The organism is Pseudomonas sp. N040 (genome assembly GCF_015637705.1).
In the GTDB taxonomy this organism is placed as follows: domain Bacteria; phylum Pseudomonadota; class Gammaproteobacteria; order Pseudomonadales; family Pseudomonadaceae; genus Aquipseudomonas.
This window is the reverse complement of record NZ_JADOBE010000005.1, coordinates 57,672-113,414: the sequence shown is the minus strand read 5'-3', so window position 1 is coordinate 113,414 and position 55,743 is coordinate 57,672. Positions and strand designations below refer to the sequence as shown.

The window sequence follows — 55,743 nt, the reverse complement described above, 5'->3', positions numbered from 1 at the left end:
CTGTCCTGGCTGCTCTATGCCGCCGGAGGCATTACCAGCGGCATCGGCAACCTGCTGATTGTCTCGGTCGCCATCGCCAATATCCTGCTGCGTGGCCGCGTCGGCCTGCTGATAGCGGCGGTCGCCGCGATTGGCCTGATTTACCTGACGTTCTACCTGAGCCTGAGCCGACCCACAGCCAGCAACCAGTACCTGCAAGCCGGACTGCTGGGCCTGCTCAGTTTTGCCGTTGCCCTGTTCGTACAAAACCTGACCAACCGGCTGCAGCAGACCGAATCGATCGCCGCCCAGCGCGCCATCGATGTCGCCAATCTGGAAGCACTCAACACGCGCATCCTGCAGCGCATGCGTACCGGCATCCTGTTGCTGGATCCGCGCCTGAAACTGTTGCTGAACAACCCCAGCGCTACGCGGCTGCTGGGAGCCGAAGGCCGACCGGGCAGCGAACTGGCGGTCTGGCAACCGGAACTGCACAAGCGTTTGCGCGACTGGCAACAGAACCCGACACTGATCCCGCAGAGCCTGCACACCAAGTCCGGTACCTCGCTGCAACCGAACTTCGTCACTCTGCCGCACGGCAACCAGCTGCACACTCTGGTCTTTCTCGATGACATTTCACGGATCGCCCAGCAGGCACAACAACTCAAGCTGGTCTCGCTCGGCCGCCTGACCGCCGGCATTGCCCATGAGATCCGCAATCCGCTGGGCGCCATCAGCCACGCCGCCCAGTTACTGCTGGAGTCGGAAAGCCTGACCGCCGGCGACCAGCGCCTAGCACAGATCATTCAGGACCAGTCACGCCGCATGAATCTGGTCATTGAAAACGTCCTGCAACTGTCCCGGCGACGGGCGGCCGAACCGAAGCTGCTGGATCTCAGCGCCTGGCTGCACAACTACGTCCTCGAGTTTCGCAGCAGTGCACCGGCAGCGCAGACCATTCATCTCCTGGCTGACGAGCCTGGCCTGCATTCCCGCATGGATCCGGATCAACTGCATCAGGTGCTGACCAATCTGGTGCAGAATGGCTTGCGCTACAGCCAGCTGGACAACCCCGCTGCGCAGCTGTGGATCAAGCTGTTCATCGACCCGCAGAGCGAACTACCGGTCATGGAAGTGCATGACGATGGCCCCGGCGTGGCGCCGGAGCGCCTGGATAATATTTTCGAGCCGTTCTATACCACCGAGACCAAGGGCACCGGGCTTGGCCTGTACATCTCCCGCGAGCTGTGCGAAAGCAATCAGGCCCGGCTCGACTACAAACCCAGCGAGCACGGCGGCAGCTGCTTCCGCATCACCTTCGCCCACCCACGCAAACTGAGCCGAACATGACCAACCGGCAGAAAGCCCTGATCGTCGATGATGAACCGGATATCCGCGAACTGCTGGAAATCACCCTCGGCCGCCTCCGACTGGACACCCGCAGCGCGCGCAACGTCAAGGAGGCCCGCGAATGGCTGGCCACGGAAACCTTTGACCTGTGCCTGACCGACATGCGCCTGCCGGACGGCACCGGACTGGAACTGGTACAGCACATCCAGCAACGCCATCCGCAGACTCCGGTGGCCATGATCACCGCTTACGGCAGTCTCGACACCGCGATCAATGCGCTCAAGGCGGGCGCTTTCGACTTCCTGACCAAGCCCCTGGACCTGGCCCGCCTGCGCGAGCTGGTCGCCACTGCTCTCCGTATACCGGACAGCACCAACAGCGGCGCCCCGCTGGAGAATCGCCTGCTGGGCGAGTCACCACCGATGCAGACCTTGCGCAAGCAAATCATCAAACTCGCGCGCAGCCAGGCACCAATCTACATCAGCGGCGAATCCGGGAGTGGCAAGGAGCTGGTCGCGCGCCTGATGCACGAGCAGGGGCCACGGCATGAGCGCCCTTTCGTACCAGTGAACTGTGGCGCGATCCCCTCGGAACTGATGGAAAGCGAATTCTTCGGCCACCGCAAGGGCAGCTTCACCGGCGCCACGGAAGACAAGCAGGGACTGTTCCAGGCCGCCAGCGGCGGCACACTGTTTCTCGATGAAGTGGCCGACTTGCCCCTGCCCATGCAGGTCAAGCTGTTGCGCGCCATCCAGGAAAAATCGGTGCGCGCAGTGGGCAGCCAGCAGGAAGCCGTGGTCGATGTGCGCATCCTGTGCGCCACGCACAAGGATCTGGCCGCTGAGGTGGCTGCGGGCAACTTCCGCCAGGATCTGTTCTACCGCCTCAATGTCATCGAATTGCGCGTTCCGCCACTGCGCGAGCGCCGTGAAGATATGGGTTTGCTCACCGACAGCATGCTCAAGCGCCTGTCCGAAAGCACCGGACTGGGCGCGGCCATACTGAGCAGCGAGGCTCTGGACAAGCTCATGTGCTACCGCTTCCCGGGCAACGTGCGCGAGCTGGAGAACATGCTCGAGCGCGCCTACACCCTGTGCGAAGACAACCTGATCAAGGCAGACGACCTGCGCCTGACTGAAGCGTCAGGCTGCAAGGAGAATGGAGAGGCATCGCTGGCGCAAATCGACAACCTCGAAGACTATCTGGAAAGCATCGAGCGCAAACTGATCATGCAAGCCTTGGAAGAAACCCGCTGGAACCGCACGGCTGCGGCTGAACGCCTCGGCCTGAGCTTCCGCTCGATGCGCTACCGGCTGAAAAAGCTAGGCATCGACTAAACACAACCAAGTGTTGTAGGAGCCAGCTTGCTGGCGATTTGGATGAGCTGATCGCCAGCAAGCTGGCTCCTACCAACGCACAACATGCTCGGCAAAATCCGAATGTCCCCTCGCCTAGCAGCTAGAGGGTTAGGCGCAGGAACCAAGCCGCCCCGCCGGAGAATAAGGCCCCGGATCAACAATCGGCGACTCATCCAGCAGCAGGTTCTTCAGCAGCTCGCAGGAGGCCGGCGCCAGCACCAGGCCATTGCGATAATGCCCGCAGTTCAGCCAGAGCCCCGGAAAAGCGGGAACTTCGCCGATAAACGGAATTCCCTCCGGCGAGCCTGGGCGCAAGCCAGCCCAATGCCCGACCACTTCAGCTTGCGCCAGTGCAGGCAACAAGGCCTCGGCCGAAGCCTTTAGACTCGCCAGGGCATCCCCGGTGGGGGTCTTGTCGAAACCGGCATGCTCCAGCGTGCTGCCGACCAGCACATGGCCATCGCGGCGCGGTATCGCATAGCGGCCCTTGCCCAGCACCATCGCCGGTAAAAAGTCCGCGGCACACTGGTAGAGAATCATCTGCCCTTTCACCGGCTCGACCGGCAGCTGGATGTCCAGACCGGCAAGCAACTCGCCGCTCCAGGCCCCCGCCGCCAGCACCACTTGCCCAGCCCGCAGCTGTCCCTGACGGGTCTGCACGCCACAAACCCGGCCTGCTTCGGTAATGAAGCCGGTGACTGCAGCGTTTTCCTGCAGGCATAGATTCGGTAACTGCAGCAGTGCTACCCGTAGCGCCTTGAGCAGGCGCGGATTGCGCACATTGGCCAGCCCGGGCATATGCACTGCCCGAGTAAAACCGTCCCCCAGGGCCGGGATCACCGTCCTGACCTGTGCCATGTCGACCGGCACCAGCGGCTTGCCGAGCGCCTGCGCCCACTGCAGCGCCAGCATCTCATCTTCCAGGTCAAGCCAGAACAGCCCGGTGGCATGTACTTCCGGATCGATATTCGTCTGCGCCAGCAACTGCCCGGCCAGGCGCGGGTAGAAGGCCTGTGACCACTGCGCCAGCGCCGTCACCGCCGGGCTGTAGCGCCAAGGGTAAAGGGGGGAAATGATGCCGCCACCGGCCCAAGAGGATTCCTGGCCCGCCTGGGCCGCATCCACGAGAGTAACCCGCAGCCCCGCACTGGCCAGCTGTAGGGCAGAAAGCTGGCCGATGACTCCGGCACCAATGACAAGGATATCCTGCATCGACGGGTCCGTAAGTTGCTGGATCAGCGATTCAGCAAAACAACGAGCAAACTCGCGCCCGCCGCCGCCATCACGGGCAGCTGCCGGCGGCGGTTTTGGCCACGGAAGCCCTGCCCGTTGCGCTTATGCTCACCACCCGCTCCTGACTGCCGGCCGTCGGACTTTGCCGGCAAATCGTGAGGGCAGTTGCTGTCGAACCCACGCCGGAAGGCTGAAAGGCAATGTTTGTGGCATCGGCGTCGATGACGAAACCCGTCGCCGCCGCAGGATGACTCTGGATTACCGTACCGTCGCTGCTGACGACAATCCAGCCATCCGCCCAGCCACCGGAGCAGGATGATCCATCGCTCGAGGCACAAAGGTTAACCACCTGATTGCGCTTGATTGCCTCGCTGCGCGCCAGCACGGCACCCATCGACAGATCATTGGCCTGCGCCCGCAACTTGCTGCCCAGCGTGCTGTCATTCATCTGCGGAATGGCAATGGCGGCGAGGATGGCGATGACAGCAAGCACCACCATCAGCTCGACCAGAGTGAAGCCATGGGCACGCGCGCACCCATGACTGGAGCCAACAAGGCCAAGCCGTTCAACGCGATCAGATACAGCCTTCATTGCTCGATATTCCAGAAAACCCTGGACTTGGGCTGCTTGGCACCCGGCGGGCTCGGGGGCTCCGAGCCTTCCAGCGGCTTCTCACCGCAACCGATACAGAAGGGTACCGTGGTTCCATCGTCCAGGGTCACCAAACCGGCCACCGGAGAGGGTGGCAAGCCATCGCCGACCAGATCGACGTAGCGTGGACCATCCAGGCCTTCAGCATTCTTGTAACTGATGGCGTAGGCCCGCGACTCGCCAAGCTTGGCAGAACAACCTTCGACCAGGCCCAGATCGGGCTGGTGAGTACTGAAATACACCGTGCCGAAGATAGTCAGCGCCGAAGTCACCACCTGTTCCGAAGTGCTCAGTTGCAGATACCAGCCTTTCTTGGCGTCGATATCCGCCTGGGCAGGGGTTGCCGACGTTGTAATGGCCAGCAACGAGTTGACACAGATGATGTCCGCCGAACAGTTGGCATTTTCACTGGACAGCCAGGTCGAATTTGTCGGGACGTCCTTGAGCATGAAGAAGTAGTTATTCACTGCATTGGAATCGGGATAATCGACCGTCGGCTTCTCGCGATCCCCCGAGCCGAGCATGATGTAGTTCACCCCGTTATCGACCACCACATCCGGCCCGAACATGAACTTGCGCGCGCTGCCGCCCGTTCCACCCAGGCTGGCAATCTTGGTGATAACCCAAGAGCCGGGCGCTACTGAACCGATGGGGGCATTCGCTGTACCGGAGATACGGTAGACGTTGCCGCTCAGATCAGCCGCATAGGCATAGGTCGCCAAGCCGGCACTGTCCTTGAGCACCGTGATATCACCGATCACGCCCCCCATGTCGTCAGCGACATCCGAGCTGTCAAACGTCTGCAGCTCTTCGCCGGTTTCGGCATCCAGCAGATAGATGGCGTGCCCTGGGCTCGACGACGTGCAATCCGCTATATTCTTATCCTCGCAGCTGTCATAGCCGCCGCCGACGATAAGCATTGGCTTGCTCACGCCTGAGGCCGCATAGCCAGCCGATTTGATCACCGTGGGTACTGCCCAAGTTTGTCCGATGCCAGAAAATTTGCTGTCAGTACAACCGTTGTCGTCACAACCCACGCGCCACTTGAGTGTGGGGTTGGCCGGATTGGTGTCCGGCACATCGAAGGCATACAGCATCCGCCCGCCACGCCGCATGCTGGCATATACCCAAGCTGACGAAGCGGCCTTGTAGGCCGTCACCGGCCCATCGAAGCCATAATCCTTGGGCTCCCCACCAGAAACATTGGGGTAGCTGATCAACGGAGTCTTAGCCTTGAGTCTGGAGAAGATCCCGTAGGATGCCGGCGCAACGAACGACCACAACTCCTCGCCCGGCTGCTTGCCGCCCACGGCACTCCCACCGTCGCGGTTGCCATTCACTGCGCGCAGGATGCCGTCATTGCCGCCATAAAAAACCACAACCTCAGGATCTGCATCGGTTGAAAAATTAATTGCTACCGGCCGCGAATGCACTACGTCCCCGTGCGAGGAAGGTCGCATCTGAAGCTCAGCATCGGCTGCGTCCATCTTGGTCACATACCCGGAGCCATCCAACGTACTGTTGGCGATGTGTTCGGCGTCCACATTCAAGCCGCGCGCCCAGTTGATAACCTCATCCCGCTCGGCATCAGTCACGGCCAACGCGGCGGCAGTAATCGCGCCATTATCCACGTCAAAGTTGCCCAGGCTCCCGCAATCAGCATCCGCACAAGTCAGTACCTTGCGATCTGCCGGCGCGATAGTCCTGAGTTTGTAACCCTGCCCACCTTTTTCCACCATGTTGCCGTCGGGGGTCTCGGATGCCGGCAGGTAACCAATCGAGTTCGCAACGGCCAGATCGTACCAATACAAGGTACTCAAGGTCTGACTCGTCGGCGGTGTCCAGAAACTGCGCGCGTTTTCGGAGATGAAGCCGCTTTCACCGCTGGAGATGGCACCTGCGCCATCGGCGTCGAGCAGTTTCAGACTGTTGCCGAGATAACCCAGTTTGTACTGCTTAAGATTGCCAAACCAACGCGGCCCGGCTTTCTCATCCGGACGGAACATCCCGACAAACACCTGATTGAGATAGGTGCCCTGAGTGTTGACGCTCACCGGCAAGCTTACCGAAGCGAACACGCTGTTGACCGACTGGATTTCACTCAAGGCCGCGGCAAACGCTGTTTTTAGCTCCTCGAAATTATTTGTAGGGAAATACTTACCACCACCTACCTCGTCACCCATGATTTTAAGAAGGGCCTCGTATTCTTTCTTACACGCGGAACCCAACAAGCCAATGGTATAGGTGGTGATGTTTTGCGACGACATATAACGGGCCCACTCGGCGGCGTAGTGACCTCTGCTGGAGTGCTGGACAGCCCCGGACTGCAAGGTCTGAGAACCGCCACCCTCACAAGAAACCGGAACCGGATCGGTAATCAGGGCTTTCTGTAACGCAGTGGCTGCGGGGGAGGCATTCATCAGTGCGTTAGTGCCCGTCAGCGTCCCATTAAGGGCATCATCACTATTATTAGCCCCATCACCCGGGGTGCCGTTACTTCCGTCGGCATTACCCACAAAAACCACATAGTTATTGGCGCAGCTGGCCCCCGGTTTTATGGCGCTATAGTCGCGCCCGGAGACCCCTTTCTTTCCGGCAAAAAATGCCCAAGCTTCCTGCATTGCCTGGCCGTTTTTCTTGTTGTTTGTTTTGACATTGAGGGCACCAGCTGGCGCCTGCCCGTTGGTAATAACCCAAGTCTTCAACCAATCTAGCATCGCAGCTTTGTTGGTTGCCGTCATCTCGGTCATCGGATAAACCAAGCACCCTCCATCACCACCTGGGCAGGATGGGAAAAAGGAGTTGGCATTGAACATCATGACGCCCAGACTCACGGTGCCTGGATCCAGCGCTTCTATCACCTTGTACAGCGCACACTGCTCAAGGCCCGCGTTTGTACTGGACATGGTGGATGACAAGCCCGTGACTCCGGGACAAGTTGTGAACCCTGAACTGGTTGCCGAAGAGAAGTTGGCGGCGTTATCCAGTATCAACAAGACATTGGGCGGATCGCCGGCCGTGCCTTCACTCTTGACGAACAGGTCGATATCCTCGGCCTGGCTGGTTGCACTGACCGCAAACAGGATTACTCCCAGCAGGCTTCGAATAAAATTGCGTTTCATGTCCAATCTCCAGCCGCTAGAAGCAATGGGTGTTCTTTTCCGCATCGGTCAGCAATACCCTGACCCCCTCGCGCACCGTGACAGAAGTACCGTTGGCAGCGTCCGTGGCGGTTCCCTGAATCTGCCAGACGGTATTCCAGGTCATGCTGGACAAGGCTACTAGGTTGACGCTGCTGGGCGCGGTAGCCTCAGCCAGCGTGGCACGGATGCATTCAGGTTCATCGACATCCACGAGATACTCATTGGTACCGTCATTGTTCACATCCCAGCCGATGGCGCTCTGCGCACCGGAGCCGACAAAATCAGTGCTCAGGACCTGCTCGATGACCGCATTGGCGGCAGCCAGTGCCTCTTCCCGCATCTGCATGTTGCCCACCGCCTTGAGGTTGACCGTGCTCAGGGTGAAAGCCCCAGAAAGCAGCAGGGTAAACAGCAGCAGCATGATCATGGCGACCACCAGGGCGGCACCGCTCTGCGATTGACACTTAAAGGCACTCATGGCGTCTCCCTCCGCGCTGCAACATTGTGAAAGCGCACCGAGGTCGAGTAGACATGTCGCTTGAATCCGTCGTTGAAGGCTGCCACCGCCGTTGATCCCAGCGTATAGCTCTTGCTGTTGGTAAAGTCCGGCGTTGCCTCCGTGGCCCTGACCAGCAGATACAGCTTGGCCGCCACGGTATTGAGCAACTGGTCCACAGTGCAACCGGCAGCCGGGCAACGGACGAAGCCGCCATCCGGTGCGCCATCACCGCGGTTGGTGGGTGAGACCTTGTCCAGCGGGTCAGCCCAGGCGACCGCGGCGCTGTAATCGACGGCGCCCCCCGAGTCACTCACATCATCCACGCCCAGCTCAACCACCAGCGACTCGACGCCATCAATCAGCGGCTGCACACTCCAGACACCGCCAACGAACTCTGCGCGCATCAGGGTGTTGTCTGTGCGGATAAAGTAGATATGCGAGACGTAGGCGCGGATATCGGCAGTGGTCAGGCAGTCCCGCTTCTGCATGCTGAACCCGGAAGTACCAAGCACATAGGCATAGGCTGAAGCACCGGAGCAGAACGAGGGCTGGAAGTACACACTACCCGCTGCGGGGGATGCCACCACCGAGGTACCGGCATAGCGCACCACCAGCACATCGGTACCGGCCTTGCGATTTTGCACCACTCCCGAGCAACCGGCCGGGACCGCATTGAAGCTTTGCACCGGCATGCGCAGCAGGTTGTCCTTGTATGTCGCTGTCCAGGACGCCAGCGCCAGGCAGGGATCGGGAGCGACAAAGCTGGCGGGATACCCGGTTGGCGCGTCTGCGGCGGTCAGATCGTCGTAGTCGGGTAGGTAACCATCCCAGAATCCGGCATGCATCAGATCATTGCTGATTAACTGGATGGCAAAACGGCCGTTCTCGATCTGGGCGTTGGTGCGCGCCAGATCGTCATTGCTGCGAACAATGTCGAGAAACAACTGCAGGATGGCCACGGTCATCAGCAAGGCAACAGCCATCGCAACCATCAGCTCGATGAGGCTGAGGCCAGCCTGCCGGCGGCGGAACTTGATCGGATTCATAGGCTGGCCACCCGCACGATGGTGGTAACCACGCGACGGCACAGATCACCCGAGCAGACGCCTCCGTCATACAGATCCTTGCCGCAGGCCACGCTCGCCGGTGGCGCGCTCAGGGGATTGAGCCCCTGCCAGGCTACAGTGATCATGTACTCGCCGGGATTACCGGTTGCCTCCACGCAGCCGCGTCCGCCAATCATCGCGCCAGCCTTGCTGCTGCCAGAGGTTTCGCCGGCACCCTGCAGTGCGTTGCACCATTCACTGGCATCGCGGTCCACCTGGGTTGCCGTGTTTGTCGGACAAGCCGCACCCGACGCCGCCGCGGAAGTTGCCGCTTCATAGAGATCGGCAGAGTTGCGATTGGTTGCCAGCCGACTAGCCATGTCCTGCAACAGCATGAGGGCCTGGGAGCGCTGATAGGCTTCCATCTCCGACTGCTGCAGGCGTGCCTGCAGGCCGGCCATGCCGAGCAGGCCAACCGCGAGAATAAACACGGTGACCATTACTTCGATCAGCGTCATGCCGCGCTGGAGGCGGGCATTCGGCCCGCTTTTCTCTGTCGATGAGTACATGGCTACCACTTCGCGGCCGGGGACTTGGCCCCGGCATTATCGAGGCTGAGGTTGCCATCCGAGGACTGGGTGCCCGAAGGCGTGAAGGTGATAGTGAACGACGGTACCGTGCCCGTGCCAACGGTGATCGAATACCCATAGTATTTGGAGACTTCCGCCGGCAGCGAGTAGCCACTTGCCTCGATGGCGGACTTGCTGGCGTAGGCACGATTTGCCAGCAGGAACTGCTGTTCGCGATTGGCAATATCCATCATCTGCGACTGGGCTGCGGTACGCCGGGACTTGATCAGGTAGTTGGTGTAACTCGGGATGGCAATGGCGGCGATAATGCCTATGATCGCCACCACTACCATCAACTCGATCAGGGTAAAGCCCCGCTGCTTGGTTCGCATCATCACGTCATCCTGTTATTGGCAGTAGATAGCCAGTCAATCTGTGGAGAAAGTTTTCTTGAAAATCCCCATTTCCGATCTAGATATTAAACGTCGTGTGAATTTTACCGCTGGAAAGCTGGACGACCGGACTTTCTGGGCAGACGACAGGTAACTACCCCGGCAGGATCGCCAGGGAATGGACAATCAGGAGGCAAGGATGCCATGCCCCGCAACTCTCACGGCTTCACTCTGGTGGAAGCACTGGTGGTTCTGGCTGCAATCGCGACAATTTCCAGCACGGCCATCCCGGCGTTCGGCCGCATCATGCACGCCCAGCAATTGACCAGTGCCAGCAATCGCCTGGTCGGGGCCTTTATCCTGGCGCGAACCGAGGCGATAAAGCGCCGTACGGCGGTACTGATCGAAAGCACGGATGACGACTGGAGCAACGGCTGGAGCGTTTATGCCGATCTGGATGGCAATGGCAGCCAGGATAGTGGCGAGCCCTTGCTGCTGCAGGTGGCCGATTTGCCGGGAGGCCTGAAGATCCAGGGCAATTCCCCGGTACGCCGTTATATCCGCTACACCCCGGACGGCAGTGCAAAATTCCAGGGCGGTGGCTTTCAGGCGGGAACCCTGAACATCTGCGACCAGGCTGGCGAACTGCCAGCACGCCAACTAATCCTCAGCGCAACCGGGCGGGTACGCAGAAACAAGGCGCCGACCAGTGCTTGCCCCTGACCAGGGCTGGCGCCGCGTCGCCCGGCCAACAGCAAAAGCGCGCGCCATGGCCGACGCTTCTACAAAAGTACAACGCCGCAACGGCGGCGATCAGTCTACCGGCTTCAGCCGCAGCTCTTTGGGCATGGAAAAGGTCACATGTTCCGGCCGCCCTTCCAGCTCGACTGCGCCGGATGCACCCCAGGCCTGCAGCTGGCTAATCACCCCCCTGACCAGCACGTCCGGGGCCGAGGCGCCGGCAGTAATGCCAATGCACTGCTTGCCGTCGAACCAGGCCATTTGCAGATCCTCGGCACCATCGATCAGGTAGGCCGGCGTATTCAGGCGCTCGGCGAGTTCGCGCAGGCGGTTGGAGTTGGAGCTGTTCGGGCTGCCCACCACCAGCACCACATCGCACTCGTCGGCCAGTTGCTTGACTGCGTCCTGGCGGTTCTGCGTGGCATAGCAGATGTCATCCTTGCGCGGCCCGCCGATGCTGGGGAAGCGCTCACGCAGGGCATCGATCACCTTGCTGGTGTCATCCATGGACAAGGTGGTCTGGGTGACAAAGGCCAGCGATTCAGGATGACGCACCTGCAGTCCGGCGACATCCGCCTCATCTTCAACCAGATAGATCTCGCCACCATTGCGATGGTCGTACTGGCCCATGGTACCTTCTACCTCGGGGTGACCCTGGTGGCCGATCAGCACGCACTCACGGCCCTCCTGGCTGTAGCGCGCCACCTCCATGTGCACCTTGGTCACCAGCGGGCAGGTCGCATCGAATACCTTCAGGCCGCGGTTTTCCGCCTCCTTGCGCACTGCCTGCGACACGCCATGGGCACTGAAGATGACGATGACGTTGTCCGGTACCTGATCGAGTTCCTCGACAAACACCGCGCCACGGGAACGCAGGTCTTCGACCACAAACTTGTTATGCACCACTTCATGCCGCACATAGATCGGCGGGCCGAAGACTTCCAGCGCACGATTGACGATTTCAATGGCACGGTCGACGCCGGCGCAGAAACCGCGGGGATTGGCGAGCTTGATATGCATGATGGTTAGCCCCGGACGCTCGTTGCGACCTGCCTGTTTGGCTCATGTTTTCCTGTAGGAGCCAGCTTGCTGGCGATCACAGCATGCACGGATCGCCAGCAAGCTGGCTCCTACAGGACTGTTTTAATCAGTTGGTTTTCACTTCGATGATTTCAACGTCGAAGGTCAGGTTCTTGCCCGCCAGCGGGTGATTGAAGTCGATGATCACGCGCGCCTCGTCAAATTCTTTGACCACGCCCGGCAGCTCAGCGTTCGCGGCATCGTTGAAGATCACCAGCAAGCCTTCGGACAGCTCCATTTCGGCAAACTGGCTGCGCGGAATGGCCTGCACATTCTGTGGATTGGCCTGCCCGAAACCCTGCTCGGGGGCAATCGGCAAGCTGCGCTGGTCGCCGCCCTTCAGGCCAAACAGAACCAGCTCGAAACCCGGCAGCAGACTGCCATCACCAATGGTGAAGGTCGCTGGCTGCTTGTCAAAGGTGCTGTCGACCACCTCGCCATTTTCCAGCTTGATGGCGAAATGCAGGGTAACCCGGGCTCCCTCTCCGATACGTGATTCAGTCATGTGCCTGTCTCCTCCGACGGCTTGCTGCGAAACATATCCAGCGCAAGCATGATGGCGCCCAGGGTGATGGCGCTGTCGGCCAGATTGAAGGCCGGGAAATACCAGCGCTGCTGCCAGTGCACCAGGATGAAGTCGATCACGTGGCCGTAAACCACGCGATCGAACAGGTTGCCCAGCGCCCCGCCGAGCACCAGCGCCAAGGCTATGGCCAGCCAGTTTTCATGCGCTTTCAGCCCTTTCATCCAGACCACCAGCATAGCGCTTACGGCAACCGCGACACCGGCGAAGAACCAGCGCTGCCAACCGTCGGCATCAGCCAGAAAACTGAACGCCGCACCGGTGTTGTAGGCCAGGGTCCAGCTGAAGTAGTCAGGAATGATGACAATCTGCTGATAAAGGTTCAGCGCGTGTTCGAAGTACAGCTTGCTGAGCTGATCCAGCACGATCACCAGCAGGCTGAGCCAGAGCCAGCCAAGCTTGCCGAAACGGGCATTCATGCTCCGCCCTCCCGTAGGAGCCAGCTTGCTGGCAATTCGCCGCATAGCGCCAGCAAGCTGGCTCCCCGGGTAACCGTGCAATGAACATCATGCATAGTGCCGAACCTCGCCTGCACCCTCGATATTCTCCACGCAGCGCTCGCACAATTCCGGGTGCGCCGCATGCTGGCCGACATCGGCGCGGTGATGCCAGCAGCGGCCGCACTTGGCATGTGCGGACTTGAGAATCTGCAACTTCAACCCCGGCACCTCGGTGGCCACTGCAAGCTCGGTAGCCGCGCTCAAAGACTGTACTTCGGCGGTCGAGGTAATCAGCACAAAGCGCAGTTCGTTGCCCAGCCTGGCCAGCTTGGCCGCCAGTGACTCCTCGGCAAACAGGGTGACCTCCGCCTGCAGGCTGCCACCAATGGCCTTGGCGGCACGCAGGTTTTCCAGTTCCTTGTTCACCGCCACCTTGACCGTCATGACCTCATCCCAGTAGGCCCGATCCAGCGCGATGCCCGGCGGCAACTCGCTCAAGCCTTCGTACCAGGTATTCAGCATGACCGACTCGTTGCGCTCGCCCGGCAGGAACTGCCAGATTTCTTCGGCGGTGAAGGCCAGGATCGGCGCGATCCAGCGCACCAGGGCTTCGGCGATATGGAACAGTGCGGTCTGGCAGGAACGCCGCGCCACGCTGTCGGCGCGCGTGGTGTACTGGCGATCCTTGATGATGTCGAGGTAGAAGCCACCGAGCTCCTGCACGCAGAAGTGATGCACCTTCTGGTAGACGTTGAGGAAGCGGTATTCAGCATACGACTCGACGATCTCGGCCTGCAGGCGTGCGGCGGCATCCAGCGCCCAGCGATCCAGCTCGAGCATCTGCTCCGGCGGCAGCAGGTCGCGCGCCGGGTCGAAGCCGCTGAGGTTGGAGAGCAGGAAGCGCATGGTGTTGCGAATCCGCCGGTAGGCATCGGCACTGCGTTGCAGGATGACCTTGGATACGGCCATTTCGCCCGAGTAATCGGTGGCCGAGACCCACAGGCGCAGAATATCGGCGCCCATGCTGTCGTTGACTTCCTGCGGCGCGATGACGTTGCCGAGCGACTTGGACATCTTGCGCCCGCTCTCGTCGACCACGAAACCATGGGTCAGCAAGCCCTTGTAGGGCGCATGGTTGTCGATCGCACAACCGGTCAGCAGGGAGGAATGGAACCAGCCGCGGTGCTGGTCGGAGCCTTCCAGATAGAGGTCGGCGCGCGGACCGCTGAGATGCCCCAGCGGGTGCGAGCCACGCAGCACATGCCAGTGGGTGGTGCCGGAGTCGAACCAGACATCCAGGGTGTCGCTGATCTTGTCGTACTGCGCAGCCTCGCTGCCCAGCAACTCGCTTGCATCCAGCCTGAACCAGGCCTCGATGCCCTGCTGTTCGACGCGCCGGGCCACCTGCTCCATCAGCTCGACGGTACGCGGATGCAGGTCGCCGGTTTCCTTGTGCAGGAAGAACGGGATCGGCACCCCCCAGGTGCGCTGGCGCGAGATGCACCAGTCGGGACGCCCGGCGATCATGCCGTGCAGGCGTGCCTGACCCCAGCCCGGGACAAACTCGGTCTGCTCGATAGCGGCCAGCGAACGCTGGCGCAGGGTTGCACCGCTGGCTGGCTGGCGGTCCATGCCGACAAACCACTGCGCGGTGGCGCGGTAGATCAGCGGAGTCTTGTGCCGCCAGCAATGCATGTAGCTGTGGGTGATCTTGTCACTGGCCAGCAGGCAGCCGACCTCCGCCAGCTTGGCCACGATCAGCGGGTTGGCCTTCCAGACGAACTGGCCGCCAAACAGTGGCAGCGATTCGACATACACGCCGTTGCTTTGCACCGGATTGATGATTTCATCGTTGTGCATGCCGTAGCGCTTGCAGGAGTAGAAGTCGTCCTCACCGTAGGCCGGTGCCGAATGCACCAGGCCGGTACCGGCATCCAGCGCCACGTAGTCGGCCAGATACATCGGTGAGAACCGCTCATAGAACGGATGACGGAAGCGGATCAGTTCCAGCGCGGAGCCCGAACAGGTGGCCAGCACTTCGCCCTGCAGGCCATACCTGGCCAGGCAGCTCTCTACCAGTTCTTCGGCCAGCAGCAGCAGCTTGTCACCGACATCCACCAGCGCGTAAGTGAATTCCGGGTGAGCATTGAGGGCCTGGTTGGCCGGGATGGTCCAGGGGGTGGTGGTCCAGATCACCGCATAGGCGGTCCTCGGCAGGCTGGCCAGGCCGAAGGCGGCGGCCAGCTGGTCGGCGTCCTCCGCCGGGAAGCCGACATCGATGGTCGGTGATTGCTTGTCCTGATACTCGACTTCCGCTTCGGCCAGCGCCGAGCCGCAATCGAAACACCAGTTCACCGGCTTCAGGCCCTTGAACACGAAGCCCTGCTTGACCATTTCGCCCAGCGCACGGATCTCACCGGCTTCGTTGGCAAAGTCCATGGTCTTGTACGGTTTGTCCCAGTCACCCAGCACACCGAGACGGATGAAATCGGCTTTCTGCCCCTCGACCTGCTCGGTGGCGTAGGCGCGGCACAGCTCGCGGGTTTTGTCCGCTGGCAGGTGCTTGCCGTGGGTGACTTCAACCTTGTGCTCGATCGGCAGGCCGTGACAATCCCAGCCCGGCACATAGGGGGCGTCAAACCCCGACAGAGTCTTGGAACGGGTGATGATGTCCTTGAGGATCTTGTTGACCGCATGACCGATGTGAATGCTGCCGTTGGCGTAGGGCGGGCCATCGTGCAGGACGAACTTCGGTCGCCCGGCGCCCTGCTCGCGGAGCTTCTGGTAAAGACCGATGCTGTCCCAATGCTGGAGGATCTCCGGCTCGCGCTGGGGCAGTCCGGCTTTCATCGGGAATGCCGTTTCCGGCAGGTTCAGGGTCGCTTTGTAATCAGTCATCTCAAAGACTCTTCACGAATGCAGTTGGCCCTGCCAGAAGGCACGGGCGGCAACGATATCGGCAGCAATCGCCGACTTCAGGGCCTCAAGCGAGGCAAAACGCTGCTCGTCACGCAGCTTGCGGTGAAACACCACCGACACGCGCCGGTCATACAGGTCGCCGGCATAATCCAGCAGATGCACCTCAAGATGGGCAAAGCCATCACCTTTCACCGAGGGCCGCACGCCAATATTGGCCACCCCCGGCTGCAGCCTGCCATCCAGCTCGACGCTGACCAGAAATACCCCGCTGAGCGGAACCCGGTGGCGCTTGAGCTGCACATTGGCGGTTGGCGTGCCCAGCTGGCGGCCGAGCTTCTGCCCATGCACGACCCGCCCGGCGATGGCGAACGGGCGCCCCAGCAGCAGCTCGGCTTCGGCAAAGTCAGCTGCCTGCAGTGCCTCGCGCACCCGGGTGCTGCTGACCCGCGCACCGTTCAACTCGACCGTGGCCGCCTCTTCGACGGTAAAACCGTGGGCCTGCCCGGCTTTCTGCAGGAAGGCAAAATCACCCGAGCGGTCGCAGCCAAAGCGAAAGTCATCGCCAATCTCGAGGTGCTCGACCCCCAGACCATCGACCAGCACCGCCTGCACAAAGGCGGCGGCACTGAGCTCGCGCAAGCGCTGGTTGAACGCCAGGCACAGCACCAGGTCAACCCCGGCCGCCGCCAGCAGTTCAACCTTGTCACGCAGGCGCGACAGGCGCACCGGCGCAGAACCCGGGGCAAAGAACTCGCGCGGCTGCGGCTCGAAGATCACCACGCAGCTCGGTAGCTGCAGCTCGGCCGCCCGCTCGAACAGGCGCGCCAGTACGGCCTGATGCCCGCGATGCACACCATCGAAATTGCCGATGGTGGCAACGCAGCCCCGGTGCTGCGGACGTAGATTGTGAAGGCCTCGAACCAGCTGCATAGCGCGTATCTTGCGAGCAAAGTGGGCGATTATACGCACACCCGGCAACTGACGACAGGCAGCATATCGGCCAGGCCGGCGGTCACAGCGCCGTGCGCCGGGCAAAATCGCGCAACCGAAAACCCAGCAACAGCAGGCTGCCGAAATACGCTAGCAGCCCCGCCAACACCAGAGCGCCAAGACGTAGCAGGCGCAACGGCATGCCATCCTCGGCCCAGGCCGGCATAACGTGCATGACGCCGAGCAAAACCAGTGACATCACGCTGACCGCCAGCACCAGCTTGCCGAGAAACACCGGCCAACCCGGCTGCGGTTGGAACATCCCGCGCTTGCGCAACTGCCAGTACAGCAGCCCGGCATTCAGGCAGGCGCCCAGACCGATGGCCAGCGCCAGCCCGGCATGCGCCAGCGGCCCGATGAAGGCCAGATTCATCAGCTGCGTGACAACCAGGGTCAGCACCGCGATCTTCACCGGCGTGCGGATGTTCTGCTGGGCATAGAAACCCGGCGCGAGAATCTTCACCAGGATGATGCCCAGCAGCCCCACCGAGTAGGCCATCAGCGCCCGCTGGGTCATCAGGGCGTCATGCGCCCCGAACTTGCCGTACTGGAACAGGGAAACCGTCAGCGGCTCGGCGAGGATGGCCAGCGCCAGCGCACAGGGCAGTACCAGCAGAAAACACAGGCGCAGGCCCCAGTCGAGCAGGCGCGAATACTCGGCGCGGTCATCGCCGGCATAGGTTTTCGACAGCGCCGGCAGCAGAATTGTCCCCAGCGCGACACCGAGCACCCCGGAAGGCAGCTCCATCAGGCGATCCGCGTAGTACATCCACGACACCGAGCCGGCGACCAGAAAGGAGGCAAAGATGGTATTGATGATCAGCGAGAACTGGCTGACCGACACGCCGAAAATTGCCGGCCCCATGTTGCGCATCACCCGCCAGACGCCTGAATCCCTGAAGTTCACGCGCGGCAGCACGAGCATGCCGATCTTCTTCAGGTGCGGCAGCTGATAGAGCAACTGCAACAACCCGCCAACCAGCACCGCCCAGCCCAGCACCATGATCGGCGGGTCGAAATACGGGGTCAGAAACAGCGCAAACACGATCATGCTGACATTCAGCAGGGTTGGCGTGAACGCCGGAACCGAAAAGCGGTTCCAGGTATTCAGCACGGCGCCCACCAGCGACGACAGCGAAATCAGGAAAATATAGGGGAAGGTTACCCGCAGCAGGTCGGTGGTCAGGGCAAAACGATCCGCCTCGTCGGCAAAGCCGGGCGCACTGATCCAGACAATCCAGGGTGCCGCGAGGATGCCCAGGAGTGTCACCAGCGCCAGCACCAGGGTCAGCATGCCACTGATGTAGGCCACGAAAGTACGCGTCGCCGCCTCGCCCTGTTGCGTCTTGTACTCCGCCAGAATCGGCACAAACGCTTGCGAGAACGCCCCTTCGGCAAAGATGCGACGCAGCAGGTTCGGCAGCTTGAACGCCACCACGAAGGCATCGGTGGCCACGCCGGCGCCGAAGATCCGTGCGATCAGGGTGTCACGGACAAATCCCAGCACACGGGAAAGCATTGTCAGGGAGCTGACCGCGGCCAGCGACTTGAGCAGATTCATGAATTTCCAGGGGTTCCGGCAACAGCGCGCCACCGCAAAGAGCCGGGCGCAGTCAGGGCATCGAGTGTAGCGGTCTGCCGCAGGTCAGGCCAGCAGACTAAAACGCCAATGCGCTTGACATGTGTCCTCGGGCTCGGCATTATTCGCGGCCTTATTTGTTTCACCCCCCAGATTTTTTTCGAGGAGCTTGACGGTGGCCAATACACCTTCTGCCAAAAAACGCGCAAAACAGGCTGAGAAGCGTCGTAGCCATAACGGCAGCCTGCGCTCCATGGTTCGTACCTACATCAAGAACGTGGTCAAGGCTATCGAAGCCAAGGACCTGGAAAAGGCACAAACCGCTTACACCCTGGCTGTGCCGGTGATCGACCGTATGGCCGACAAGGGCATCATCCACAAGAACAAAGCAGCTCGTCACAAGAGCCGCCTGAACGGCCACATCAAGGCCCTCAGCGTTGCTGCTGCAGCCTAAGCTGCAAGTGTTCTGAAAAAACCGGCCGTAGGCCGGTTTTTTATTGCCTGCGCTTTTAGCCGAGCAACTGTTGACTGCAAAAAAACCGGAGCAATCTCCGGTTTTTTTATCTGACCGGCCAAGGCAGGATCGGGATCGCCGTCACCGAATTCTGCGGGCTGCCTTCGATCACCCGGTCGCTGTAGACCAGATAGATCAGGGTATTGCGCTTGCGGTCGAAGAAGCGCACCACCTGCATGCTCTTGAACACCAGCGAGGTACGCTCCTTGAAGACCTCCTCACCATCCTCGAGATCTCCCTGAATAGTGATCGGCCCCACCTGCCGGCAGGCGATGGCAGCCTCCGAGCGATCCTCGGCCAGCCCCAGACCGCCTTTCACGCCGCCGGTCTTGGCGCGCGACAGATAGCAGGTAACGCCCTCGACCTTGGGGTCATCGAACGCCTCGATCACCACCTTGTCGTTCGGGCCGAGCCATTTGAACACAGTGGATACTTCACCGATCTCCTCAGCACCTGCCAGCAATGGCAGCAGCAACGCCCCCAGCAACACCGTAGCCTTGCGCATCAACAGCACTCCCCGAGTATCAAACAACGATCAGATTATCCCGGTGTACCAGCTCCGGCTCGTCGATATAGCCGAGCAAGGACTCGATCGCATCGGAACTTTGACCGGCAATCTTGCGCGCATCGGCGGCACTGTAATTGGCCAGGCCGCGCGCCACTTCACGCCCATCCGGGGCCATGCAGATGACCATCTCGCCGCGCCGGAAATTGCCTTCCACGGCGGTCACACCAACTGGCAACAGGCTCTTGTGATCATCCAGCAGGGCCTTTACCGCGCCGGCATCCAGGGTCAGCGTACCGCGCGTCTGCAACTGCCCCGCCAGCCACTGCTTGCGCGCGGCCAGCAGGCCGCGTTCGGGAGCCAGCAAAGTACCCAGGCGCTCGCCCTCGCGCAGGCGGTCGAGCACCCGCTCGATACGGCCACCGACAATCATGGTGTACGCCCCCGAACGCGCCGCCAGCCGCGCAGCGCGCAGCTTGGTCTGCATGCCGCCACGCCCCAGCGCGCCACCGGTACCGCCAGCCACCGCATCGAGCGCAGGATCATCCGCCCGCGCTTCATGAATCAGCGCGGCATCGGGATGCTGCCGCGGGTCGGCATCGAACATGCCGTCACGGTCGGTGAGAATCACCAGCAGGTCGGCCTCGACCAGATTGGCCACCAGCGCCGCCAGGGTATCGTTATCGCCGAAGCGGATTTCGTCGGTGGCCACGGTGTCGTTTTCGTTGATCACCGGAATAACCCCCAGCTCGACCAGCGTGCGCAGCGTGGTGCGCGCATTCAGGTAGCGCTTGCGGTCGGAAAGGTCATCGTGGGTCAGCAGCACTTGCGCCGTATGCTTGCCGTGCCGCGCAAAACTGGACTCCCAGGCCTGCACCAGGCCCATCTGGCCGACGGCGGCCGCAGCCTGCAGTTCATGGATGGCACTCGGGCGCGTCTGCCAGCCGAGCCGGCTCATGCCCGCGGCGACCGCCCCGGAGGACACCAGCACCAGCTCGATGCCGGCCGCATGCAGAGCAACCATCTGCTCGACCCAGACCGCCATCGCGCCCTGGTCAAGCCCGCGGCCATCCGCCGTCAGCAGCGCACTGCCGATCTTGACCACCCAGCGCCGCGCACCACTTACCTTGTCGCGCATGATTGTCCAACCATAGCCATCCAACCCTAGCCGGGAGAGCAGCGCCAACACCCGCACACCGCCCTCGCAAATCATCGGCGCCGCTGCTCAAGCGGCATTCAGCGCCAGTTTAATCGCGAACGTAGATGATCTCCGGACCATCTTCTTCGTCTTCATAAGCGTCGAACTCTTCATCCGAGATGTCATCCACGCTCTTGACTCCAGCCCGCCGCAGGGCGCGCTGATCGTCCAGCGCCTGCAACCGCGCGCGCGCCTCGTCTTCGATGCGCTGATCGAGCTCGACCAAGGCCGCGGCAAACTCCGGATCCTCGGCAATGCGCAGGGCACGCTCGTCGAGATAACGCATGATTTCCTGCGTGAGCGCCTCGGTTCCTTCGCGCTCGAGTGCGGAGATGACGAACACCGGGCCAGTCCAGTTGATGCGCCGGATCACATCCTGCATGCGCGCTTCGCGCTCTTCATCGAGCACCTGGTCGGCCTTGTTCAGTACCAGCCAGCGATCACGATCGGCCAGCGCCGGGCTGAATTTGCTCAGTTCATGGATGATGGTTTCAGCCGCCACGGCCGGATCCGACTCATCCAGCGGCGCCATGTCCACCAGATGCAGCAGCAGGCGGGTACGCGCCAGATGCTTGAGGAAACGAATCCCCAGACCCGCCCCCTCGGAGGCGCCCTCGATCAGGCCGGGAATATCGGCCACGACGAAACTCTTGTAGCGACCAACGCTGACCACGCCGAGATTCGGCACCAGCGTGGTGAACGGATAATCGGCGACCTTGGGCTTGGCCGCCGAAACCGCACGAATGAAGGTGCTCTTGCCGGCATTCGGCAGCCCCAGCAGCCCGACGTCGGCCAGCACCTTCAGCTCCAGCTTCAGGTCGCGCGCCTCACCCGGCTTGCCCGGCGAAGTCTGCCGCGGCGCACGGTTGGTGCTGGACTTGAAGCGCGTGTTGCCCAGGCCGTGCCAGCCACCCTGCGCTACCCGCAAGCGCTGACCCGGCCTGGTCAAGTCGCCGATGATTTCCTGGGTGGCTGCATCGATCACGGTGGTACCGACCGGCACTGGCAGGATCAGGTCCTCGCCCTTGTGCCCGGTGCAATCCTTGCTGCCGCCATTCTCGCCGCGCTGGGCATCGAAGCGCCGGGTATAGCGATAGTCGACCAGGGTATTCAGGTTCTCGTCGGCTTCCAGGTAAATGGAACCACCATCACCGCCGTCACCACCGTTGGGACCGCCTTTCTCGATGAACTTTTCGCGACGAAAGCTCATGAGGCCGTTGCCACCGTCACCCGCCTTCACATGAATGGATACTTCATCAACGAATTTCATCAGGACGCCTCCCGCCGGATGACGGGTTAATGGATCAGAACACAGGGTAGCGCGATACCTTGCAGCAGCAGGGTTTCGGCACCACAGAAACAAAAAAGCCCCGTCGCTAGACAGGGCTTTTCCAGCGAAGACGCTATTAAGCGGCTACGACGCTTACGTAGCGACGACCGAAGGCGCCCTTCACTTCAAACTTGACCACGCCTTCCACTTTCGCGAACAGGGTGTGGTCTTTACCCATGCCAACACCGAAACCGGCGTGGAACTGGGTACCGCGCTGACGCACGATAATGTTGCCGGCCTTGATGGCCTGGCCGCCGAACAGCTTCACGCCAAGGCGTTTGCTTTCCGAGTCGCGGCCGTTGCGGGTAGAACCGCCAGCTTTTTTGTGTGCCATGAGTTCAATACTCCAAATTGAGGATCAGACTGAAAAAATCAGGCCTGAATACCGGTGATTTTGATCTCGGTGTACCACTGACGGTGACCTTGACGCTTCATGTGGTGCTTACGACGACGGAACTTGATGATGCGGATCTTGTCGTGACGGCCTTGAGCGACCACTTCAGCGACAACTTTTGCACCGTTAACCACCGGAGCACCGATCTGAACGTCATCGCCGTTGCCGATCAGCAGAACACGATCGAAAGTCACGGATTCGCCAGTAGCGATTTCCAGCTTCTCGATCTTGAGGAATTCACCCTCGGCGACTTTGTATTGCTTGCCACCGGTAACAATTACTGCGTACATGGATTTTCTCCGTAAAACCTGCTCACCCGACGCTTTATAGAAATAGGTATGGGTCGGCATGGCTGCATGGGGCCGGATTTGACACCCGTGCAATTGCGTAAGGCAGGAAAAATGCCCAGGGAAGTTCAGGGGCCGCGATTGTACGCAAGCCGGCAGCGCTCCGCAAGCACTGCAAGCACTTGCCTTGACACTCCAGCACCTGCCCCATAGCATGCCGCGCTACCCCACAGGAGCACCCGCGCCGATGCAACCCCAGGCTTTCTCCCAAGTAGTGGCCGACGACTTTCTCGCAGTCGACGGGATCATCAAGCTCCAGCTGACTTCGCGCGTGCCTCTGGTCGAGAAAATCGCCGCCTATATTACCTCCGCCGGCGGCAAGCGCCTGCGCCCGCTGCTGGTGCTGCTGTGCGGCAAGGCCCTGGGCAAGGACGGCGACGACCTGCGCCTGCTGGCTGCCACCATCGAATTCCTGCACACCGCCACCCTGCTGCATGACGACGTGGTCGACATGTCCGGCATGCGCCGCGGCCGGGCCACCGCCAATGCCCAGTGGGGCAATGCGCCCAGCGTACTGGTCGGCGATTTCCTGTATTCGCGCTCCTTCGAAATGATGGTCGAGCTCGGCTCGATGCCGGTGATGCAAATCCTTTCCCAGGCAACCCGCATCATCGCTGAAGGCGAAGTACTGCAACTGTCCAAGGTGCGCGACGCCAGCACCAGCGAAGCAACCTACATGGACGTGATTCGCGGCAAGACCGCCATGCTCTTCGAAGCGTCCACCCACAGCGCCGCGGTTCTGGCCGGCTGCAGCGCAGAGCAGGCAGAAGCCCTGCGCATCTTTGGCGATCACCTGGGCGTGGCCTTCCAGCTGATGGATGACCTGCTGGATTATCGCGGCGATGCCGAGGCGCTGGGCAAGAATGTTGGCGATGACCTGGCCGAGGGCAAGCCGACCCTGCCACTGATTCACGCCATGCGCGAAGGCACTGCGGCGCAGGCCGAGCTGGTGCGCAAGGCCATCCAGCAGGGCGGCAGCCAGGACCTGGAAGGTATCCGCGCAGCCGTCGAGGCGGCCGGATCGCTGGACTACACCGCTCAACTGGCTCGCGAGTATGCCGACCGCGCGATCACCTGCCTGGACAGCCTGCCCCCCAGCGAATACCGCAACGCGCTGATCGAACTGACGCACTTTGCGGTCGACCGCAGCAACTGATCGCAGCGCAGCGTTCACAAGCCCATCTCCGTGATGGGCTTTTTTCTGTCCAGCGGTTACAGATTTTCCTTGCATAAATACAAATAGGAATTATTCTCGATAAATCCTCAAGGAGAACAGCATGACCTATCTGATTGATGCCTGGCTGGAACGCTCGAACCCCTGTCTGCGTATTATTGAAAGTGCAACAGGTAACGTCTGCGCCAGGCTGGACGAAGCCGACTTGCTGGAAATGCGCGAACAGGGTGAGCTACACCTCGATGATTTGCTGACCAACGAACTGCTCAAGCTCAAGGGGTTGATCCGCCAGTTGTTCCTGTTTTGTCACGCCCGAACCTTGCGTCCGGCCCCCTAACAGGCCATTGAAAATGGCTATGTCCCAGTTACGTGTTGCGGAGCTTTTTTGTAGGAGCGAGCTTGCTCGCGATGCGCTGGCATAGCCTCTCGCCAGCAAGCTGGCTCCTACAGAAAGCGAGAAAGTGGCTAGCAACACATAACTGGGTCAGCACCATTGAAAAACGCTGGCGAGGCATTATCGGCCTGCCAGCCGCTGCGGACATCCTGCCCCGGATTTACTCAGTCTGCATGTTGCATGTGCGCTGCGGGCCACCCCGGCTTCATTACGGCGCCACGGCGGCCGGCTCGAGCTGGAGCAACGGCTGCATCGCGACCGGCCAGACCGGCTCCACCGGCGCACCGCCTTGTGGCTGCTCGGCGAACACCTTGCTGACACCGCGCTCCACCAGCAGCACCGCCAGCTGATTGGTATCGGCATTCCAGACCATGCCGGCGGCGCTGCGCAACACCTGCACCTGCTCCCGGGCCTGCGTGACCTGCTCCTGCAACTGGCCGACCTGCTCTTGCGCCTGCCGAACCTGCTCGACCTGCTCCTGCACCGCTTGCGCCTCTGCGGGCAGCGGCACTGTCGTGATCTCCTCAAGCACGCGGGACGTCACATAGATCAGCGCACCCTCCTGTTGGATCTTGTCGGCAGTACGCAGCAAGGCCACGGTTGGCTCATAGTAATCCCCGAGCAACTCCGTCATCCGCTCATGCACCTGCGGGATTTCGAACAGGTTTACCTGATTGGGATCGAAGCCCACCAGCGGCCTGAGCACCGCCCACATCAGGCGACTCTGCAGCTGGTTGCCGATCAGCAACGACGAGACGCAAGCGCAAAGCAGCAGGCACAGTGCAGCCGGGACAAACCATCGGGCGACGCGCATGGAGTCCTCACAACGGATGATGGCAGGGCCTCCGCCAGTGCAGCCCGACCCTGCCGGGGCTTCAGAGGATGTCGAGCAACTCGACATCGAACACCAGCGCGCTGTGCGGCGGAATGCTGCCTGCCGCCTGGCCGCCATAGGCCAGCTCGCTGGGTACGTACAGGCGCCACTTGCTGCCGGTATTCATCAGCTGCAACGCCTCGACCCAGCCGGCAATCACGCCGCTGACCGGAAACTCGGCCGGCTCGCCGCGCTCGTAGGAACTGTCGAAGACAGTGCCGTCAATCAGGGTGCCATGGTAATGCGTGCGCACCTGATCCTGCGGCCCGGGCCTGGCGCCTGTACCGGCCACCAGCACTTCGAACTGCAAGCCGGACGGCAGGACGGTCACGCCTTCACGCCGGGCATTTTCCGCCAGATAGGCACGGCCGGCACCCGCCGCCGCCTCGGCCTTGGCCGCCGCATCTGCCTGCATGATCTCGCGAATGACACGGAAACTGGCACTCAGCGCTTCTGCCGAAACCTGGCTGGCAGTGCCCGCATGCGCATCCTTCAGGCCTGCTACCAGAGCATCGAGATTCAGGCCGGGCGGCGGATTGTCGCGCAGCTGGTCGCCCATCTGGCGGCCAATGCCGTAACTGACACGGGTTTCATCGGTGGAAAGATCGACTGCGGACATGACCGGCTCCTGGGTGCATAAAAATGGCCGGCAAGACTAGCACAGCCAGCCGCCTTCCAAGCACCCCCGGCAGCCGGCATCTCACCAGGAAGAGCGCAGCGAGATGGGTACGCGCAAGGGTTCATGGGCAACCACCGGCATGCCGATCATTTCATCGTGTATCTCGGCGTGGACCAGATGGAAAGGCACCCGCGGAAAGTCATGCAAGAAATCACGGGCATGCTCGACAGAGCGAAAATGCAGGATCCGGCCCTGCTCGTCGCGGATCGACAGACGGCCGCCGAGCACCCTTGCCTCGAGGATATAGGTTCCCCCCTCAAGGGAGATCAGATCAAGAGCCGCTACGTCACCACGCAGGGCATTGAGGTGCAGCGCTGCAAGTTTCATGGGCGACCAATACCTCTACGCGCATTAGATTATGTACAAATATCGTATAGATAACCGGCCCTGTACAGCCAAAAGCAAACCGCCCGTCTGTTTCGCAACAGACGGGCGGCTTCCAGGCATTTCAACCAATCAATGATCGTGCTTGGTCAGCTTGTCCAGATAGCCCATGGCAAACGCTGACACGACAAAGGTCATGTGGATGATCACGTACCACATGAGCTTGGAGTCATCGATGTTCTTCGCATCCATGAACATCTTCAGCAAGTGAATCGAGGAAATCGCCACGATGGATGCGGCAACCTTCATCTTCAGCGAACCGGAATCCATCTTGCCCAGCCAACTGAGCTTTTCCTTGCCCTCCTCGACATCCAGTTGGGATACGAAGTTCTCGTAGCCGGAGATCATCACCATCACCAGCAGACCGCCGACCAGCGCCATGTCGATCAGCGAGAGCAGTTTGAGAATCAGCGATGCCTCTTCGAGGCTGAACACAGCCGGCAGGATATGAAAGATTTCCTGGAAAAACTTCAGCGCCAGCGCCAACAGCGCCAGCGACAAGCCAAAGTAGATCGGTGCCAGCAGCCAGCGCGAGGCATACATGGCGTTTTCAAGAATGCGTTCCATTGGGCTTCCATCGATCAGTCAAAAACGGCCTCGAGTATACCTAGCGCAAATGCGCTAACAAGGCTGCCTGGCGAAAGGGCTGAAACTAGCCGCCCGAGGCCTGTGGATAACTCTGTGCACAATATCCACAAATGCCGGCTGAAGCCTTGCCGGCAAGGCCGGCTGGCGCTCGACAAACAACGCCGGCTCAAGGGTCTGGGCGAAACTGGAAGTCACCCAGATGCTGGCAACGCTCGGCATTCAGCCGGCGCAGCTCGGCCTGCAGGTGCAGACACCAGATTGGCGGCTCTTCCGACACGACATAACCCTGCACGGCCAGGCTTGCCGCAACCGAGGCCAGCAGCCCCTCGGCGACGCAAGGCCCGTGAAACGGCCCCTGCGCCTTGATCGCGGAGGGCTGGGCGCCGGCCATTCCGGCCGCACAAAGCAGCGTCCACAGGCCGCGGTCACCGGCCAGCGGGCGAATCTCGCACTCGATCCGGGTACTGATACCGGAGCAGTTGCGAATCAGAATCAGGTTGCGCGGCATGGCTGCGACCCTCTGAGAACCCAGCTTTCAGGCTACACCCGCGCACCACACAGCGAAAGGCCGGCGGTTATCCCCAGCAGGTGTGGATAACCTTGTGGACGTCCTTCGGAAAACCAGCGGCGGCCCAGTCCTGCCTGGCATTGCACGGGATCGTACAGAAAACGCTCAGCCCGCCGCCGGTGGTGGCGTTTTCTTGCGCGCCGGCTTGCGGGCAGCCGCCACCGGCTTCTCCTCCGCAACCGTTGGCTTGTCCTCGTCATCCATGTCCATCTCGGCGATCTCGCGCAAGCGCTCGACCACCCGCGCATTCACGCTGCCTTCGGCGAACCGGCCCTGTTCGTCCAGCGCCCCGGCCGGTTCGCCGATCAGCAGGCTGAGCGCCTCGTCCACCCGTTTCACTGCATACACCTGGAAAATGCCGGCACGCACGGCCTGCAGCACGCGCTCATCGAGCATCAGGGTGGTCACATTGGAGCGCGGAATGATCACGCCCTGCTCACCGGTCAGGCCGCGCGCCTCACACAGACGAAAGAAGCCCTCGATTTTCTCGTTGACTCCGCCGACCGCCTGCACCTCGCCAAACTGGTTGATCGAGCCGGTGATCGCGAAGCACTGCTTCAGCGGCCGCCGCGACAAGGCGGAGATCAGCGTGCAGACCTCGCCCAGCGAAGCGCTGTCGCCGTCCACATAGCCGTAGGACTGCTCCAGCGCGATGCTCGCGGAAATCTCCAGCGGGAACTCCTGGGCATAACGGCTGCCCAGGTAGCCGGTCAGGATCATCACGCCCTTGGAGTGGATCGGCTGGCCGAGGTTGACCTCGCGCTCGATATCGACGATGCCCGAGCCGCCGGGATAGACCGTGGCGGAAATCCGTGCCGGCACGCCGAACGCCGAGTCGCCGACATCCAGCACCGTCAGGCCGTTGCACTTGCCGACGGCCGCGCCATCGGTATCGATCAGGATGATGCCGGCCAGCATGTCATCCAGGATGCGCGCCGACACCCGCCCGGTGCGGGTTTCCTTGGCGCGCAGGGCGCGTTCGATATGCCCGGCATCAGTGATCGCATCCCCCGCCAGATTGCGTATGAAGTCGGCCTCGCTGACCAGCTGGAACAGATCGCCGATACGCGCCGACAGGCGCCCCTGGTGCTCGGCCAGGCGCGCGCTGTAGGTCGCCAGGCGCGCCACCGCCGCGGCGGTCAGCGGCGCCATGCCTTCTTCCGAGGTGCGGGTTTTCAGCAACTGGGCAAACTGCTCAAGGCTGTCCTCGCCCAGCGGGATGTCCTCGTCGAAATCCACCAGCACGCGGAACATTTCCTGGAAGTCCGGATCGACATCCTGCAGCGTGTAATACAGCTGGCGGGAACCGATGATCACCACCTTCAGCTGCAGCGGAATCACCTGCGGCGTCAGGGTCACTGTCGCCAGCCGGCCCAGCTCGGCCAGTGGCGACTCCATCTTCAGCTGGCGCGAATGCAGGGCGCGCTTGAGCGCATCCCAGACAAACGGCTCGCTGAGCAGCTTCTCCGCCTCGACGATCAGGTAACCGCCATTGGCCCGGTGCAGCGCGCCGGAGCGCAACTGCCGGTAACTGGTATAGAGCGCGCCCTGGTCGGTGTTGTACTCGATGCGCCCGAACAGGTTGTCGTAGGTCGGATGCGGTTCGAACACCACCGGCGCGCCTCCGCTTACCGCGTGCCCGACCACCAGGCTGGGGCAGTACTGCTCTTCCAGCACCAGGCGGCGCACGGGGTCGGTCTTGCTGTCATCGACCAGCTGATCGATCACCGTCTTCAGCAGATTGACCTGCATGGCCTGCAGGTACGCCACCACCCCGGCATTGTCGGCATACTTTTCCGCCAGCGGCGAAAGCAGCGGCTGCAGGGCCTGGGTAATGGTTTCATCGTTGAGCTGGCGCAACTGGTTGCTGGTTTCGCGCTTCCATTGCGGCAAGCTGGCCAGCTCTTCGTTGAGGCGTTCCTCGAGCACGGCAATGTCATCATGGAAGCGCTCGCGGTCGGCTTCGGGCAGCTGGGAAAACTCGGCCTCGTCGAGCGCCTTGCCCTCGCGCATCGGGGTGAAGGCGATATTCGCACTGTCCCGGTACAGGGCTACTTCCTTCTCCAGCGCCAGTCGCTCGATGACGTCCAGGGCACGGTCGTAGCGCTGGTTGAACACCCGATCGATGGCACTTTTCTTCTGCTGGTAGCTCGGTGTCTCGAATACGGCCGGGAAAGTCGCCAGCAGGTTGTCGATCAGCTGGCCGATATCGGCGATCAGCCGGCAACCTTCGCCGGAAGGCAAACACAGCGCGCGCGGTTCGCGCGGCTCATCGAAATGATTGACGTAAACCCAGTCGGCCGGGGTCGGCAGGCGCTTGCCTTCGGCCCGCAGATAGCGCTGCACGAAGGAGAAGCGCCCGGTACCAGGCTCGCCCATGACGTAGACGTTGTAGCCGGCACGCGGCATCGCCACACCAAACTGCAGGGCGGCAACCGCGCGCTCCTGGCCGAGGACTCCGCGAAACGGCTCCAGATCCTCGGTGGTAACGAAATTGAACTGCTCCGGAAGGAATGGCCGGGTCAGTTCATCAGGGCTGAGCGGGGGGTGGAGTGCAACAGGAGCAGCCATGGTGAGTCCTTGCGTGGCAGGCGGCACAGGGCCAGCGGTATGGCCGCATTCTGCTGCCGCCCCGCCATCACTGGCAAGGTGCTCTCCAGGGCAAACTCAATCGGCGCAGTTCAGGCAGCACTCGGCCATCGGCAGGGCCGCCAGCCGCGAAGCGCCAATGGCTTCACCACACTTGCTGCAGATTCCGTAGGTGCCTGCCCGCAGGCGCTCGCGGGCACGCTCGACCTGGCGCAGGGCACCCTCGGTTTCGGCCAGCAACGCCTCAAGCACCTGGTCGTTCTGCCGCTCGGCCGCCTGCTCGGCGGAGTCGGTCGAATGGCTGCTCGTCAGGTCACGCCGAATTGCCTCAATGCGCCCGCGGTATTCGAGCGACAGTTGTTCCAGCGCGCTGGCGGGATCGAAACTACTCATGGCGCATCTCCTTGTAGGTCTGCATGCAGTGTGGACAACAGCACAGGATTAGCACTGACCTGCATCAACTGCAGCAAGTTTCTCCGCAACTTGACGTCTGGCGCCTTGACAGCAAGTCAGCTAAAGAAAATGCTGTGTGCAGCGCAAGGATGATGTCTGCGCCCAATCCCCCGAATTCAACAAGAGAGATTACCCATGAAACGGATTCTGCTAGGTACCCTGCTCGCCGCCGTATCGATCAACGCCTTCGCCGAAGCACCCGGCGGCCCGAATTGCGGCTGGGGCAACATGCTGTTCAAGGGCCAGCGTGGCGGTGTTGCCCACTTCCTCGCTTCCACCACCAACGGCACTTCCGGCAATGCCACCTTCGGCATGACTTCGGGGACCAATGGCTGCTCCACCAACGGCACCCTGACCTATGGCGGCCGGCCAATGATCGCCCTCAACGGCATGATGGACGAACTGTCCGAAGACATGGCCAAGGGCAACGGCGAAGCACTGACCACCTACGCCGTGGTACTGGGTGTGGCACCGGAAGACCGCGACCACTTCGCCAGCGTCACCAGCGAACACTTCAGCGAAATCTTCACCTCGTCCGACGCCACTGCCGTGGATGTCTATTCCGCGACCCTGGCTGTTCTCAAGCAGGACCAGCGTCTGGCCAAATACGCCAACCCGGTCTGACCTGCACCGGCCCGCCCGCCATGGGCGGGCCACCCCTCTCCCCCTGTAAGCGACATTCATGCTCAGATGCCTTCCCGCAGGACTGGCGCTGTGCCTGTGCCTGAACCTGCCGGCCCAGGCCGCAGCAACGCTCCCCGACGCACGTGTGCAACAACTGGCCAGCGATCCGTACTGGATAAACCTGGGGCATTACGAAACCGGCAAGCTCGGCGGCTGGCGCAGCTATGTCGACGACCGCGCGTTCTTTCTCTCCGCCAGCGGCCCCGACGATCCGGCCGCCGAACTGCAGGCTACCCTGCAGGCCATTCAGTCACCGGACAACCCCGGCGATCGCCACGCCCAGTGCGTCTTCCCGGCCCGCACCCGCTGGCTGCGCGAACAGCTGTCCCTTGCCGACCTGCCCGTCGTGGATTGTGCCGAGTACCGCGCCTGGTATGCCGACATCAACCCGCACAGCAGCGTGCTGATCTTCCCGGCCGCCTACCTGAACAGCCCTTCCTCGATGTTCGGCCATACCCTGCTGCGCATCGACCCGGCGGACGCCGCCAGTAACAACACCGCCATGCTCAGCTATGCGCTGAATTTCGGCGCCTTTATCGAAGGCGACGACAACAGCATGCTGTATGCGTGGCGCGGGCTGATGGGCGGCTACCCGGGCGTATTCGCCCTGGTGCCGTACCGCGACAAGATGAAGGAATACAGCCGCCTGGAAAACCGAGACCTGTGGGAGTACCAGCTGAACCTGACCCCGGAGGAAACCGGGCGCATGGTCGAGCATGTCTGGGAGCTGCGGCAGATCCAGTTCGACTACTACTTCTTCGACGAGAACTGCTCCTACCGTCTGCTCGAACTGCTGGAAGTCGCCCGGCCCGGGGTGGAACTGACCGACGATTTTCCGATCACGGCAATCCCGACCGACACGGTGCGCAGCGTGAAACAGGCCGGCCTGATCGAGCAGATCGAGTTTCGCCCGTCCCGCGAACGCGAACTGCTGGCCCGCGCCGACCCCCTCGCCCCCGAGGAGCAGGCGTGGGTGCTGCGCATCAGCGTCGACCAGCAGGCGCTCGCCGACCCGGCATTCCAGGCCATCCCGCGCGAACGCCAGGCGCAGATCCAGGATGCCGCATTTCGCCTGTTGCGCTATGGCGCAGAAAATCAGGAGCGCGACGCAGCCCAGGCCAAACGCAGCTATGACCTGTTGCGCGCGATCAACCAGAATCCGCCCGAGCCGCTGGACATCCCCCGCCCCGAACTGCCGGAAGAAGGGCATCCGTCACGCACCTGGCAACTCGGCGGCGGCAGCCGGGACCATGATGCATTCGCCGAGTACGGCCTGCGCATGGCCTACCACGACCTCAACGACAATATGGCCGGCTTCCCGCTGGGCGCCCAGATCGAGATCGCCCAGCTGAAACTGCGCCAGTACCAGGGCAACGACTGGAAACTGCAACAGCTGGACTTCGCCACCATCCGCTCGCTGACACCGCGCAACCAGTTGCTCAAACCCTGGTCGTGGCAGGTCAATGGCGGTTTCCAGCGCGTCCTCGGTAAAAACCAGAATGATGTATTAGTCAGCCAGGTGAATGGCGGTGGCGGTGGCAGCTGGGCACTGGGTGACAACAGCCTGCTGTTTGCCCTGGCCACCGCGCGGGTCGAACACAACCACGAGTTCGCCCCGCTGGTCGCGGCGGCCGGCGGCTTCAACAGCGGCCTGCTGTGGCGCAACCCACTGGGCAACCTGAGCCTGGAAGGCAGCGCCGACTACTTTCTCAACGGCGAGGTACGCCGCAGCCTGTCGCTCAACCAGCAGTGGGAGCTCAACCGCAACCTCGGCCTGCGCCTCAGCGCCGAGCGCGCCTTCGCCCAGCGCAGCAGCCCGGTGAACGAGGTGCTGCTGGAACTCAAGTGGTACCACTACTGAGCCGCTTGCTCAGCTTGCGGAGCAGTCCGGCTGGCTGGTGAAGGTCTGCGACACATCGACCGCGCCAAGGTGCTCGAGAGTGCGTCTGCCGATCAGGATCGGATAGAGCATCTTGCTGCGGTTGTTCAGTGAAAACTCTTCATCGAGCAGCTGCTTGCCGATACACACCTGCATCCGCACCACCGGCCGATGGTCTGCACCACCGGCGCCACGCACCTTGATGTTGCGCTCGACGCGGCGCTCGAACGGCAGCACCAGCCACTCGCCGCTTTTGGTGTCCTTGACCTCGACATTGAAGCGCACCCAGCGCTCGCCATCCTTGGTGAAGCGCTTGAGCGCCTGGGCATCCATGGACGAGGTCAGCGCACCGGTATCCAGTTTGAGCTTGACGTTCACATGCTCCGGCTCAAGCACGCCGTCCTCAACCCAGCCATAGATCCTCGGCGCGGCAGCAAAGACCTGCAACGGCAAGCCGCAGAGCAAAGCCAGAGCTATGCGCAGCAGTATTCTGGTTTGCCTGTTCATTCATATCTCCTGAAAGGGCGCACAAAGTCAGTACGTTGAAGGCTGGGGTTGCAGCGAATGCTGGGCATAGACGCCCTCCGGTTCGGGCCGGCAGCTGCGGAACAAGTCGAGGGCCGGCTGGTAGGCTTTCGTGTGAACATCCATCAGCCCGAGTACCGAGTGAAACAGGTTGTCTTGTGATGCAGCCTGATCCAGCTTGCCATCCAGACAGCTGACGGAAATGTCCTGACGTTTCTCCATGCCTTTGGAGAGCCAGAGCAGCATCGGAATGTGCGTCTGCTCCTGCGGCGCCATGGCGTAGGGCAATCCGTGCAGGTAGATGCCATTCTCGCCGAGTGACTCGCCATGATCGGACAGGTAGAGCATGGCCGTATCAAGGCGCCCGGCGTTGTGCTGCAGCAGGTCGATGGTCTGCGCCAGTACGTGATCGGTATAGGTCAGGGTGTTGTCATAGGCATTGATGATACTTTCCCGCGAGCATTGATCGAGCTGGCTGCTGCGGCATACCGGCGTGAATTTCTCGAAAGCGCTCGGGTAACGCTTGTAGTAGGCCGGGCCATGACTGCCCTTCATGTGCAGGACTATCACCGCATCACGGTCAATGCCATCCAGGTAGGCCTGCAGCCCCTTGAGCAGAACCCCGTCATGGCACTCGCCATCCGCACACAGCGCCTGCTGATCAATGTGTGACACGTCCTCGTACTGGACCCGGCTGCATGCCCCCTTGCAGCCTGAGTTATTGTCACGCCAGAGCACGGCTATACCGGCGCGCTGCAATACGTCCAGCAGGTCCTCGCGGCTATCGGCGTAGCTGTCCTGATAATTCTCCCGCCCCACATCCTGAAACATGCACGGCACCGAGGTCGCGGTCGCCGTCCCGCATGAACTGGCATTGGTAAAGTTCATCACGCCGCGCTGTGCCAGCTCGGGATTGGTGTCACGCGCGTATCCATTAAGCGAGAAATTGGCCGCACGTGCGGTCTCCCCGACCACCAGCACGGTGACCTTGGGCTTGCCACCGGGCAGCAGGCGATAAGCATCCGCGCCAACAGCCTGGAGCTTGTGCGGGCCGCTCAGGTTGCGTTTCAAATAGCCGTGGGCAGCCGCCACCAGATTGGACGGCACCAGCATCAGGCGAATTTCCCGGTTATTGCGCACCAGCGAGGAATACGACTGGTAGCTGCTGCCGACCATTGTGCCGATGCAGACCAGTGCCAGTGCGATGCCACCCAGCTTGCCCCACAGCTCGCGTTTCCAGCCCCGCTGCAGCAGACGGGCACGGCTCAGCACCACGACGGGCAATACACCCAGCAGCGCCATCCAACCGACCAGCCGCCAGGTCAGCAGGTCCGCGACTTCCGCCGGATCGGTCTGCAACAGATTGGTCAGCATGCTGTAGTCGATGACGACGCCATAGCTCGACATGAAGTAGCTGCCAGCGGCCGAGATCAGCAGAAATGCCGCAAGCATCACCTTGGTTGCGCGCCCCCAGCAGAGCAGGCTCAGCAGACCGAACAACCAGAAGAACACCACCAGCGGCAGACTGACGAGAAACCACGTGTTGCCGTTCGACCAGCCATCGACGCCTTGCCAGACCGTACTCCAGAAAGTCGCATTCATGGTCAGCATCAGCCACAACGCAACCAGCATGGTCAGGGTGTTCCGGCTGAGGTTGAAGGTCCAGCGCGCGGATGAGCGATTGGATGGCAGCGGTAGTTGCACAAGAACCTCGGGGACAGTTTCGAATACTGCTCGCGAGGTTAGGCAGTGGAGGGTGAAGCGGATGTCAGGCAGTCGTGAAAAAAGCGTTACACGGCGCTTTATGGCTGGCGCCCGGAAACGCCGGAACCAGAGTAAGCCTGCGCAAGAGGCACGCCCCTGTGCTGGACACAACTCGCAGGGTGGGCTTCAGGCCACCCTGCGTACAGCCTGCAGAATCGATCCGCAAAGTTGACGGGCACCCAGCCCTGCACAATCAAGCCCCAACCTTGCGGCCGGGGCTTTGCTTGCCAGCCGGGATTACTGCGCCAGCTTCTTGAAGCGCACCCGGTGTGGCTGGGCAGCGGCCTCGCCAAGGCGCTTCTTGCGATCAGCCTCGTACTCCGTGTAGTTGCCCTCGAAGAACACCGCCTGCGAGTCGTCCTCGTAAGCGAGGATGTGCGTGGCCACGCGGTCGAGGAACCAGCGATCGTGGGAGATCACGATGGCCGCGCCGGGGAAGTCCAGCAGCGCCTCTTCCAGCGAGCGCAGGGTTTCCACGTCGAGGTCGTTGGACGGTTCGTCGAGCAGCAGCACGTTGGCGCCCTGCTTGAGGGTCAATGCCAGGTGCAGGCGGCCGCGCTCACCGCCGGAAAGATCCTTGACGAACTTCTGCTGGTCGCCGCCCTTGAAGTTGAAACGGCCGACGTAGGTGCGCGAGGGCACTTCATAGTTGCCGATCTTGATCATGTCGGAGCCGTCGGAAACCATTTCCCACACGGTCTTGCCGCCTTCCAGATCATCACGGCTCTGGTCGACGCAGGCCAGCTGCACGGTTTCGCCGATCTCGATGCTGCCCGAGTCCGGGGTTTCCTTGCCCATGATCATGCGGAACAGCGTCGACTTGCCGGCGCCGTTGCCGCCGATCACGCCGACGATGGCGCCCTTGGGCATGCTGAAGGTCAGGTTGTCGATCAGCAGGCGGTCGCCATAGCCCTTGCACACGTTCTTGAACTCGATGACCTTGTCGCCCAGGCGCGGACCGGCCGGGATGTAGATCTCATTGGTTTCGCTGCGTTTCTGGAATTCCTGCGACTGCATTTCCTCGAAGCGCTGCAAGCGCGCCTTGGACTTCGACTGCCGCGCCTTGGCGCCCTTGCGCACCCACTCCAGCTCGTCCTTCATGGCCTTCTCATGGGCCGACTGCTGCTTGGATTCCTGCGCCAGGCGGTTGGACTTGGCCTCCAGCCAACCGGAGTAGTTGCCCTCGTAAGGGATGCCCTGGCCACGGTCGAGCTCGAGGATCCAGCCGGCGACATTGTCGAGGAAGTAACGGTCGTGGGTGATCGCCACCACGGTGCCGGGGAAGTCATGGAGGAAGTGCTCCAGCCAGGCCACCGAGTCGGCGTCCAGGTGGTTGGTCGGTTCGTCCAGCAGCAGCATGTCCGGCGCCGACAGCAGCAGACGACAGAGCGCCACGCGGCGCTTCTCGCCACCGGAAAGATGTTCTACACGGGCATCCCAGGCCGGCAGGCGCAGGGCATCGGCGGCCACTTCCAGCTGGCGCTCAAGGTTGTGACCATCGCTGGCCTGGAGGATGGCTTCCAGCTTGGCCTGCTCGGCGGCCAGTGCGTCGAAATCGGCATCCGGCTCGGCATAGGCGGCGTAGACCTGGTCCAGGCGCGCCTGGGCGTCCTTGATCACGCTGACCGCTTCTTCCACCACTTCGCGTACGGTCTTGTCCGGATCCAGCTGCGGCTCCTGCGGCAGGTAGCCGATATTCAGCCCGGGCATCGCCCGCGCCTCGCCGTCGAACTCGGTGTCGACCCCGGCCATGATACGCAGCAGGGTGGATTTTCCCGAGCCATTGAGGCCGAGCACGCCAATCTTGGCGCCAGGAAAAAACGACAGGGAAATGTTCTTCAGAATTTCCCGCTTCGGCGGTACTACTTTGCACAGCCGGTGCATGGTGTAAACGTATTGAGCCATGGAATAGTGCTTGCCCGTGACAGGAGAGGGAGCGCGCCAGGGCCGCAAACAGCCTGGCGCAGAGGCTGCAAAGCTACCGGAATGCACTGCCCAGGGCAAACCGGCGAGGCCGCCGCGCCACCCTGCCCGGCACCCGGAAAGCCCCCGAAGCGGCACGCATGAGCACTGTTCGTCTGACACATGACCCGTGCTCATGTGCCAGCGGGCGGCTGATAGGGTAGAATCCGCGGCCTCAATTATTCCCGCCCCGCTGATTTTTCCAGGTGACTGCCATGTTCAGCCGTGATTTGACCCTCGCCCGCTACGATGCCGATCTGTTTGCCGCCATGGAGCAAGAAGCCCAGCGCCAGGAAGAGCACATCGAACTGATTGCTTCCGAGAACTACACCAGCCCGGCGGTGATGGAAGCCCAGGGCAGCGTGCTGACCAACAAGTACGCCGAAGGCTATCCGGGCAAGCGCTACTACGGTGGCTGCGAGTTCGTCGACATCGTCGAGCAGCTGGCCATCGACCGCGCCAAGCAGCTGTTCGGCGCCGACTACGCCAACGTCCAGCCGCACGCCGGTTCCCAGGCCAACGCCGCGGTGTTCCAGGCGCTGGTCAAGCCGGGCGACACCGTGCTGGGCATGAGTCTGGCCCACGGCGGCCACCTGACCCACGGCGCCAGCGTCAACTTCTCCGGCAAGATGTACCACGCCGTGCAGTACGGCATCACCGATGCCGGCCTGATCGACTATGACGAAGTCGAGCGCCTGGCCGTCGAGCACAAGCCGAAGATGATCATCGCCGGCTTCAGCGCCTACTCGCAGGTGCTGGACTTCCCGCGCTTCCGCGCCATCGCCGACAAGGTCGGTGCCTACCTGTTCGTCGACATGGCCCACGTGGCCGGCCTGGTCGCCGCCGGCGTGTACCCGAACCCGGTGCCGTTCGCCGACGTGGTCACCACCACCACCCACAAGACCCTGCGCGGTCCGCGTGGCGGCCTGATCCTGGCCAAGGCCAACGAAGAGATCGAGAAGAAGCTCAACTCCGCGGTGTTCCCCGGTGGCCAGGGCGGCCCGCTGGAGCACGTCATCGCGGCCAAGGCGGTGTGCTTCAAGGAAGCCCTGCAGCCCGAGTTCAAGACCTACCAGCAGCAGGTGGTGAAGAACGCCCAGGCGATGGCCAGCGTGTTTATCGAGCGCGGTTTTGATGTGGTGTCTGGTGGCACGCAGAACCACTTGTTCCTGCTCTCGCTGATCAAGCAGGACATCACCGGCAAGGACGCCGACGCCGCCCTGGGTCGCGCCTTCATCACGGTGAACAAGAACAGCGTGCCGAACGATCCGCGCTCGCCGTTCGTCACCTCCGGTCTGCGCATCGGCACCCCGGCCGTCACCACCCGTGGCTTCGGCGAAACCGAGTGCCGCGAGCTGGCCGGCTGGATCTGCGACATCCTGCAGAACATGGGCGACGAGTCGGTGATCGACGCCGTGCGCGAGAAGGTCAAGGCCGTCTGCGCCCGCCTGCCGGTATACGGCAACTAAGCCCGCAGCAAGCGGCCGGCCCAGCCGGTCTGCGTGCGCACAAAAAACCCCGCCTCGGCGGGGTTTTGTTTTGGCGTGCCGCGCGCAGCGCAACGGGCTGCCAGCAAGGGCTACGGGTTGTCCTGGCGGCCCTTGAGCAAGTCACGGATTTCGCCGAGCAACTGCTGGTCTGGCGTGGGGCCTGCCGGTTCGGCGGGGGCGGCCGCGTCTTCGCGCTTCAGCCGGTTGATCGCCTTGACCCCCATGAAGATGGCGAAGGCCACGATGATGAAGTCGAAAATCGTCTGCAGGAACTTGCCATAGCTGAGCAGCACGGCGGGTAGCGCACCTTCCGCCGGCTTGAGGGTAATCGCCAGGTCGGTGAAATCGACACCGCCGATCAACATGCCGATTGGCGGCATGACCACATCGCCGACAAAGGAACTGACAATTTTGCCGAACGCGGCGCCGATGATGATACCGACCGCCATGTCGACCACATTGCCCTTCACGGCAAAGGCTTTGAACTCACTGAGTATGCTCATGCAAAAAATCCTGCTCGTTAGTGGATAAGTCAAATAACGGATGCGCCTGTGCGCCGGCCGCGCGGACACTGTCGAGTGTAACCAGCCAACCGCCAGGCTGCCATGCGTTCACGGCGAAGCGTGCGCTTGACCGGGATCAATATGGTCCGCTCTGGCAGGCGCTACGGTGATGCCATCCGAACAGAGGAGCTCAACCCCATGCATGTAGACCACCACCCACTGATGACCGACTTCCCCGAACTGCGTGAAACCTTGCACAACCTGCGCCAGAGCGACCAGCACTTCGCCCGCATTGCCGGCGAGTACGAGGAGCTCGACAAGCGCATCTGCCGTGTCGAGGACGGTGTCGAACTGCTAGACGAAAACGGCCTGAACAGCCTCAAGCAGCAGCGCGTGAGCCTCAAGGATGATGTTGCGCGCATGTTGCGCAAGTCCAAGGGCGAGTGCTGCGGCAGCTGCGGCGGCTGATTACCCGTAGCTCACCGGCAGCCAAGAAAAAGCCCGACCAGCCCCGCTGGCCGGGCTTTTTCTTGGCGCTGTCTGTGTTAGTGGTTGAACGGGCTTTTCCCCGCGCAGGGTGGACGTAGGGTGGGCTTTAGCCCACCAATACCAGATACATTCCTGCAGTGGGCTAAAGCCCAGCCTACGCCCACCCCACGCCCAACCGACAAGCGGGTCTTCACCATAACGCGTACATAGCCTTTTTCTCGGGCGCTGCGCTACAGTTCCTGCCCCTTTCGCTCTCGCCGCCGTTTGCCATGCCCGAGCCGACCAGCCCTAGCGCCCCAGCACACCCATCCTTCAGGCAGGCACTGCGCTTCTGGCTCAAGCTGGGCTTTATCAGCTTTGGCGGGCCGGCCGGACAGATCGCGATCATGCATCAGGAGCTGGTCGAGCGCCGGCGCTGGATTTCCGAACGGCGTTTCCTGCACGCGCTGAACTTCTGCATGCTGTTGCCCGGCCCGGAGGCCCAGCAACTGGCAATTTACCTGGGCTGGCTGCTGCACCGCAGTTGGGGCGGGATTGTCGCCGGTGTGTTGTTTGTCCTGCCCTCACTGTTCATCCTGATCGGGTTGTCCTGGCTGTATATCGCCTTCAGCGATCTGCCACTGGTGGCCGGGCTGTTTTACGGGATCAAACCGGCGGTCACCGCGATTGTCTTGCAGGCCACCTACCGCATCGGCTCACGCGCCTTGAGAAACCATTGGTTGTGGGGTATTTCCGCCGCGGCGTTTGTCGGCATCTTTGCCTTCAACCTGCCGTTCCCGCTGATCGTGCTCGGTGCGGCCCTGATCGGCTTTATCGCTGGACGGTTGGCGCCACAGGTCTTTGCCCTTAGCGGCGGGCACGCCGCCAGCCAACAGGATTTCGGCCCGGCGCTGATCGGCGACCGGACGCCCGCCCCGGAACATGCGCGCTTTCGCTGGTCACGCCTGCTTGGCCTGCTGGTAATAGGTGGCTTGCTCTGGCTGCTGCCCATGGGCGTGCTGTGCGCACTGTTCGGCTGGGACGGCACGCTGACGCAGATGGCCTGGTTCTTTAGCAAGGCGGCGCTGCTGACCTTCGGTGGCGCCTATGCAGTGCTGCCGTATGTCTACCAGGGCGCCGTCGAGCACTATGGCTGGCTGACGCCGACGCAGATGATCGACGGCCTGGCCCTCGGCGAAACCACGCCGGGGCCACTGATCATGGTGGTGGCCTTCGTCGGCTTCATCGGCGCCTACGTGCAACCGCTGTTCGGCCCCGACTCGGCCTTTCTCGGCGGCGCCCTGGCGGCCATGCTGGTCACCTGGTTCACCTTCCTGCCATCGTTCCTGTTCATCCTGGGCGGTGGCCCACTGGTCGAATCGACTCACGGCGAGCTGAAATTCACCGCTCCCTTGACCGCGATCACAGCGGCGGTCGTCGGGGTGATTCTTAATCTGGGGCTATTCTTCGCCTGGCATGTGCTGTGGCCGCAAGGCTGGACCGGGCACTTCGAGTGGCCGGCGGCACTGATTGCCCTGGGCGCACTGCTGGCCCTGCTGCGCTTCAAGCGCGGCGTGCTCGAAGTGCTGGCGCTGGCAGCCCTGAGCGGGCTGTTGCTACAGTTCTAGCAGTCACGGAACGGCCGCGAGGCCCGCTTCAACCACGGAGATTCAATCATGCGACGTGCGCTCTGTTACCTGCTGTTCAGCCTGTTCCTCATCGGTTGCGACCAGGCCGAGCCGGGCAAGGCCCAGGCCCAGACTGCGGAGCAGCAGCTGCCGGAACAAGTCGCGGAGTTGCCGCCGGCGCAGTTGACGGCCGCGGAAGAGTCCGAAGTGGACTCGATGGTCCTGCCGGTACCGCCGGCCTGGATCGGCGACCTCGACGGCATGCGCGCGAGCCGCACGGTGCGCATCCTGGTGCCCTACAGCAAGACCTTCTATCAGGTCGATCGCGGCCAGCAGCAGGGCATTGCCTACGAATACGGCAAGGCCCTGGAAAAGTGGCTGAACCAGCATCGACCGTTCCCGGAGAAGTCCCAGCGCTGGCAGGTGATGCTGATTCCCACTGCGCGCAACGAACTGTTGCCCAAACTGGTGGCCGGCTATGGCGATTTGGCGGCTGGCGGGCTGACGATCACCGAGGGCCGCCTGAAGACGGTCGACTTCATGGATGCGGCGGTCAGCAACGTCCGCGAGGCGATCGTCACGGGGCCCGGCGCGCCGCCCATCAGCAAGCTGGAGGACCTGGCCGGGCAGGAAGTCTATGTGCGGCCATCGAGCAGCTACTTCGAGCATCTGGTCGAGCTGAACAAGCGCTTCAAGGCAGAAGGCCTGGAACCGGTTAAGATCATGCCGGCCAACGAGAACCTGGAAACCGAGGACCTGCTGCAGATGGTCAATGCCGGGTTGTTCGGCATCACCGTGGCGGATAGCTATATCGCCGAGCTGTGGCAGCCGCTGTATACCGACATGGTGATTCATGACGGCTTCTACCTGAATGAAGGCGGTCAGGTGAGCTATGCGATCCGCAAGAACAGCCCGCAGCTGAAGGCGGCGCTGAACGAATTCGGCAAGCAGCACAAGGCCGGCAGCGAGTTCGGCAACATCATGCTCAAGCGCTACATCAAGAACAGCAAGCGCGTGCTCAATGCCACCTCCGAAGCCGAGATGCAGAAGTTCAATGCCCTGGCCGGGCTATTCGAGAAGCATGCCGGCACCTACGACTTTGATCACCTCATGCTGATGGCCCAGGGCTTCCAGGAGTCGCAGCTGGATCAGGCCGCACGCAGCCGCGCCGGTGCAGTCGGGGTGATGCAGCTGTTGCCGAGCACCGCCGCCGACCCCGCGGTGGGTATCAGTGGCATCGACAAGAGCGCCGACAAGAACATCGAGGCCGGCAGCAAGTACCTGCGCCTGCTCTCCGACACCTACCTGGATGATCCGGAGCTGACGCCGGTCAACCGCACCCTGCTCAGTTTCGCTGCCTACAACGCCGGCCCGGGCAACCTGATGAAGTTTCGCCGGCTGGCGAAGAAGTCGGGCTTGGACCCGAACGTCTGGTTCGGCAACGTCGAGCAGGCGGCAGCGCGCATCGTCGGCCGCGAGACGGTGGATTACGTGGGCAACATCTACAAGTACTACGTGGTCTACAAACTGGCCGAGGAGAAGCTCGCAGCGCGCGAGAAGGCCAGGCAGAACTGAGCGTCCGCCAGGCCGTGCAGGCGCCTGGCGACTTCCTTCAGGCCTTGCCGGTCATGCCGAGCACGCCGCGCCCACTGAGCTCGCCGCAGCGGCTCTTCATCTGGCACGCCGTCTGGGCGGAAGGGTTCGCCAGTCGGCGGCGCTGACGCTTGCGTCGGCCGGGACAGACCGCAACGGGCCACACCGGAGCCGGTCACTGCCAGGCTCAGCCCGCCGCCGGCTCGCGCAGGGCCAGACTCAACGCATCGACCACTTCGGCCCAGTCGGCATCCTCGCTGATCGCCTCGCGCAGCAGACTGGCCTGGGCCGGGGTCCAGAACGGCGCAGCGGCCAGCTCCAGGTGCTCGGCGAGCGGGCTGTTGGCCTTGAGAAAAGCGCGGATAGCCGCGTCGTCGCTGGGCAGGCCGAGCTGCTCGAACAACTGGTGGAAGGGGTGGGCCGGCGAGTGCATGGGAGACCTCCTCAGCGAACGCTGTATGGCTGCTGCAAGCAACGCAGGGCAGTCTTGCAGGGCATTGGTCTGATTCAGGATAGTCGACCCGGGGTCTTTGCACAGCCGCTGCGCAGTTCGCTCGTGAGGGTTTGCCGGCGGGCCTGTATGATCGCTATTTTTCCGTCCAGGAGCGACCGATGGCCAAGGCCAAGCGCATGTATGGCTGTACCGAATGCGGCGCCACCTTTCCCAAATGGGCGGGCCAGTGCGGCGATTGCGGGGCCTGGAACACCCTCAGCGAAACCCTGATCGAAGCGCACACGGCCGCGCCCAGCGGGCGGGCCGGCTGGGCCGGGGAGCAAGCGCAACTGAAGACCCTGGCCGAGGTCAGTGTCGAGGAAGTGCCGCGCTTTTCGACCTCCTCCAGCGAGCTTGATCGCGTACTCGGCGGCGGCCTGGTGGACGGTTCGGTAGTGCTGATCGGCGGCGACCCGGGCATCGGCAAGTCGACCATCCTGCTGCAGACCCTGTGTAATATCGCCCAGCGCCTGCCGGCACTCTACGTGACCGGCGAGGAATCCCAGCAGCAAGTAGCGATGCGCGCGCGGCGCCTGGACTTGCCACAGGACCAGCTGAAGGTGATGACCGAGACCTGCATCGAGGTGATCATCGACACCGCCAGGCGCGAGCGGCCCAAGGTGATGGTGATCGACTCGATCCAGACCATCTTTACCGAACAACTGCAGTCCGCCCCCGGCGGCGTGGCCCAGGTCCGCGAGAGTGCGGCACTGCTGGTGCGCTACGCCAAGCAGAGTGGCACGGCGATCTTCCTGGTCGGCCATGTGACCAAGGAAGGCGCGCTGGCCGGGCCGCGGGTGCTGGAGCACATGGTCGATACCGTGCTGTATTTCGAGGGCGAGTCCGACGGCCGCTTGCGTTTGCTCAGAGCAGTGAAGAACCGCTTCGGCGCGATCAACGAACTGGGCGTGTTCGGCATGACCGACAAGGGCCTCAAGGAAGTCACCAACCCCTCCGCGATCTTCCTCACCCGCGCCCAGGAGGAAGTTCCCGGCAGCGTGGTGATGGCCACCTGGGAAGGCACCCGGCCGATGCTGGTGGAAGTGCAGGCGCTGGTCGACACCAGCCACATGGGCAACCCGCGGCGGGTCACCCTGGGCCTCGACCAGAACCGCCTGGCCATGCTGCTGGCCGTGCTGCACCGGCATGGCGGTATTCCGACCTACGATCAGGACGTGTTTCTCAACGTGGTCGGCGGGGTCAAGGTGCTGGAAACCGCCTCCGACCTGGCGCTGCTGGCGGCGGTGATCTCCAGCCTGCGCAACAAACCGCTGCCACACGACCTGCTGGTGTTTGGCGAGGTCGGCCTGTCCGGCGAGATCCGCCCGGTGCCGAGTGGCCAGGAACGACTCAAGGAAGCGGCCAAACATGGCTTCAAGCGTGCCATCGTGCCCAAGGGCAATGCGCCGAAGGAGGCCCCTGCCGGCTTGCAGGTGATCGCCGTTACGCGCCTTGAGCAGGCCCTCGATGCGCTGTTTGAATGAGTACCGCCACCCCGAAGCAACCCCGGCGCTGGCCGGGCTTCAGCTTTCCTGCCCGAAGATCGACAGTTCGCGCTCCAGCAGGCGCTCATCGCCGAGGTTGAGTTCGACCAGCCGGCGCAGATGCATCATCGAATCCAGGTCGATGTGCCGGCAAACGAAGCCGAGCTGGTCTTCCTGCTGGCGTGCCAGCTGCACCTCCATCTGGATATGCGCGTCTTCACTCAACTCGATATCGGCAATGAACGGTTGTTCCGGGTCGCCATCCCAGCCCGGCGGGCATTCCACCAGCAGGCCCTTGAATGACATGTCGTACAGCTCGACGGGCCAGCTGCGTTCACCCTGGAACAGGTGGATGCGGGCATCGAAGTCGATGCGCCGAAAGCGCCGGCGTTCTTCACTGGCTGAGTCACTCATGGCAAAACTCCTGAAATAGTCCCACTCCGGCAAGGGCCGGCATCGGCAAAGCGCTGCTTCAGTGTAGTGGCAGATCCCGACAAATTCGTCGGCGCGAAGCAACCGCCGGTGTTCCGCACTGGCGTCACTCCACCAGCAGGCCATCCACCCGCTGGAAGCCCCTCGGCAGCTTGTTGCCACGCCGCCCGCGCTCACCCTTGTAGTGTTCCAGGTCGTCGGCCTTGAGCGACAGGGTACGCTTGCCGGCCTGTAGCACCAGGGTTGCGCCACCCGGCAGCACGGCCAGGCCGGTCAGGTATTCCTCGCGGCTGGCCACCCGTTCACCGGGAATGCCGATGATCTTGTTGCCCTTGCCCTTGCCCAGTTGCGGCAGGTCGCGGATCGGGAACACCAGCAGGCGACCTTCAGTGGTCACCGCCGCCAGCCAGTCCTCTTCACGGTTGCCGAGCAGCCTGGGCGGTACCACCAGGGCACCGGCCGGCAGGCTGAGCAGGGCCTTGCCGGCCTTGTTCTTGGCCTGCAGGTCCTCACCCTTGACCACGAAGCCATAGCCGGCATCCGAGGCGATCACGTAGAGGGCCTCGTCATCCGGCAGCAACAGGCACTCGAACGTAGCGCCCGGCGGCGGCATCAACCGGCCGGTCAGCGGCTCGCCCTGGCCACGCGCCGAGGGCAGCGAATGAGCGGGCAGCGAGTAGCTCCTGCCGGTCGAGTCGATGAATACCGCGTACTGGTTGGAGCGCCCCGGTGCAGCGGCCTTGAAGCCGTCACCGGCCTTGTAGGAAAGCCCCGTCGCGTCGATGTCATGGCCCTTGGCGCAGCGCACCCAGCCCTTTTCCGAGAGCACCACGGTGACCGGTTCGGTCGGCAGCAGCTCGTTTTCCGACAAGGCCTTGGCCTCGGCGCGGGAAACGATCGGTGAACGCCGATCGTCACCGTACTTCTCGGCATCGGCGAGGATTTCCGCACGCACCAGCTTCTTCAATTTGGCTTCGCTGCCGAGCAGGGCCAGCAGCTTGTCGCGCTCCTTGGCCAGCTCGTCCTGCTCGCCACGGATCTTCATCTCTTCCAGGCGCGCCAGCTGGCGCAGGCGGGTGTCGAGGATATAGTCGGCTTGCAGTTCGCTCAGGCCGAAGCGGGCCATCAGCACCGGCTTGGGCGAGTCTTCCGTGCGGATGATGTGGATGACTTCGTCGAGGTTGAGGAAGGCGACCAGCAGGCCTTCCAGCAGGTGCAGGCGCTTCTCGACCTTGTCCAGGCGGAACTGCAGGCGCCGGCGCACGGTGCCGACGCGGTACACCAGCCACTCGCTCAGCAGGGTACGCAGGTCCTTGACCGACGGCTTGCCATCCAGGCCGATGACGTTGGTGTTGACCCGGTAGCTGGATTCGAGCTCGGTGGTGGCGAACAGGTGGGTCATCAGCTCGTCGGCATCCACCCGGTTGGAGCGCGGGATGATGACGATGCGGCAGGGGTGCTCGTGATCGGACTCGTCGCGCAGGTCGGCGACCATCGGCAGCTTCTTCGCCTGCATCTGCGCGGCAATCTGCTCCAGCACCTTGGCCCCGGAGACCTGGTGCGGCAGCGCAGTGACCACGATGTCGCCGTCCTCGACGCGGTACACGGCGCGCATGCGCACCGAGCCGCGGCCGCTTTCGTAGATCTTCAGCAAGTCGGCGCGCGGGGTGATGACTTCCGCCTCGGTGGGGAAATCCGGCCCCTGGATGTGCTCGCAGAGCTGCTCGACCGTGGCGCCCGGCTCGTCGAGCAGGCGAATGCAGGCGCTGGCGACTTCGCGCAGGTTGTGCGGCGGCACGTCGGTGGCCATGCCCACGGCGATCCCGGTGGTGCCATTGAGCAACAGGTTGGGCAGCCGCGCCGGCAGCGTCGCCGGCTCATCGAGGGTGCCGTCGAAGTTCGGCACCCAGTCCACCGTGCCCTGACCCAGTTCAGTCAAGAGTACTTCCGAATAGCGCGACAGCCGCGCCTCGGTGTAGCGCATGGCGGCGAAGGACTTCGGATCGTCCGGTGCACCCCAGTTGCCCTGGCCGTCGACCAGGGTGTAGCGGTAGCTGAACGGCTGGGCCATCAGCACCATGGCCTCGTAGCAGGCCGAGTCGCCGTGCGGGTGGAACTTGCCGAGCACGTCGCCGACGGTGCGCGCCGACTTCTTGTGCTTGGAGTCGGCATCCAGGCCCAGCTCGCTCATGGCGTAGACGATGCGCCGCTGCACCGGCTTCAAGCCATCGCCGATGTGCGGCAGGGCGCGGTCCATGATCACGTACATCGAATAGTTGAGATAAGCCTGTTCGGTGAAGTCGGCCAGCGAGCGCCGCTCCACCCCATCCATGCTCAAATCCAGAGACTCACTCATAAGGTCATTCCACTTCTTCAGGTAACGCAGCGTTCTGGCGCAGCACCAGGCTGCCGTCACGCTGGGTAAATTCGAGTTGTTTCAGTGCGCTCATGCCCAGCAGCACCTGGCCGCCCGGCATCTTCGGCACGATGATCGCGGCCACCTGCTGCAGGCGGATATCCCCCAGCTGCAGGCTTTGTATGCTGGTGCGCCAGCCGGTGGCGCTGCCATTGGCGGTGTGCACCCGGATCGGCGCGCCCTTCTGCAGGCCGAGTGTCTCGGCCACTTCCAGCGGTATCGCCACCTGAGTCGCACCGGTATCCAGCAGGAAGGTCACGCCGCTGCCGTTGATCTGCCCGTCGAGCAGGTAGTGGCCGCCCTTGCCGCTGGCCAGCTGCACCTCGATGAAGCCTTCGCCATGCCGCGACTGCGGCGCCTGGTTGGGATTGCGCCGGCCATCCTCCCAGTTGCCGAACAGCCAGGCCGCCAGCAGCAGCGCCACCAGCCAGGCAATGATCAGCATCACCCGGCCGGCACGCTGGCCGGGCAAGGGTTCATCGATCAAGCCAGCACCTCGGCCAGGTTGCCCTTGTCTTCCAGCCAGGACTTGCGGTCGCCGGCGCGTTTCTTCGCCAGCAGCATGTCCATGATTTCTTCGGTGGCGCTGAAATCCTCCAGGGTCAGCTGCACCAGCCGGCGGGTATTCGGGTCCATGGTGGTTTCGCGCAGCTGCGGCGGGTTCATCTCGCCGAGGCCCTTGAAACGGGTGACTTGCGGCTTGCCGCGGCGCTTCTCGGCCACCAGCCGGTCGAGGATGCCGTCACGCTCGGCTTCGTCGAGGGCGTAGAAGATTTCCTTGCCGAGGTCGATGCGGTACAGCGGCGGCATCGCCACATACACGTGGCCGGCGTCCACCAGCGGGCGGAAGTGCCGCACGAACAATGCACAGAGCAAGGTGGCGATATGCAGGCCGTCGGAGTCGGCGTCGGCGAGGATGCAGATCTTGCCGTAGCGCAGCTGGCTCAGGTCGCTGGAGCCCGGATCCAGACCGACGGCCACGGCGATGTTGTGCACTTCCTGGCTGGCCAGCACTTCGCCGCCGTCGACTTCCCAGGTGTTGAGGATCTTGCCGCGCAGCGGCAGGATCGCCTGGAATTCCTTGTCGCGCGCCTGCTTGGCCGAACCACCGGCGGAATCCCCCTCGACCAGGAACAGTTCGGCGCGCATCGGCTCCTGCCCCGCGCAGTCGGCCAGCTTGCCCGGCAGTGCCGGGCCCTGGGTGATCCGCTTGCGTTCGACCTTCTTGCCAGCCTTTAGACGGCGCCCGGCATTGCTGATGGCCAGTTCGGCCAGCTGCAGGCCGAGCTCCGGGTTGGCGTTCAGCCACAGGCTGAAGGCGTCCTTGACCACCCCGGAAACAAAGGCGGCGGCCTCGCGGGAGGACAGGCGCTCCTTGGTCTGCCCGGAGAACTGCGCCTCCTGCATCTTCATCGACAGCACAAAGGCTATCCGCTCCCAGATGTCCTCCGGCGCCAGCTTGACCCCGCGCGGCAACAGGCTGCGGAACTCGCAGAACTCGCGCATGGCATCCAGCAGGCCCTGACGCAGGCCGTTGACGTGGGTGCCGCCCTGCGCGGTGGGAATCAGGTTGACGTAGCTTTCCTGCACCGCCTCGCCACCTTCGGGCAACCACAGCAGGGCCCAGTCCACCGCCTCCTTGTTGCCCTTGAGGCTGCCGCAGAACGGTTCGTCGGGCAGCCGCGGATACTCGCTGACCGCATCGATCAGGTAGGAGCGCAAGCCGTCCTCGTAATGCCATTCGACCTGCTCGCCGCTGTTCTTGTCGGTGAAGCTGACCGTCAGCCCCGGGCAGAGCACGGCCTTGGCCTTGAGCACATGCTTCAGCCGGCTGAGGGAAAACTTCGGCGAATCGAAATACTTGCCGTCCGGCCAGAAACGCACGCTGGTGCCGGTGTTGCGCTTGCCCACCGTGCCGATCACTTCCAGGTCGCTGGCCTTGAAGCCATTGGCGAAGGTCATGCGGTATTCGTTGCCGTCGCGCTTGACGCGCACCTCGACCTGGGTCGACAGCGCATTCACCACGGAAATGCCGACCCCGTGCAGGCCACCGGAAAACTCGTAGTTCTTGTTGGAGAACTTGCCCCCGGCATGCAGCTTGGTGAGGATCAGCTCGACCCCGGAAACGCCCTCCTCGGGGTGGATGTCGACCGGCATGCCGCGACCGTCATCCAGCACTTCCAGCGAAGCATCCTCGTGCAGGATGACCTGGATCGAGCGGGCGTGGCCGGCCAGCGCTTCGTCGACGCTGTTGTCGATGACTTCCTGGGCCAGGTGATTGGGCCGCGTGGTATCGGTGTACATGCCGGGGCGCTTGCGCACCGGGTCAAGCCCGGAAAGTACCTCGATGGCATCGGCGTTATAGGAACTGCTGCTCATCTCAACGCACTCCTGCGCGCTGGCGGCCAGCGAGGCCCTGCGAGACTGATTTCAACAAACCGGTGTCCTCCCTGTGGCCAACCAGCCGGCTGGCGTGACGAATGTATTGAACCTGCTGCAGCGACTCGCGGGACGGGCCCGGCACTGCCTCAGTGTGAAAAATCGGTATCCCGCCAGAGGCTGTGCTCCAGCCCGGCGAAGGCAAACAACGCCGGCAGCCGCTCCGCGAAGCCGGCAAAGCCGTGATCGCCACCGGCCTGGATGCGCAGGGCGCAGGCCCGGTAGTAGTGCTCGGCTTCACGGTAATCCAGCGTCTGGTCGGCCGTCTGCAGCCACACCTGGCAACGCTGCGGATCCTGCGGGGCGGGCACTTCCAGCGCGGCCAGCGCCTGCAGGTGCTCTTCGGTCGGCAGCCAGCGCTCACCGGTGTAGTAATTGGTCTGCCACTCATGACAGCCATCGAAACACAGATGCGGGCGCACCGACGGGTTGATCAGCAGCGCTTTCAGGCCATGCCGGTGGGCGAGGAAGGTCGCATAGTAGCCACCCAGCGAACTGCCGACCAGCACTGGTTGGCCGGCCCCGGCAATGATGGCTTCGAGCTGCTCGACAGCCAGCCGCGGCTGATGGTGCAAGGCTGGCAGGTAAAGCCGCTCGGCGATCCCCATGCGGTGCATGGCATGCAGCAATTGCTGGGCTTTGGTGGAAGCAGGCGAACTGTTCAAGCCGTGGATATAAAGTATTTTTATCATGGCACCGGAGGCTACAAGCTATCGGGTGCAGCCGGCAAGCGCAGTCATGCGCAGCGCCGGTTCAGTAGCCCTTGATGGTGTAATCGATCTCGAAATCGATGTCCCGGACGCGTGACACACCGGTTTCCAGCTGCCCGTCGGCAAACAGGCGCAACCAGCGATACCCGGGGGCTTCGTGATCTACCTGAAACTCCTCGCTGCCCGGGGCGAACTGCACGCAGGTAGATGGCGACGCCAGCAGGCGCACGCCATTGCGCTGCTGGTCGATCTCCTGATGGATGTGCCCCCAGAGCAGCGCGCGCACCTGCGGGTAGCGGTCGAGCACGGCAAACAGGGCGGCCGGATTGCGCACGCCGATGGGTTCCAGCCAGCGACAACCGACAGCCACCGGGTGGTGGTGAAAACTGACCAGCACATGCCGCGTACCGGCGTCGGCCAGCGCCTGCTCGAGCAAGGCCAGCTGCTGCGCGGAGAAATGCCCGGGGACTGCGCCGGGAATGCTGGAGTCGAGCAGGATGATGCGCCAGCCGCCCAGATCGACCACCGGATCCAGCTCGGGCGAGCCGGCACAGACCTGGCGCATCGTCGGCAGATCATCGTGATTGCCGGCAACCCAGCGCTGTGGCGCCCGGATCTGCGCGGCCATCTGGCGAAAGCGCTGATACGCCTGCTCGCTGCCATCCTGGGAGATGTCGCCGCTGGCCAGCAGCAGGTCGACCTGCGGCTGCTCGTCCAGCACTCGCTGAATCACCTGCTGCAGGCTGTCGCGGGTTTCCATGCCCAGCAGGCGTCCGTCTGCGTCAGCAAACAGGTGGCTGTCGGATAATTGGACCAGCAGCACCGAATCGGCCGCAGGGGCGGTTCTGCTCGGCAAGCGCCATCTCCTGAAAGGGATCGGGCGAATTATGGTGGCTGGCGCCAGCGCAGGTAAACCCGCGAAGCGGGAAAACCTCACAGATTAAAAACATCGGCAAGAATTAATTGGCGCCGCGAGCCTTCCCGCCAACGGAATGACGCCAACAGTTGTCAAAAATGTGATTCAAGCTCATGGCCGCAAGCCAGGCAGTGGCTCAACCACTCGCCGAGGAACACGTTGAGCTGGGTCTTTTCATCCGGCTGGTGCATGGCTGCATTCGGGTAGGGATAGTGGCTGAGCAAACGCCGGGTGTTGTCCGCCACCACCACCTCGGCCATCCGCGCATCGTGGTAGACCCGCACCTCCAGGCGCGGCAATGGCAACCAGGGCAATTGCTGCTCCTGCTGCACGTGCAGCGTGGTGGTATAGGGGCTGACCTCGAGTACTTCCAGCCTGAGCACGCCGAGCAGATGCTCGCCGCGACTGACTGCCACGCGTCGCGAAACCTGCCCGGCGCGCATCTCCGGCAACAGCCGCATGAGGCGCACATAGTTGCGCTCGCAGGTACTTTGCAGGCCGGCCAGATCGACCCGGTAGCGCTCGCGCAGCAGCGTCATTGCCACAGCCCCCTGACCTCGGCCCGGTTCAGCGCCAGCCATTGCAGGGCAATGATGCTCGCGGCATTGTCGATGCGGCCATCGCGGACGGCCTGCAAGGCATCCTCGAGCGACCATACATGCACGCGAATGTCCTCGCCCTCCTCCGCCAGCCCATGAATGCCGCCAGCGCCGGCACTGTCGCAGCGTCCGACGAACAGGTGCACGCGCTCGTCCGAGCCGCCCGGCGAAGGATAATAGGCGGTGATCGGCCACAGCGCACCCAGGCTCAGGCCGGCCTCCTCGAGCGCTTCACGCCGGGCCACTTCTTCGGGTTGCTCGTCCTTGTCGATCAGCCCGGCCACCAGTTCCAGCAGCCAGGGATTAGGGCTTTTGTCGAGGGCGCCAACGCGGAACTGCTCGATCAGTACCACCACATCCCGCTGCGGATCATAGGGCAGCACGCAGACCGCATCATGCCGCACAAACAGCTCGCGACTGAGGCGCGGGCCCATGCTGCCGTCAAACTGGCGATGCCGCAGGTGCAGTCGATCGAGCCGGTAGAAGCCGCGGAAACACGGCTCACGCTCGATCACCTCGACATCCTGCTGCGACATCTGCCCGGTCATGACGGCACCCCTGAACAGCGCAGGCCGCTCGACCCGCGCATGAATTATTCTGTCTGCGTGACCCTATCAGACCTGGTGCCGCCCTGCACAGCCTCAACGCGGCGCATTGCTACACGGCAGCCACGGGTGGCTCCGCCAGCAGATCGCCGAGCAGCTCCCGGCTGGCCTGCAGCACCTGCTCCTGCCGCTGCGGCGTGGCCAGCATGCGCGCCAGCAGCAGGGCGCCGACGCACTGGGCCAGGATCGCCCAGGCCAGCGCATCGTCTTCCAGGACTTTCGCCCAGGCCTGTTGCAGCTGCAGCAGCCAGTGCTCGGCCTGTTCGCGAACGGCAATGTCCGCCCGGGCAATTTCGGCACCCAGCGTCGGAATGGCGCAGCCGCTGTCCGGCTGGCGGACATGCGCCATGCTCAGATACAGGTCGAGGCAGCGCTGCAGCTTGTCGCGCCCGCCCTCGGCCTTCTCCCCCAGCCGTTCGAGGCTGTGGCTCAGCTCGCGCTCGACGATCGCGGCGAACAGTGCATTCTTCGAGGCGAAGTGGCTGTAAAACGCGCCGCCGGTCAGGCCGATGGCCTGCATCAGGCCATCCACGCCGGCGTTGGCGAAGCCCCCCTGCTTGGCGATTGCACCACTGCTGCGCAGCAGTTTTTCGCGCGTCTGCGCCTTGTGCTCGGCCGAATAGCGCATGGCTTCACCCTCTTTTGATTTGTCGCTTGACCATATGCTGATCGTAGCATAACGTTCGTTCACCTAACGATCGTTTATTAAAGGTGCTCCATGACTTCACAAGCCAATGAAAAGAAAGTGGTACTGGTGGTGGGTGCCGGCGATGCCACCGGCGGCGCGATTGCCAAACGCTTCGCCCGCGAGGGCTACATCGCCTGCGTGACCCGGCGCAGCGCGGACAAGCTGCAGCCGCTGGTCGAGGAGATCTGCGCAGCCGGCGGCGAAGCCCACGGCTTTGCCTCCGACGCGCGCAAGGAAGACGAAGTAGCCGCACTGGTCGAGCAGATCGAAAGCACGATCGGCCCGATCGAGGCGTTCGTCTTCAATATCGGCGCCAACGTCCCCTGCAGCATCCTTGAGGAAACCGCGCGCAAGTACTTCAAGATCTGGGAAATGGCCTGCTTCGCCGGCTTTCTCACCAGCCAGGCCGTGGCGCGGCGCATGGTCAAACGCGGGCGTGGCTCCATCCTGTTTACCGGCGCCACCGCCGGCCTGCGTGGCGCCGCCAACTTCGCCGCCTTCGCCGGGGCCAAGCACGGCATCCGCGCCCTGGCGCAGAGCATGGCGCGCGAACTCGGCCCGCTGAATATCCATGTCGCCCACGTGGTGGTGGATGGCGCCATCGACACCGCCTTCATCCGCGACGGCTTCCCCGAACGCTATGCGCTGAAGGACCAGGACGGCATCCTCAACCCGCAGCACATCGCCGACAATTACTGGTTCCTGCACAGCCAGCCACGCGACGCCTGGAGCTTCGAACTGGACCTGCGCCCGTGGCGCGAGCACTGGTAAGCCAACGCCCTCGCCCTGTCAGCTATAGGCCTCAGCAGAAAAGGAAACCTTCATGAGCAAATCCGTCGAGTTCTATTTCGATTTCGGTAGCCCGACCACCTACCTGGCCTGGACCCAGCTGCCGGGCATCTGCGCCGCAACCGGTGCCACGTTGATATATCGCCCCATGCTGCTCGGCGGGGTGTTCCAGGCCACCGGCAATGCCTCACCTGTAACCATCCCCAGCAAGGGCCGCTTCATGCTGCAGGATCTGCAGCGCTACGCGAAACACTACAAGGTGCCCATGCAGTTCAATCCGCACTTCCCGATCAATACGCTGACCCTGATGCGCGGCGCCACCGCCGTGCAAATGCACCTGCCGGAGCGGTTCGAAGCCTTCATCGCGCTGATCTTCAATGCCCTGTGGGTGGATGGCCTCAATCTGGGCGACCCTGAGGTGCTGGGCAAACTTCTGAGCAGCGCTGGTTTCGATGCAGCGGCACTGTTACGCATGGCAAACGCGCCGGAGGTGAAGGAAGCACTGAAGACCACCACCGAAACAGCGGTGAAACGCGGCGTATTTGGCGCACCGAGCATGTTCGTCGGTGATGAACTGTTCTTTGGCCAGGACCGCCTGAATTTCGTCAGGCAAGCCCTGCAGAGCAAGTAGCCTGCAGCACAGGGTGGGCGTAGGGTGGGCTTCAGCCCACCAAACCAGGCAGCGCCAAATGGTGGGCTGAAGCCCACCCTACGGTCCCCCTGCGCTCACCCAAAAGACCGGCAACGACCCACAAGTCCAGCGCCTGCCATCACCCCCTCTGCCGGCCCAGCGCGCCGAAAACGCCCTGCAACACGGCGGCAACCACCAGCGCCGGCAGGGTGGCGCCGAGGTCCGCGGCGAAATTCGCCAGCAGGTGATACACCGCCACGCCACAGCCCCAGGCCAGCAAGGTGTCCCAGCGCAGCGCGACGCGCGGCGCCAGCTCGGCACGCCGGCGGCGCAGGATGAAGTGATCGACCAGCACTACGCCGAACAGCGGCGCGAACACCGAGCCGATCAGCAGCAGGAAGCCCTCGTACTCGCTGAGCGGTGCCAGCCAGGCGATCAGCGTGCACAGCGCACCGATGGCCAGGGCCAGGTGCTCGACCTTGAGCGACAGCAGGGTGCTGC

55 protein-coding genes (2 of these 55 running past the window's edge) are annotated in these 55,743 nt (G+C 62.7%); 15 read left to right on the top strand and 40 right to left on the bottom strand.

From position 1 onward, the window contains the following. Together ISX93_RS09160 and ISX93_RS09155 are read left to right on the top strand one after the other, a co-directional pair. Positions 1-1,329: the 3' portion of a sensor histidine kinase gene (locus ISX93_RS09160; protein WP_195778422.1), read on the top strand. Its footprint begins 267 nt before the window's first position; 1,329 of the gene's 1,596 nt are visible here — the last part of the coding sequence; its start codon lies off the left edge, out of view; its stop codon occupies positions 1,327-1,329. Next, positions 1,326-2,666 carry a sigma-54-dependent transcriptional regulator gene (locus ISX93_RS09155; protein ID WP_195778421.1) on the top strand — a complete coding sequence of 447 codons (1,341 nt, stop codon included), beginning with the start codon at positions 1,326-1,328 and terminating at the stop codon, positions 2,664-2,666. The genes ISX93_RS09160 and ISX93_RS09155 overlap by 4 nt, the downstream gene beginning before the upstream one ends. Positions 2,667-2,795: 129 nt before the next feature. Here ISX93_RS09155 and thiO read toward each other — a convergent pair whose 3' ends face one another. The 7 genes from thiO to ISX93_RS09120 all read right to left on the bottom strand — a co-directional run bounded on the left by thiO (position 2,796) and on the right by ISX93_RS09120 (position 10,224). Then, complete coding sequence (thiO, locus tag ISX93_RS09150) at positions 2,796-3,899, bottom strand: glycine oxidase ThiO (protein ID WP_195778420.1); 1,104 nt, start codon at positions 3,897-3,899, stop codon at positions 2,796-2,798. Positions 3,900-3,969: 70 nt separating this feature from the next. Next, positions 3,970-4,512 (bottom strand): GspH/FimT family pseudopilin, encoded by a 543-nt coding sequence (locus ISX93_RS09145; RefSeq protein ID WP_195778419.1) that lies wholly within the window; start codon positions 4,510-4,512, stop codon positions 3,970-3,972. Then, a complete protein-coding gene (locus tag ISX93_RS09140) occupies positions 4,509-7,694 on the bottom strand; it encodes a pilus assembly protein (RefSeq protein ID WP_195778418.1) in 3,186 nt (1,061 codons plus the stop codon). Before ISX93_RS09140 ends, ISX93_RS09145 begins: the two co-directional genes overlap by 4 nt. Positions 7,695-7,710: 16 nt before the next feature. Then, positions 7,711-8,193, bottom strand: a complete 483-nt coding sequence (locus tag ISX93_RS09135; RefSeq protein ID WP_195778417.1) for a hypothetical protein — start codon at positions 8,191-8,193, stop codon at positions 7,711-7,713. Next, on the bottom strand, positions 8,190-9,260 hold the full coding sequence (locus ISX93_RS09130) for a PilW family protein (RefSeq protein WP_195778416.1): 1,071 nt from the start codon (positions 9,258-9,260) through the stop codon (positions 8,190-8,192). The genes ISX93_RS09135 and ISX93_RS09130 overlap by 4 nt, the downstream gene beginning before the upstream one ends. Beyond that, positions 9,257-9,829, bottom strand: a complete 573-nt coding sequence (gene pilV, locus ISX93_RS09125; protein ID WP_229732127.1) for a type IV pilus modification protein PilV — start codon at positions 9,827-9,829, stop codon at positions 9,257-9,259. The genes ISX93_RS09130 and pilV overlap by 4 nt, the downstream gene beginning before the upstream one ends. 2 nt (positions 9,830-9,831) lie before the next feature. Continuing rightward, the gene (locus ISX93_RS09120; protein ID WP_195778415.1) at positions 9,832-10,224 is read right to left on the bottom strand and encodes a type IV pilin protein; all 393 of its coding nucleotides are present in this window, start codon (positions 10,222-10,224) and stop codon (positions 9,832-9,834) included. Between the two features lie 201 nt (positions 10,225-10,425). Between ISX93_RS09120 and ISX93_RS09115 the strand changes: the two genes are divergently transcribed. Then, positions 10,426-10,944: a GspH/FimT family pseudopilin gene (locus ISX93_RS09115; protein ID WP_195778617.1), complete on the top strand. Its 519-nt coding sequence runs from the start codon at positions 10,426-10,428 to the stop codon at positions 10,942-10,944. A gap of 90 nt (positions 10,945-11,034) precedes the next feature. Here the strand turns inward: ISX93_RS09115 and ispH are convergent, their stop codons facing one another. The 6 genes from ispH to murJ all read right to left on the bottom strand — a co-directional run bounded on the left by ispH (position 11,035) and on the right by murJ (position 18,535). Further along, entirely contained in the window at positions 11,035-11,982 is a 948-nt protein-coding gene (ispH, locus tag ISX93_RS09110) for a 4-hydroxy-3-methylbut-2-enyl diphosphate reductase (RefSeq protein WP_195778414.1), read from the bottom strand. A gap of 127 nt (positions 11,983-12,109) precedes the next feature. Further along, on the bottom strand, positions 12,110-12,547 hold the full coding sequence (locus ISX93_RS09105) for an FKBP-type peptidyl-prolyl cis-trans isomerase (protein ID WP_195778413.1): 438 nt from the start codon (positions 12,545-12,547) through the stop codon (positions 12,110-12,112). After that, a complete protein-coding gene (gene lspA, locus ISX93_RS09100; RefSeq protein WP_195778412.1) occupies positions 12,544-13,044 on the bottom strand; it encodes a signal peptidase II in 501 nt (166 codons plus the stop codon). The genes ISX93_RS09105 and lspA overlap by 4 nt, the downstream gene beginning before the upstream one ends. 87 nt (positions 13,045-13,131) lie before the next feature. Next, positions 13,132-15,963, bottom strand: coding sequence for an isoleucine--tRNA ligase (gene ileS / locus ISX93_RS09095; protein ID WP_195778411.1), 2,832 nt, complete (start codon positions 15,961-15,963; stop codon positions 13,132-13,134). A gap of 12 nt (positions 15,964-15,975) precedes the next feature. Then, positions 15,976-16,914, bottom strand: a complete 939-nt coding sequence (gene ribF, locus ISX93_RS09090; protein ID WP_195778410.1) for a bifunctional riboflavin kinase/FAD synthetase — start codon at positions 16,912-16,914, stop codon at positions 15,976-15,978. 82 nt (positions 16,915-16,996) lie between these two features. Beyond that, entirely contained in the window at positions 16,997-18,535 is a 1,539-nt protein-coding gene (gene murJ / locus ISX93_RS09085) for a murein biosynthesis integral membrane protein MurJ (protein WP_195778409.1), read from the bottom strand. 193 nt (positions 18,536-18,728) lie between these two features. Here murJ and rpsT point away from each other — a divergent pair, with 193 nt between their 5' ends. Continuing rightward, positions 18,729-19,007, top strand: a complete 279-nt coding sequence (gene rpsT, locus ISX93_RS09080; protein WP_195778408.1) for a 30S ribosomal protein S20 — start codon at positions 18,729-18,731, stop codon at positions 19,005-19,007. 106 nt (positions 19,008-19,113) lie between these two features. On the opposite strand, the gene ISX93_RS09075 is transcribed toward rpsT, so the two are convergent. From ISX93_RS09075 to rplU, 5 genes are all read right to left on the bottom strand, one after another. Then, on the bottom strand, positions 19,114-19,572 hold the full coding sequence (locus ISX93_RS09075; protein WP_195778407.1) for a CreA family protein: 459 nt from the start codon (positions 19,570-19,572) through the stop codon (positions 19,114-19,116). A gap of 19 nt (positions 19,573-19,591) precedes the next feature. Further along, entirely contained in the window at positions 19,592-20,710 is a 1,119-nt protein-coding gene (gene proB, locus ISX93_RS09070) for a glutamate 5-kinase (RefSeq protein WP_195778406.1), read from the bottom strand. A 109-nt stretch (positions 20,711-20,819) separates the two neighbouring features. Next, on the bottom strand, positions 20,820-22,040 hold the full coding sequence (gene cgtA, locus ISX93_RS09065; protein ID WP_195778405.1) for an Obg family GTPase CgtA: 1,221 nt from the start codon (positions 22,038-22,040) through the stop codon (positions 20,820-20,822). A 136-nt stretch (positions 22,041-22,176) separates the two neighbouring features. After that, positions 22,177-22,434: a 50S ribosomal protein L27 gene (rpmA, locus tag ISX93_RS09060; RefSeq protein WP_195778404.1), complete on the bottom strand. Its 258-nt coding sequence runs from the start codon at positions 22,432-22,434 to the stop codon at positions 22,177-22,179. Positions 22,435-22,472: 38 nt separating this feature from the next. Then, complete coding sequence (gene rplU, locus ISX93_RS09055; protein ID WP_195778403.1) at positions 22,473-22,784, bottom strand: 50S ribosomal protein L21; 312 nt, start codon at positions 22,782-22,784, stop codon at positions 22,473-22,475. A gap of 244 nt (positions 22,785-23,028) precedes the next feature. Here rplU and ISX93_RS09050 point away from each other — a divergent pair, with 244 nt between their 5' ends. Together ISX93_RS09050 and ISX93_RS09045 are read left to right on the top strand one after the other, a co-directional pair. Further along, a complete protein-coding gene (locus ISX93_RS09050) occupies positions 23,029-23,997 on the top strand; it encodes a polyprenyl synthetase family protein (protein ID WP_195778402.1) in 969 nt (322 codons plus the stop codon). Positions 23,998-24,118: 121 nt separating this feature from the next. After that, a complete protein-coding gene (locus ISX93_RS09045; RefSeq protein WP_195778401.1) occupies positions 24,119-24,352 on the top strand; it encodes a hypothetical protein in 234 nt (77 codons plus the stop codon). 265 nt (positions 24,353-24,617) lie between these two features. On the opposite strand, the gene ISX93_RS09040 is transcribed toward ISX93_RS09045, so the two are convergent. The 7 genes from ISX93_RS09040 to ISX93_RS09010 all read right to left on the bottom strand — a co-directional run bounded on the left by ISX93_RS09040 (position 24,618) and on the right by ISX93_RS09010 (position 30,484). Next, positions 24,618-25,223 (bottom strand): hypothetical protein, encoded by a 606-nt coding sequence (locus ISX93_RS09040; protein ID WP_195778400.1) that lies wholly within the window; start codon positions 25,221-25,223, stop codon positions 24,618-24,620. A gap of 61 nt (positions 25,224-25,284) precedes the next feature. Beyond that, positions 25,285-25,902, bottom strand: coding sequence for an FKBP-type peptidyl-prolyl cis-trans isomerase (locus ISX93_RS09035; protein ID WP_195778399.1), 618 nt, complete (start codon positions 25,900-25,902; stop codon positions 25,285-25,287). An 81-nt stretch (positions 25,903-25,983) separates the two neighbouring features. Then, complete coding sequence (locus tag ISX93_RS09030) at positions 25,984-26,289, bottom strand: DUF6482 family protein (RefSeq protein WP_195778398.1); 306 nt, start codon at positions 26,287-26,289, stop codon at positions 25,984-25,986. A gap of 129 nt (positions 26,290-26,418) precedes the next feature. Further along, positions 26,419-26,913 (bottom strand): TIGR00645 family protein, encoded by a 495-nt coding sequence (locus ISX93_RS09025; RefSeq protein ID WP_195778397.1) that lies wholly within the window; start codon positions 26,911-26,913, stop codon positions 26,419-26,421. A gap of 187 nt (positions 26,914-27,100) precedes the next feature. Further along, positions 27,101-27,442, bottom strand: coding sequence for a PA4575 family protein (locus ISX93_RS09020; protein WP_195778396.1), 342 nt, complete (start codon positions 27,440-27,442; stop codon positions 27,101-27,103). A 165-nt stretch (positions 27,443-27,607) separates the two neighbouring features. Then, the gene (locus ISX93_RS09015) at positions 27,608-30,073 is read right to left on the bottom strand and encodes a Lon protease family protein (protein WP_195778395.1); all 2,466 of its coding nucleotides are present in this window, start codon (positions 30,071-30,073) and stop codon (positions 27,608-27,610) included. 96 nt (positions 30,074-30,169) lie between these two features. After that, positions 30,170-30,484 (bottom strand): TraR/DksA family transcriptional regulator, encoded by a 315-nt coding sequence (locus ISX93_RS09010; RefSeq protein WP_195778394.1) that lies wholly within the window; start codon positions 30,482-30,484, stop codon positions 30,170-30,172. 195 nt (positions 30,485-30,679) lie between these two features. Here ISX93_RS09010 and ISX93_RS09005 point away from each other — a divergent pair, with 195 nt between their 5' ends. Together ISX93_RS09005 and ISX93_RS09000 are read left to right on the top strand one after the other, a co-directional pair. Further along, positions 30,680-31,168 carry a DUF3015 domain-containing protein gene (locus ISX93_RS09005; protein WP_195778393.1) on the top strand — a complete coding sequence of 163 codons (489 nt, stop codon included), beginning with the start codon at positions 30,680-30,682 and terminating at the stop codon, positions 31,166-31,168. A 58-nt stretch (positions 31,169-31,226) separates the two neighbouring features. Further along, positions 31,227-33,089, top strand: coding sequence for an Lnb N-terminal periplasmic domain-containing protein (locus ISX93_RS09000; protein ID WP_195778392.1), 1,863 nt, complete (start codon positions 31,227-31,229; stop codon positions 33,087-33,089). Positions 33,090-33,098: 9 nt separating this feature from the next. Here the strand turns inward: ISX93_RS09000 and rloA3 are convergent, their stop codons facing one another. From rloA3 to ettA, 3 genes are all read right to left on the bottom strand, one after another. Then, positions 33,099-33,614, bottom strand: coding sequence for a retropepsin-like aspartic peptidase RloA3 (gene rloA3, locus ISX93_RS08995; RefSeq protein ID WP_195778391.1), 516 nt, complete (start codon positions 33,612-33,614; stop codon positions 33,099-33,101). A 27-nt stretch (positions 33,615-33,641) separates the two neighbouring features. Then, positions 33,642-35,336 carry a phosphoethanolamine transferase gene (locus ISX93_RS08990; protein ID WP_308705312.1) on the bottom strand — a complete coding sequence of 565 codons (1,695 nt, stop codon included), beginning with the start codon at positions 35,334-35,336 and terminating at the stop codon, positions 33,642-33,644. A 297-nt stretch (positions 35,337-35,633) separates the two neighbouring features. Beyond that, complete coding sequence (gene ettA, locus ISX93_RS08985) at positions 35,634-37,301, bottom strand: energy-dependent translational throttle protein EttA (protein WP_195778390.1); 1,668 nt, start codon at positions 37,299-37,301, stop codon at positions 35,634-35,636. Positions 37,302-37,573: 272 nt separating this feature from the next. Between ettA and glyA the strand changes: the two genes are divergently transcribed. After that, positions 37,574-38,827 (top strand): serine hydroxymethyltransferase, encoded by a 1,254-nt coding sequence (glyA, locus tag ISX93_RS08980; protein ID WP_195778389.1) that lies wholly within the window; start codon positions 37,574-37,576, stop codon positions 38,825-38,827. Positions 38,828-38,937: 110 nt separating this feature from the next. Here glyA and mscL read toward each other — a convergent pair whose 3' ends face one another. After that, positions 38,938-39,351, bottom strand: coding sequence for a large-conductance mechanosensitive channel protein MscL (mscL, locus tag ISX93_RS08975; RefSeq protein ID WP_195778388.1), 414 nt, complete (start codon positions 39,349-39,351; stop codon positions 38,938-38,940). 198 nt (positions 39,352-39,549) lie between these two features. Between mscL and ISX93_RS08970 the strand changes: the two genes are divergently transcribed. The 3 genes from ISX93_RS08970 (at position 39,550) to ISX93_RS08960 (ending at position 43,022) form a co-directional block, all read left to right on the top strand. Then, positions 39,550-39,819, top strand: a complete 270-nt coding sequence (locus tag ISX93_RS08970; RefSeq protein WP_195778387.1) for a YdcH family protein — start codon at positions 39,550-39,552, stop codon at positions 39,817-39,819. Between the two features lie 290 nt (positions 39,820-40,109). Further along, positions 40,110-41,447 (top strand): chromate efflux transporter, encoded by a 1,338-nt coding sequence (gene chrA / locus ISX93_RS08965; RefSeq protein WP_195778386.1) that lies wholly within the window; start codon positions 40,110-40,112, stop codon positions 41,445-41,447. A 48-nt stretch (positions 41,448-41,495) separates the two neighbouring features. Beyond that, positions 41,496-43,022, top strand: coding sequence for a lytic transglycosylase F (locus ISX93_RS08960; RefSeq protein WP_195778385.1), 1,527 nt, complete (start codon positions 41,496-41,498; stop codon positions 43,020-43,022). 205 nt (positions 43,023-43,227) lie between these two features. On the opposite strand, the gene ISX93_RS08955 is transcribed toward ISX93_RS08960, so the two are convergent. Next, complete coding sequence (locus tag ISX93_RS08955) at positions 43,228-43,473, bottom strand: DUF2789 domain-containing protein (protein WP_195778384.1); 246 nt, start codon at positions 43,471-43,473, stop codon at positions 43,228-43,230. A 179-nt stretch (positions 43,474-43,652) separates the two neighbouring features. On the opposite strand from ISX93_RS08955, the gene radA reads away from it, so the two are divergent. Beyond that, entirely contained in the window at positions 43,653-45,017 is a 1,365-nt protein-coding gene (gene radA, locus ISX93_RS08950) for a DNA repair protein RadA (RefSeq protein WP_195778383.1), read from the top strand. 39 nt (positions 45,018-45,056) lie between these two features. On the opposite strand, the gene ISX93_RS08945 is transcribed toward radA, so the two are convergent. From ISX93_RS08945 to ISX93_RS08905, 9 genes are all read right to left on the bottom strand, one after another. Continuing rightward, positions 45,057-45,431: a PilZ domain-containing protein gene (locus tag ISX93_RS08945; RefSeq protein ID WP_195778382.1), complete on the bottom strand. Its 375-nt coding sequence runs from the start codon at positions 45,429-45,431 to the stop codon at positions 45,057-45,059. A gap of 124 nt (positions 45,432-45,555) precedes the next feature. After that, positions 45,556-47,805: a DNA topoisomerase IV subunit A gene (gene parC / locus ISX93_RS08940; protein WP_195778381.1), complete on the bottom strand. Its 2,250-nt coding sequence runs from the start codon at positions 47,803-47,805 to the stop codon at positions 45,556-45,558. Positions 47,806-47,809: 4 nt separating this feature from the next. After that, on the bottom strand, positions 47,810-48,310 hold the full coding sequence (locus tag ISX93_RS08935) for a retropepsin-like aspartic protease family protein (RefSeq protein ID WP_195778615.1): 501 nt from the start codon (positions 48,308-48,310) through the stop codon (positions 47,810-47,812). A gap of 38 nt (positions 48,311-48,348) precedes the next feature. Beyond that, complete coding sequence (gene parE / locus ISX93_RS08930; protein ID WP_195778380.1) at positions 48,349-50,244, bottom strand: DNA topoisomerase IV subunit B; 1,896 nt, start codon at positions 50,242-50,244, stop codon at positions 48,349-48,351. 149 nt (positions 50,245-50,393) lie between these two features. Further along, positions 50,394-50,996 carry a YqiA/YcfP family alpha/beta fold hydrolase gene (locus tag ISX93_RS08925; protein ID WP_195778379.1) on the bottom strand — a complete coding sequence of 201 codons (603 nt, stop codon included), beginning with the start codon at positions 50,994-50,996 and terminating at the stop codon, positions 50,394-50,396. Between the two features lie 61 nt (positions 50,997-51,057). Then, entirely contained in the window at positions 51,058-51,870 is an 813-nt protein-coding gene (gene cpdA, locus ISX93_RS08920) for a 3',5'-cyclic-AMP phosphodiesterase (protein WP_229732126.1), read from the bottom strand. 152 nt (positions 51,871-52,022) lie between these two features. After that, positions 52,023-52,475 (bottom strand): DUF1249 domain-containing protein, encoded by a 453-nt coding sequence (locus ISX93_RS08915; protein ID WP_195778378.1) that lies wholly within the window; start codon positions 52,473-52,475, stop codon positions 52,023-52,025. Continuing rightward, positions 52,466-53,077, bottom strand: coding sequence for an ADP-ribose diphosphatase (nudF, locus tag ISX93_RS08910; RefSeq protein ID WP_229732124.1), 612 nt, complete (start codon positions 53,075-53,077; stop codon positions 52,466-52,468). The genes ISX93_RS08915 and nudF overlap by 10 nt, the downstream gene beginning before the upstream one ends. A 109-nt stretch (positions 53,078-53,186) precedes the next feature. Next, positions 53,187-53,762, bottom strand: coding sequence for a TetR/AcrR family transcriptional regulator (locus ISX93_RS08905; protein WP_195778377.1), 576 nt, complete (start codon positions 53,760-53,762; stop codon positions 53,187-53,189). Between the two features lie 90 nt (positions 53,763-53,852). Here ISX93_RS08905 and ISX93_RS08900 point away from each other — a divergent pair, with 90 nt between their 5' ends. Both ISX93_RS08900 and ISX93_RS08895 read left to right on the top strand, forming a co-directional pair. After that, positions 53,853-54,593: an SDR family oxidoreductase gene (locus ISX93_RS08900; protein WP_195778376.1), complete on the top strand. Its 741-nt coding sequence runs from the start codon at positions 53,853-53,855 to the stop codon at positions 54,591-54,593. Positions 54,594-54,645: 52 nt separating this feature from the next. Further along, the gene (locus tag ISX93_RS08895; protein WP_195778375.1) at positions 54,646-55,242 is read left to right on the top strand and encodes a 2-hydroxychromene-2-carboxylate isomerase; all 597 of its coding nucleotides are present in this window, start codon (positions 54,646-54,648) and stop codon (positions 55,240-55,242) included. 139 nt (positions 55,243-55,381) lie between these two features. On the opposite strand, the gene cytX is transcribed toward ISX93_RS08895, so the two are convergent. Next, on the bottom strand, positions 55,382-55,743 hold the end of the coding sequence (gene cytX, locus ISX93_RS08890; protein WP_308705311.1) for a putative hydroxymethylpyrimidine transporter CytX. The gene runs 913 nt beyond the window's last position; only the last 362 of its 1,275 coding nucleotides appear in the window; its start codon lies beyond the right edge, outside the window; its stop codon occupies positions 55,382-55,384.

What these genes read in the sequence shown, in the direction of transcription:
- ISX93_RS09050 (WP_195778402.1), top strand. Translation starts at nt 23,029, where the DNA reads ATGCAACCCCAGGCTTTCTCCCAAGTAGTGGCCGACGACTTTCTCGCA.
- ISX93_RS08935 (WP_195778615.1), bottom strand. Translation starts at nt 48,310, where the DNA reads ATGCTGATCATTGCCTGGCTGGTGGCGCTGCTGCTGGCGGCCTGGCTG.
- ISX93_RS08955 (WP_195778384.1), bottom strand. Translation starts at nt 43,473, where the DNA reads ATGCACTCGCCGGCCCACCCCTTCCACCAGTTGTTCGAGCAGCTCGGC.
- ISX93_RS09045 (WP_195778401.1), top strand. Translation starts at nt 24,119, where the DNA reads ATGACCTATCTGATTGATGCCTGGCTGGAACGCTCGAACCCCTGTCTG.
- nudF (WP_229732124.1), bottom strand. Translation starts at nt 53,077, where the DNA reads ATGACCGGGCAGATGTCGCAGCAGGATGTCGAGGTGATCGAGCGTGAG.
- ribF (WP_195778410.1), bottom strand. Translation starts at nt 16,914, where the DNA reads ATGCAGCTGGTTCGAGGCCTTCACAATCTACGTCCGCAGCACCGGGGC.
- ispH (WP_195778414.1), bottom strand. Translation starts at nt 11,982, where the DNA reads ATGCATATCAAGCTCGCCAATCCCCGCGGTTTCTGCGCCGGCGTCGAC.
- ileS (WP_195778411.1), bottom strand. Translation starts at nt 15,963, where the DNA reads ATGACTGATTACAAAGCGACCCTGAACCTGCCGGAAACGGCATTCCCG.
- ettA (WP_195778390.1), bottom strand. Translation starts at nt 37,301, where the DNA reads ATGGCTCAATACGTTTACACCATGCACCGGCTGTGCAAAGTAGTACCG.
- proB (WP_195778406.1), bottom strand. Translation starts at nt 20,710, where the DNA reads ATGCGCGACAAGGTAAGTGGTGCGCGGCGCTGGGTGGTCAAGATCGGC.
- rplU (WP_195778403.1), bottom strand. Translation starts at nt 22,784, where the DNA reads ATGTACGCAGTAATTGTTACCGGTGGCAAGCAATACAAAGTCGCCGAG.
- ISX93_RS08970 (WP_195778387.1), top strand. Translation starts at nt 39,550, where the DNA reads ATGCATGTAGACCACCACCCACTGATGACCGACTTCCCCGAACTGCGT.
- rloA3 (WP_195778391.1), bottom strand. Translation starts at nt 33,614, where the DNA reads ATGAACAGGCAAACCAGAATACTGCTGCGCATAGCTCTGGCTTTGCTC.
- ISX93_RS09075 (WP_195778407.1), bottom strand. Translation starts at nt 19,572, where the DNA reads ATGCGCAAGGCTACGGTGTTGCTGGGGGCGTTGCTGCTGCCATTGCTG.
- ISX93_RS09140 (WP_195778418.1), bottom strand. Translation starts at nt 7,694, where the DNA reads ATGAAACGCAATTTTATTCGAAGCCTGCTGGGAGTAATCCTGTTTGCG.
- chrA (WP_195778386.1), top strand. Translation starts at nt 40,110, where the DNA reads ATGCCCGAGCCGACCAGCCCTAGCGCCCCAGCACACCCATCCTTCAGG.
- ISX93_RS09145 (WP_195778419.1), bottom strand. Translation starts at nt 4,512, where the DNA reads ATGAAGGCTGTATCTGATCGCGTTGAACGGCTTGGCCTTGTTGGCTCC.
- ISX93_RS08945 (WP_195778382.1), bottom strand. Translation starts at nt 45,431, where the DNA reads ATGAGTGACTCAGCCAGTGAAGAACGCCGGCGCTTTCGGCGCATCGAC.
- parC (WP_195778381.1), bottom strand. Translation starts at nt 47,805, where the DNA reads ATGAGTGAGTCTCTGGATTTGAGCATGGATGGGGTGGAGCGGCGCTCG.
- pilV (WP_229732127.1), bottom strand. Translation starts at nt 9,829, where the DNA reads ATGTACTCATCGACAGAGAAAAGCGGGCCGAATGCCCGCCTCCAGCGC.
- ISX93_RS09015 (WP_195778395.1), bottom strand. Translation starts at nt 30,073, where the DNA reads ATGGCTGCTCCTGTTGCACTCCACCCCCCGCTCAGCCCTGATGAACTG.
- ISX93_RS09120 (WP_195778415.1), bottom strand. Translation starts at nt 10,224, where the DNA reads ATGATGCGAACCAAGCAGCGGGGCTTTACCCTGATCGAGTTGATGGTA.
- rpmA (WP_195778404.1), bottom strand. Translation starts at nt 22,434, where the DNA reads ATGGCACACAAAAAAGCTGGCGGTTCTACCCGCAACGGCCGCGACTCG.
- ISX93_RS09025 (WP_195778397.1), bottom strand. Translation starts at nt 26,913, where the DNA reads ATGGAACGCATTCTTGAAAACGCCATGTATGCCTCGCGCTGGCTGCTG.
- ISX93_RS09155 (WP_195778421.1), top strand. Translation starts at nt 1,326, where the DNA reads ATGACCAACCGGCAGAAAGCCCTGATCGTCGATGATGAACCGGATATC.
- parE (WP_195778380.1), bottom strand. Translation starts at nt 50,244, where the DNA reads ATGAGCAGCAGTTCCTATAACGCCGATGCCATCGAGGTACTTTCCGGG.
- ISX93_RS09000 (WP_195778392.1), top strand. Translation starts at nt 31,227, where the DNA reads ATGCTCAGATGCCTTCCCGCAGGACTGGCGCTGTGCCTGTGCCTGAAC.
- ISX93_RS09105 (WP_195778413.1), bottom strand. Translation starts at nt 12,547, where the DNA reads ATGACTGAATCACGTATCGGAGAGGGAGCCCGGGTTACCCTGCATTTC.
- ISX93_RS09010 (WP_195778394.1), bottom strand. Translation starts at nt 30,484, where the DNA reads ATGAGTAGTTTCGATCCCGCCAGCGCGCTGGAACAACTGTCGCTCGAA.
- mscL (WP_195778388.1), bottom strand. Translation starts at nt 39,351, where the DNA reads ATGAGCATACTCAGTGAGTTCAAAGCCTTTGCCGTGAAGGGCAATGTG.
- radA (WP_195778383.1), top strand. Translation starts at nt 43,653, where the DNA reads ATGGCCAAGGCCAAGCGCATGTATGGCTGTACCGAATGCGGCGCCACC.
- ISX93_RS09020 (WP_195778396.1), bottom strand. Translation starts at nt 27,442, where the DNA reads ATGCCGCGCAACCTGATTCTGATTCGCAACTGCTCCGGTATCAGTACC.
- ISX93_RS08960 (WP_195778385.1), top strand. Translation starts at nt 41,496, where the DNA reads ATGCGACGTGCGCTCTGTTACCTGCTGTTCAGCCTGTTCCTCATCGGT.
- cgtA (WP_195778405.1), bottom strand. Translation starts at nt 22,040, where the DNA reads ATGAAATTCGTTGATGAAGTATCCATTCATGTGAAGGCGGGTGACGGT.
- thiO (WP_195778420.1), bottom strand. Translation starts at nt 3,899, where the DNA reads ATGCAGGATATCCTTGTCATTGGTGCCGGAGTCATCGGCCAGCTTTCT.
- murJ (WP_195778409.1), bottom strand. Translation starts at nt 18,535, where the DNA reads ATGAATCTGCTCAAGTCGCTGGCCGCGGTCAGCTCCCTGACAATGCTT.
- ISX93_RS08925 (WP_195778379.1), bottom strand. Translation starts at nt 50,996, where the DNA reads ATGATAAAAATACTTTATATCCACGGCTTGAACAGTTCGCCTGCTTCC.
- ISX93_RS09040 (WP_195778400.1), bottom strand. Translation starts at nt 25,223, where the DNA reads ATGCGCGTCGCCCGATGGTTTGTCCCGGCTGCACTGTGCCTGCTGCTT.
- ISX93_RS09135 (WP_195778417.1), bottom strand. Translation starts at nt 8,193, where the DNA reads ATGAGTGCCTTTAAGTGTCAATCGCAGAGCGGTGCCGCCCTGGTGGTC.
- ISX93_RS09035 (WP_195778399.1), bottom strand. Translation starts at nt 25,902, where the DNA reads ATGTCCGCAGTCGATCTTTCCACCGATGAAACCCGTGTCAGTTACGGC.
- ISX93_RS09005 (WP_195778393.1), top strand. Translation starts at nt 30,680, where the DNA reads ATGAAACGGATTCTGCTAGGTACCCTGCTCGCCGCCGTATCGATCAAC.
- ISX93_RS08900 (WP_195778376.1), top strand. Translation starts at nt 53,853, where the DNA reads ATGACTTCACAAGCCAATGAAAAGAAAGTGGTACTGGTGGTGGGTGCC.
- ISX93_RS09130 (WP_195778416.1), bottom strand. Translation starts at nt 9,260, where the DNA reads ATGAATCCGATCAAGTTCCGCCGCCGGCAGGCTGGCCTCAGCCTCATC.
- glyA (WP_195778389.1), top strand. Translation starts at nt 37,574, where the DNA reads ATGTTCAGCCGTGATTTGACCCTCGCCCGCTACGATGCCGATCTGTTT.
- ISX93_RS09030 (WP_195778398.1), bottom strand. Translation starts at nt 26,289, where the DNA reads ATGAAACTTGCAGCGCTGCACCTCAATGCCCTGCGTGGTGACGTAGCG.
- ISX93_RS09115 (WP_195778617.1), top strand. Translation starts at nt 10,426, where the DNA reads ATGCCCCGCAACTCTCACGGCTTCACTCTGGTGGAAGCACTGGTGGTT.
- ISX93_RS08895 (WP_195778375.1), top strand. Translation starts at nt 54,646, where the DNA reads ATGAGCAAATCCGTCGAGTTCTATTTCGATTTCGGTAGCCCGACCACC.
- ISX93_RS08905 (WP_195778377.1), bottom strand. Translation starts at nt 53,762, where the DNA reads ATGCGCTATTCGGCCGAGCACAAGGCGCAGACGCGCGAAAAACTGCTG.
- lspA (WP_195778412.1), bottom strand. Translation starts at nt 13,044, where the DNA reads ATGAATGCCCGTTTCGGCAAGCTTGGCTGGCTCTGGCTCAGCCTGCTG.